The organism is Paractinoplanes pyxinae (genome assembly GCF_026626335.1).
GTDB classification, from domain to species: domain Bacteria; phylum Actinomycetota; class Actinomycetes; order Mycobacteriales; family Micromonosporaceae; genus Actinoplanes; species Actinoplanes pyxinae.
Window position 1 is genome coordinate 112,470 of the sequence record NZ_JAPNTZ010000023.1, and the last position, 56,200, is coordinate 168,669.

At 71.6% G+C, this 56,200-nt stretch carries 56 protein-coding genes (2 of these 56 only partly in view); 33 read left to right on the forward strand and 23 right to left on the reverse strand.

Annotated elements, in window-relative coordinates; all coding sequences use genetic code 11:
• The 7 genes from OWR29_RS44320 to OWR29_RS44350 all read right to left on the reverse strand — a co-directional run.
• Positions 1-860: the 5' portion of an ABC transporter permease gene (locus OWR29_RS44320; RefSeq protein WP_267569657.1), read on the reverse strand. It extends 37 nt beyond the left edge of the window; 860 of the gene's 897 nt are visible here — the first part of the coding sequence; it begins with the start codon at positions 858-860; its stop codon lies beyond the left edge, outside the window.
• A complete protein-coding gene (locus OWR29_RS44325) occupies positions 853-1,971 on the reverse strand; it encodes an ABC transporter substrate-binding protein (RefSeq protein ID WP_267569658.1) in 1,119 nt (372 codons plus the stop codon). The genes OWR29_RS44320 and OWR29_RS44325 overlap by 8 nt, the downstream gene beginning before the upstream one ends.
• 270 nt (positions 1,972-2,241) lie before the next feature.
• Positions 2,242-3,285 carry a GGDEF domain-containing protein gene (locus tag OWR29_RS44330; protein ID WP_267569659.1) on the reverse strand — a complete coding sequence of 348 codons (1,044 nt, stop codon included), beginning with the start codon at positions 3,283-3,285 and terminating at the stop codon, positions 2,242-2,244.
• Between the two features lie 27 nt (positions 3,286-3,312).
• A complete protein-coding gene (locus tag OWR29_RS44335; RefSeq protein ID WP_267569660.1) occupies positions 3,313-4,392 on the reverse strand; it encodes a CaiB/BaiF CoA transferase family protein in 1,080 nt (359 codons plus the stop codon).
• Complete coding sequence (locus OWR29_RS44340; RefSeq protein WP_267569661.1) at positions 4,389-6,392, reverse strand: 3-hydroxyacyl-CoA dehydrogenase NAD-binding domain-containing protein; 2,004 nt, start codon at positions 6,390-6,392, stop codon at positions 4,389-4,391. The genes OWR29_RS44335 and OWR29_RS44340 overlap by 4 nt, the downstream gene beginning before the upstream one ends.
• Positions 6,392-7,597 (reverse strand): acetyl-CoA C-acetyltransferase, encoded by a 1,206-nt coding sequence (locus tag OWR29_RS44345; RefSeq protein WP_267569662.1) that lies wholly within the window; start codon positions 7,595-7,597, stop codon positions 6,392-6,394. Before OWR29_RS44345 ends, OWR29_RS44340 begins: the two co-directional genes overlap by 1 nt.
• Positions 7,587-8,750: an acyl-CoA dehydrogenase family protein gene (locus tag OWR29_RS44350; RefSeq protein WP_267569663.1), complete on the reverse strand. Its 1,164-nt coding sequence runs from the start codon at positions 8,748-8,750 to the stop codon at positions 7,587-7,589. The genes OWR29_RS44345 and OWR29_RS44350 overlap by 11 nt, the downstream gene beginning before the upstream one ends.
• A gap of 61 nt (positions 8,751-8,811) precedes the next feature.
• Here OWR29_RS44350 and OWR29_RS44355 point away from each other — a divergent pair, with 61 nt between their 5' ends.
• The 5 genes from OWR29_RS44355 to OWR29_RS44375 all read left to right on the forward strand — a co-directional run bounded on the left by OWR29_RS44355 (position 8,812) and on the right by OWR29_RS44375 (position 14,014).
• Complete coding sequence (locus OWR29_RS44355; protein ID WP_267569664.1) at positions 8,812-9,411, forward strand: TetR/AcrR family transcriptional regulator; 600 nt, start codon at positions 8,812-8,814, stop codon at positions 9,409-9,411.
• A 113-nt stretch (positions 9,412-9,524) separates the two neighbouring features.
• Positions 9,525-10,622, forward strand: coding sequence for a S8 family peptidase (locus OWR29_RS44360; RefSeq protein WP_267569665.1), 1,098 nt, complete (start codon positions 9,525-9,527; stop codon positions 10,620-10,622).
• Positions 10,615-11,175, forward strand: a complete 561-nt coding sequence (locus OWR29_RS44365; RefSeq protein ID WP_267569666.1) for an RNA polymerase sigma factor — start codon at positions 10,615-10,617, stop codon at positions 11,173-11,175. The genes OWR29_RS44360 and OWR29_RS44365 overlap by 8 nt, the downstream gene beginning before the upstream one ends.
• The gene (locus OWR29_RS44370; protein ID WP_267569667.1) at positions 11,175-11,621 is read left to right on the forward strand and encodes a hypothetical protein; all 447 of its coding nucleotides are present in this window, start codon (positions 11,175-11,177) and stop codon (positions 11,619-11,621) included. The genes OWR29_RS44365 and OWR29_RS44370 overlap by 1 nt, the downstream gene beginning before the upstream one ends.
• The gene (locus OWR29_RS44375; RefSeq protein WP_267569668.1) at positions 11,618-14,014 is read left to right on the forward strand and encodes a CHAT domain-containing protein; all 2,397 of its coding nucleotides are present in this window, start codon (positions 11,618-11,620) and stop codon (positions 14,012-14,014) included. The genes OWR29_RS44370 and OWR29_RS44375 overlap by 4 nt, the downstream gene beginning before the upstream one ends.
• Here the strand turns inward: OWR29_RS44375 and OWR29_RS44380 are convergent.
• Positions 14,011-15,042, reverse strand: a complete 1,032-nt coding sequence (locus tag OWR29_RS44380; protein WP_267569669.1) for a sialidase family protein — start codon at positions 15,040-15,042, stop codon at positions 14,011-14,013. The two genes, OWR29_RS44375 and OWR29_RS44380, sit on opposite strands and share 4 nt — an antisense overlap.
• Positions 15,043-15,059: 17 nt before the next feature.
• Here OWR29_RS44380 and OWR29_RS44385 point away from each other — a divergent pair, with 17 nt between their 5' ends.
• Entirely contained in the window at positions 15,060-15,830 is a 771-nt protein-coding gene (locus OWR29_RS44385) for an SMI1/KNR4 family protein (RefSeq protein ID WP_267569670.1), read from the forward strand.
• Here OWR29_RS44385 and OWR29_RS44390 read toward each other — a convergent pair.
• The 4 genes from OWR29_RS44390 to OWR29_RS44405 are packed head-to-tail and all read right to left on the reverse strand — an operon-like array spanning position 15,827 to position 19,501.
• The gene (locus OWR29_RS44390) at positions 15,827-16,270 is read right to left on the reverse strand and encodes a GNAT family N-acetyltransferase (protein ID WP_267569671.1); all 444 of its coding nucleotides are present in this window, start codon (positions 16,268-16,270) and stop codon (positions 15,827-15,829) included. The two genes, OWR29_RS44385 and OWR29_RS44390, sit on opposite strands and share 4 nt — an antisense overlap.
• 3 nt (positions 16,271-16,273) lie before the next feature.
• Positions 16,274-17,803, reverse strand: a complete 1,530-nt coding sequence (locus OWR29_RS44395) for an FHA domain-containing protein (protein ID WP_267569672.1) — start codon at positions 17,801-17,803, stop codon at positions 16,274-16,276.
• A gap of 22 nt (positions 17,804-17,825) precedes the next feature.
• Complete coding sequence (locus OWR29_RS44400) at positions 17,826-18,473, reverse strand: chemotaxis protein CheB (protein WP_267569673.1); 648 nt, start codon at positions 18,471-18,473, stop codon at positions 17,826-17,828.
• Between the two features lie 11 nt (positions 18,474-18,484).
• The gene (locus OWR29_RS44405) at positions 18,485-19,501 is read right to left on the reverse strand and encodes an LLM class flavin-dependent oxidoreductase (RefSeq protein ID WP_267569674.1); all 1,017 of its coding nucleotides are present in this window, start codon (positions 19,499-19,501) and stop codon (positions 18,485-18,487) included.
• Between the two features lie 490 nt (positions 19,502-19,991).
• On the opposite strand from OWR29_RS44405, the gene OWR29_RS44410 reads away from it, so the two are divergent.
• Positions 19,992-20,897, forward strand: a complete 906-nt coding sequence (locus tag OWR29_RS44410) for a DMT family transporter (protein WP_267569675.1) — start codon at positions 19,992-19,994, stop codon at positions 20,895-20,897.
• Here the strand turns inward: OWR29_RS44410 and OWR29_RS44415 are convergent.
• Positions 20,881-22,515, reverse strand: coding sequence for a methyl-accepting chemotaxis protein (locus OWR29_RS44415; protein ID WP_267569676.1), 1,635 nt, complete (start codon positions 22,513-22,515; stop codon positions 20,881-20,883). The two genes, OWR29_RS44410 and OWR29_RS44415, sit on opposite strands and share 17 nt — an antisense overlap.
• Before the next feature lie 60 nt (positions 22,516-22,575).
• Here OWR29_RS44415 and OWR29_RS44420 point away from each other — a divergent pair, with 60 nt between their 5' ends.
• Entirely contained in the window at positions 22,576-23,340 is a 765-nt protein-coding gene (locus tag OWR29_RS44420) for an N-formylglutamate amidohydrolase (protein ID WP_267569677.1), read from the forward strand.
• Here the strand turns inward: OWR29_RS44420 and OWR29_RS44425 are convergent.
• From OWR29_RS44425 to OWR29_RS44445, 5 genes are all read right to left on the reverse strand, one after another.
• The gene (locus OWR29_RS44425) at positions 23,333-23,791 is read right to left on the reverse strand and encodes a molybdenum cofactor biosysynthesis protein (RefSeq protein WP_267569678.1); all 459 of its coding nucleotides are present in this window, start codon (positions 23,789-23,791) and stop codon (positions 23,333-23,335) included. The two genes, OWR29_RS44420 and OWR29_RS44425, sit on opposite strands and share 8 nt — an antisense overlap.
• A gap of 9 nt (positions 23,792-23,800) precedes the next feature.
• Positions 23,801-25,099 (reverse strand): neutral zinc metallopeptidase, encoded by a 1,299-nt coding sequence (locus OWR29_RS44430; RefSeq protein ID WP_267569679.1) that lies wholly within the window; start codon positions 25,097-25,099, stop codon positions 23,801-23,803.
• A gap of 51 nt (positions 25,100-25,150) precedes the next feature.
• On the reverse strand, positions 25,151-26,767 hold the full coding sequence (locus OWR29_RS44435; RefSeq protein ID WP_267569680.1) for an ABC-F family ATP-binding cassette domain-containing protein: 1,617 nt from the start codon (positions 26,765-26,767) through the stop codon (positions 25,151-25,153).
• Positions 26,768-28,556: 1,789 nt separating this feature from the next.
• Complete coding sequence (locus tag OWR29_RS44440) at positions 28,557-29,372, reverse strand: PhzF family phenazine biosynthesis protein (protein ID WP_267569682.1); 816 nt, start codon at positions 29,370-29,372, stop codon at positions 28,557-28,559.
• A gap of 55 nt (positions 29,373-29,427) precedes the next feature.
• On the reverse strand, positions 29,428-30,390 hold the full coding sequence (locus OWR29_RS44445; protein ID WP_267569683.1) for an aldo/keto reductase: 963 nt from the start codon (positions 30,388-30,390) through the stop codon (positions 29,428-29,430).
• An 80-nt stretch (positions 30,391-30,470) separates the two neighbouring features.
• Between OWR29_RS44445 and OWR29_RS44450 the strand changes: the two genes are divergently transcribed.
• The 4 genes from OWR29_RS44450 to OWR29_RS44465 are packed head-to-tail and all read left to right on the forward strand — an operon-like array spanning position 30,471 to position 35,396.
• Positions 30,471-31,049: a TetR/AcrR family transcriptional regulator gene (locus tag OWR29_RS44450; RefSeq protein WP_267569684.1), complete on the forward strand. Its 579-nt coding sequence runs from the start codon at positions 30,471-30,473 to the stop codon at positions 31,047-31,049.
• Between the two features lie 10 nt (positions 31,050-31,059).
• Entirely contained in the window at positions 31,060-32,478 is a 1,419-nt protein-coding gene (locus OWR29_RS44455) for a sigma 54-interacting transcriptional regulator (protein ID WP_267569685.1), read from the forward strand.
• Between the two features lie 2 nt (positions 32,479-32,480).
• On the forward strand, positions 32,481-34,433 hold the full coding sequence (locus OWR29_RS44460) for a vWA domain-containing protein (protein ID WP_267569686.1): 1,953 nt from the start codon (positions 32,481-32,483) through the stop codon (positions 34,431-34,433).
• 33 nt (positions 34,434-34,466) lie between these two features.
• On the forward strand, positions 34,467-35,396 hold the full coding sequence (locus OWR29_RS44465) for a helix-turn-helix transcriptional regulator (protein ID WP_498371641.1): 930 nt from the start codon (positions 34,467-34,469) through the stop codon (positions 35,394-35,396).
• Here the strand turns inward: OWR29_RS44465 and OWR29_RS44470 are convergent.
• A complete protein-coding gene (locus tag OWR29_RS44470; protein WP_267569687.1) occupies positions 35,387-36,304 on the reverse strand; it encodes an SDR family oxidoreductase in 918 nt (305 codons plus the stop codon). The two genes, OWR29_RS44465 and OWR29_RS44470, sit on opposite strands and share 10 nt — an antisense overlap.
• A gap of 50 nt (positions 36,305-36,354) precedes the next feature.
• Here OWR29_RS44470 and OWR29_RS44475 point away from each other — a divergent pair, with 50 nt between their 5' ends.
• From OWR29_RS44475 to OWR29_RS44570, 20 genes are all read left to right on the forward strand, one after another.
• Positions 36,355-37,032 (forward strand): nucleoside/nucleotide kinase family protein, encoded by a 678-nt coding sequence (locus tag OWR29_RS44475; RefSeq protein ID WP_267569688.1) that lies wholly within the window; start codon positions 36,355-36,357, stop codon positions 37,030-37,032.
• Positions 37,033-38,276: 1,244 nt separating this feature from the next.
• Complete coding sequence (gene clsA, locus OWR29_RS44480; RefSeq protein WP_267569689.1) at positions 38,277-38,885, forward strand: cardiolipin synthase ClsA; 609 nt, start codon at positions 38,277-38,279, stop codon at positions 38,883-38,885.
• Complete coding sequence (locus tag OWR29_RS44485) at positions 38,885-39,901, forward strand: DUF881 domain-containing protein (protein ID WP_267569690.1); 1,017 nt, start codon at positions 38,885-38,887, stop codon at positions 39,899-39,901. Before clsA ends, OWR29_RS44485 begins: the two co-directional genes overlap by 1 nt.
• Positions 39,898-40,230 carry a small basic family protein gene (locus tag OWR29_RS44490; protein ID WP_221377406.1) on the forward strand — a complete coding sequence of 111 codons (333 nt, stop codon included), beginning with the start codon at positions 39,898-39,900 and terminating at the stop codon, positions 40,228-40,230. The genes OWR29_RS44485 and OWR29_RS44490 overlap by 4 nt, the downstream gene beginning before the upstream one ends.
• A gap of 14 nt (positions 40,231-40,244) precedes the next feature.
• The gene (locus tag OWR29_RS44495; protein ID WP_267569691.1) at positions 40,245-41,330 is read left to right on the forward strand and encodes a DUF881 domain-containing protein; all 1,086 of its coding nucleotides are present in this window, start codon (positions 40,245-40,247) and stop codon (positions 41,328-41,330) included.
• A 40-nt stretch (positions 41,331-41,370) separates the two neighbouring features.
• On the forward strand, positions 41,371-41,751 hold the full coding sequence (gcvH, locus tag OWR29_RS44500; RefSeq protein WP_267569692.1) for a glycine cleavage system protein GcvH: 381 nt from the start codon (positions 41,371-41,373) through the stop codon (positions 41,749-41,751).
• 168 nt (positions 41,752-41,919) lie between these two features.
• The gene (gene odhI / locus OWR29_RS44505; protein WP_202994510.1) at positions 41,920-42,366 is read left to right on the forward strand and encodes an oxoglutarate dehydrogenase inhibitor Odhl; all 447 of its coding nucleotides are present in this window, start codon (positions 41,920-41,922) and stop codon (positions 42,364-42,366) included.
• Positions 42,367-42,440: 74 nt separating this feature from the next.
• Positions 42,441-43,109, forward strand: a complete 669-nt coding sequence (gene ftsR / locus OWR29_RS44510) for a transcriptional regulator FtsR (protein WP_267569693.1) — start codon at positions 42,441-42,443, stop codon at positions 43,107-43,109.
• Between the two features lie 102 nt (positions 43,110-43,211).
• The gene (locus OWR29_RS44515; RefSeq protein WP_221377409.1) at positions 43,212-43,676 is read left to right on the forward strand and encodes a bifunctional nuclease family protein; all 465 of its coding nucleotides are present in this window, start codon (positions 43,212-43,214) and stop codon (positions 43,674-43,676) included.
• A gap of 179 nt (positions 43,677-43,855) precedes the next feature.
• Positions 43,856-44,413 carry a MerR family transcriptional regulator gene (locus OWR29_RS44520; protein WP_267569694.1) on the forward strand — a complete coding sequence of 186 codons (558 nt, stop codon included), beginning with the start codon at positions 43,856-43,858 and terminating at the stop codon, positions 44,411-44,413.
• Between the two features lie 23 nt (positions 44,414-44,436).
• The gene (locus OWR29_RS44525) at positions 44,437-44,982 is read left to right on the forward strand and encodes a hypothetical protein (protein WP_267569695.1); all 546 of its coding nucleotides are present in this window, start codon (positions 44,437-44,439) and stop codon (positions 44,980-44,982) included.
• 59 nt (positions 44,983-45,041) lie between these two features.
• Positions 45,042-45,650, forward strand: a complete 609-nt coding sequence (locus OWR29_RS44530) for a class I SAM-dependent methyltransferase (protein WP_267569696.1) — start codon at positions 45,042-45,044, stop codon at positions 45,648-45,650.
• A gap of 33 nt (positions 45,651-45,683) precedes the next feature.
• A complete protein-coding gene (locus OWR29_RS44535; protein ID WP_267569697.1) occupies positions 45,684-46,460 on the forward strand; it encodes a transglutaminase domain-containing protein in 777 nt (258 codons plus the stop codon).
• Between the two features lie 11 nt (positions 46,461-46,471).
• Positions 46,472-46,681: a hypothetical protein gene (locus OWR29_RS44540; protein WP_267569698.1), complete on the forward strand. Its 210-nt coding sequence runs from the start codon at positions 46,472-46,474 to the stop codon at positions 46,679-46,681.
• A gap of 76 nt (positions 46,682-46,757) precedes the next feature.
• The gene (locus tag OWR29_RS44545; protein ID WP_267569700.1) at positions 46,758-46,910 is read left to right on the forward strand and encodes a hypothetical protein; all 153 of its coding nucleotides are present in this window, start codon (positions 46,758-46,760) and stop codon (positions 46,908-46,910) included.
• The gene (locus OWR29_RS44550) at positions 46,907-48,010 is read left to right on the forward strand and encodes an aKG-HExxH-type peptide beta-hydroxylase (protein ID WP_267569701.1); all 1,104 of its coding nucleotides are present in this window, start codon (positions 46,907-46,909) and stop codon (positions 48,008-48,010) included. The genes OWR29_RS44545 and OWR29_RS44550 overlap by 4 nt, the downstream gene beginning before the upstream one ends.
• Positions 48,011-48,035: 25 nt before the next feature.
• Positions 48,036-48,473 (forward strand): MarR family winged helix-turn-helix transcriptional regulator, encoded by a 438-nt coding sequence (locus OWR29_RS44555; RefSeq protein ID WP_267569702.1) that lies wholly within the window; start codon positions 48,036-48,038, stop codon positions 48,471-48,473.
• A 126-nt stretch (positions 48,474-48,599) separates the two neighbouring features.
• Positions 48,600-50,024: an MATE family efflux transporter gene (locus tag OWR29_RS44560; RefSeq protein ID WP_267569703.1), complete on the forward strand. Its 1,425-nt coding sequence runs from the start codon at positions 48,600-48,602 to the stop codon at positions 50,022-50,024.
• A gap of 9 nt (positions 50,025-50,033) precedes the next feature.
• Positions 50,034-50,198: an HIT family protein gene (locus tag OWR29_RS44565; RefSeq protein WP_267569704.1), complete on the forward strand. Its 165-nt coding sequence runs from the start codon at positions 50,034-50,036 to the stop codon at positions 50,196-50,198.
• Positions 50,195-50,812 carry a GNAT family N-acetyltransferase gene (locus tag OWR29_RS44570; protein WP_267569705.1) on the forward strand — a complete coding sequence of 206 codons (618 nt, stop codon included), beginning with the start codon at positions 50,195-50,197 and terminating at the stop codon, positions 50,810-50,812. The genes OWR29_RS44565 and OWR29_RS44570 overlap by 4 nt, the downstream gene beginning before the upstream one ends.
• Here OWR29_RS44570 and OWR29_RS44575 read toward each other — a convergent pair.
• Positions 50,766-51,671, reverse strand: coding sequence for a helix-turn-helix transcriptional regulator (locus OWR29_RS44575; RefSeq protein WP_267569706.1), 906 nt, complete (start codon positions 51,669-51,671; stop codon positions 50,766-50,768). The genes OWR29_RS44570 and OWR29_RS44575 overlap by 47 nt on opposite strands.
• A 15-nt stretch (positions 51,672-51,686) precedes the next feature.
• Positions 51,687-52,358 (reverse strand): alpha/beta hydrolase, encoded by a 672-nt coding sequence (locus OWR29_RS44580; RefSeq protein ID WP_267569707.1) that lies wholly within the window; start codon positions 52,356-52,358, stop codon positions 51,687-51,689.
• A gap of 84 nt (positions 52,359-52,442) precedes the next feature.
• On the opposite strand from OWR29_RS44580, the gene OWR29_RS44585 reads away from it, so the two are divergent.
• Positions 52,443-55,154 (forward strand): hypothetical protein, encoded by a 2,712-nt coding sequence (locus OWR29_RS44585; RefSeq protein ID WP_267569708.1) that lies wholly within the window; start codon positions 52,443-52,445, stop codon positions 55,152-55,154.
• On the opposite strand, the gene OWR29_RS44590 is transcribed toward OWR29_RS44585, so the two are convergent.
• On the reverse strand, positions 55,117-55,785 hold the full coding sequence (locus OWR29_RS44590; RefSeq protein ID WP_267569709.1) for a response regulator: 669 nt from the start codon (positions 55,783-55,785) through the stop codon (positions 55,117-55,119). The two genes, OWR29_RS44585 and OWR29_RS44590, sit on opposite strands and share 38 nt — an antisense overlap.
• A gap of 5 nt (positions 55,786-55,790) precedes the next feature.
• On the reverse strand, positions 55,791-56,200 hold the 3' portion of the coding sequence (locus tag OWR29_RS44595) for a DEAD/DEAH box helicase (protein WP_267569710.1). The gene runs 2,083 nt beyond the window's last position; only the last 410 of its 2,493 coding nucleotides appear in the window; its start codon lies off the right edge, out of view — the gene reads right to left on this strand; it ends in the stop codon at positions 55,791-55,793.

Here is a 56,200-nt window from a genome sequence, read left to right on the forward strand (position 1 = left end):
GTGTACAGCGCCATCACGACGGACACGACCACGACCATGCCGAGCGCCATCGCCTTGCCGACGTTCTGCTGGCCGAGCAGCACCTCACTGGTGAGCGCGCCGCGAATCTGCAACGGCACGAGCGGTGAGCCCTGACTGACCAGCGCGGCCGCGGTGGCGTACGCGGAAAAGCTGTTGGCGAACAGAAGCAGCGCCGAACCGAGGAACGCCGGCGCCAGCAACGGACCGGCCACGCGTGTCCAGTACTGCCAGGTCGTGCCGCCCAGGCTCTCGGTCGCCTCGCGCCACTGCGGACGGATGCCGTCGAGCGCGGGCAGGAACACGATCACCATGAGCGGGATCTGGAAGTACGTGTAGACGAGCGTGAGCCCCGGCAGTTCGAACAGCCACACCCCGTTGGCGAAGATGTCCACTTGGAACGTGTCGCGCAACCACACGGTGATGAACCCGGACAGCCCGATGGTGGCCAGGAACGCGAACGCCAGCGTGACGCCGCCGAACTGCGCGAGCACGCCGGCCGCCGCGGTCACCACCCGGCGAAGCACACCGTCCGGGCGCGCGGTCACCAACGCGTACGCCAATAGGGCTCCCAGAACGGCGCCCACGAGCGCGCTGATGGCCGAGAGCGCGATGCTGCGGCCGAAGGCGTCAAGGACGTACGAGTTCCCGAGCGCCTTGACGTTCTCCAACGTCGCGCCGGAGGAGCCCGCGAACGCGCCGATCACCACGACCAGCGTCGGGATCACCAGGAAGATCGTCACGTACGCGAAGAACGGCACCGTGCCGAGCAGGGCGGTGACGCCCCGCAGGCGCGGCCGCCGGGCCACGCGCTGCGGGACGGCCGCGACGATCTCAGCCAATGGCCTTGGCCCAGTCCGTCGCCAGGATCTCCTTGGCCTTGGTGTTCTGGGCCTCGGTCGGGATCACCGGGCTGCCGTCGATCTTGGGCAGCGCCTCGAACGCCGTCTTGTCGATCGTGCCGGCCTTCTCCATGGCCTCGGCGCGCACCGGGCGGGCGCCACCCTTGAGCCACAGGTTCTGGCCCTCGTCGGAGTAGAGGAACTCCTGCCACAGCCGCGCGGCGGCCGGGTGCGGGGCGTCCTTGTTGATGGCCTGTACGTAGTACGAGCCGAGGACGGCGCCGCTGGGCACGAAGGTCTTCCAGGTCTTGAGCTTGGTCGCCTCGGCTGCGTTCAGGTAGTCCCAGTCGAAGACGACCGGGGTCTGACCGGACTGGATGGTGGCCGAGTCGGGGTCGACGGGCAGCAGGTTGCCGGCCTTCTTCAGCTTGCCGAAGTAGTCGACGCCGGGCTTGATGTCCTCGACCGTGCCGCCGTTGCCGAGCGAGGCGGCCTGCACGGCGCCGAACGCGGAACCGGCCTGGGTCGGGTCGCCGTTGAGCGCGACCTTGCCCTTGTACTCCGGCTTGAGCAGGTCGGCCAGGCTGGTGGGGGCCGGGACCTTGGCGCTGTCGTAGCCGATCGACATGTAGCCGCCGTAGTCGTTCGTCCAGGCGCCGCCGGCGTCCTTCAGGTTGTCCGGGATCTCGGAGTGCTTCTCGACCTTGTACGGCGCGAACATGGCCACGTTGGCCGACGCCACCGAGGCGCCGAGGTCGAACACGTCCGGGGCGCCGTCCTGACCCTTGAGCTGGTTGGCCGCGTTGATCTCGTCCTGGCTCGAGCCGTCGGGCTGAGCCGAGTTGACCTTGATGCCGTACTTGTCGCCGAAGGTCTTGATCAGCTCGCCGTAGTTCGCCCAGTTCGGCGGCAGCGCGATGACGTTGAGCTGGCCCTCGGCCTTGGCCGCCTCGACCAGCTTGTCGAGACCGCCCAGGTCGGCCGCGCTGGCCGCGGTGGCCGCGCCCGAACCCGAGGACTCGGTCTCTTTCTCGGGCGGCGAGCAAGCCGCAACCGCCGCTATAGTGGTGGCCGCCACAGTGACGGCGATCGTGCGGGTGAATGGACGCACCGTTGTTCCTCCCTCTGCGCGCACCGGGCCGATACGCGCTGGGTGATCATGAAAGTGCGTGCTGGACAAAAGGCATCCACAAGGCATCCGCCGGGCGACAGTTCTCCGCGCTTTCCGGCCTTTTCGTTTACGCGCTCTTCACCGTTCCTGGCCACGGCAAAGCTGTTTGTCGATGTCTTGGATCCGCCAATTCGGACTTCGCACCGGGCCGGCGAATTCCCGGCACTGGAATGGCCGGCAATGGTCGTCGATGAAACGGCCGAGGCCGCGTCAGATTCCGGTGCGCGAGCGGACGTGTGCCTTTTCGCGGTACATCTCGGCGTCGGCCAGGAGGCTGAGGGATTCGAGGGTGGTGGTGTCGCCGGCCGGGCGGGTGGCCACGCCGATCGAGACGCCGACGGTGACCGGGGTGGCGCCGCCCAGGTCGATGGGGTGGCGGACGGCTGCACGCAGGCGGGCGGCCAGGGCGTTCGCCTCGTCGGCGCGGGCGCCGGAAAGGACGACCATGAACTCGTCGCCGCCGATGCGGGCGGCCAGGTCGGTGTCGCGCAGGGAGGTGCGCAGGCGGTCGGCCACCACGCGCAGCAGCTGGTCGCCGGCGGCGTGGCCCTGGGTGTCGTTCACGGCCTTGAAGCCGTCCAGGTCGAGCAGCAGCACGGCCAGGGCCTCGCCGGTCAGCGCGTCGGCGTGGGTCTGCAGGTGCTGGCGGTTGGGCAGGCCGGTCAGGGCGTCGTGGGTGGCCTGGTGCTGCAGCTGGCGGCGGGCCGCGTCGAGTTCGGCCACCTGACGGCCGTACGCGCGGGCCTGGGTGCCGGCGAGCATGGCCACCAGCAGGTGCAGAAGCACGGCGGTGGCGAGCGTCCCGGGCGGAAGGGCCGCGCCGACCAGGGCCAGGACGCCATTGTTGACCACCCACGCGGCCAAGGCGCCGGTCAGTTGCTTACGCAGGGCGGCGGTCAGGATGGCCAGCACGAGCACGGGCCAGGTGGTCTGACCGGTGGCCTGGATGCCGGCCACGATCACGGCGATCGAGAGCGTGTCCGCGCCGACCAGGAGCGTGCTGATCACGTCGTAGTGCCGGCCGCCGGGGCGGCGCAGGTTGAGCGCGCCGAGGACCATGCCGAGCGCCATCAGCGCCAGGCCGCCGAGGCAGGCCATCCGGATCGCCGGGGCGTCCTCGAGGCCGGCCGGCATGCCGATCGCACCGGTCAGGAAAAGCAGCGTGCACACGACGCCGCCACCGCGCGAGACGAGCGAGCCGGCCTCGACGGTGCGGCGGCGCCGCAGCACCGTGCTTTCCAGGGTCAGGTTCATCGGACGGCGTATCGGTCCCGGCCCGGGTCAGTCTGAGTGTTGCCAGCTGCTCAAGATCCCGGCGACGGTCGCGGCCGTGGGTGGTTGCGGTTCGCGATTGGGCGTACGAGCGAAGCGCGGCGCCGGCGCGGGCTGGGTTACGCCGTCCACCTCGACGAACGTTCCCCGGGCCCGGTTGTGCGGATGGGCCGGCGCCTCGGCCGGGCTCAGCACCGGCGTGACGCACGCGTCCAGCTCGGCGAACACGCGGGTCCACTCGTCGCGCGTCCGGGCGGCGAAACGGGACGTGAAGCGCGCCCGCAGCTCCGGCCAGCCCGCCCGGTCGTACTGGCCGGGAAGGGGTTCGTCGCGCAGCCCGAGCCCGTCGAGCAGGGCCTGATAGAACGGCGGTTCGAGCGCGCCGACAGCCATGAAGCCGCCGTCGGCCGTCTCGTACGTGTCATAGAACGGCGCGCCCCCGTCGAGCAGGTTGCCGCCGCGCCCGCCGGGCCACTGGCTGCCGGCGATCATGCCGTGCAGGAACGTCGTGAGCAGCGCCGACCCGTCGACCATGGCCGCGTCGACCACCTGCCCGCGCCCCGACCGCGAGCGTTCCAGCAGCGCCGCCAGCACCCCGACGGCCAGCAGCAGGCCGCCGCCCGCGAAGTCGCCGAGCAGGTTGATCGGCGCGTGCGGCCGCTGCCCGGCCCGGCCGAGGGGTTCGAGCGCCCCGGCCACGGCGATGTAGTCGATGTCGTGCCCGGCCCGCGCGGCCAGCGGACCGTCCTGCCCCCACCCGGTCATTCGCGCGTACACCAGAGCGGGGTTGACCTTCTCGCAGTCGTCCGGGCCGATGCCGAGGCGTTCGGCCACACCCGGCCGGTAGCCCTCGACCAGCACGTCGGCCCGCTCGACCAGCCGCAGCAGGTCGGCCACGCCGGCCGGCGTCTTGAGGTCGAGCGCGACCGTGCGCCGCCCGCGGTCGAGCGGCCCCGGCGGCAGCAGCGGCCCGCCCGGCCGGTCGACCCGGACGACGTCCGCGCCCAGGTCGGCCAGGATCATGCAGCCGAAGGGCCCCGGCGCCAGCCCGGCCAGCTCGACCACCCGTACGCCCTGAAGGGCGGTCACGCGGGCTCGAACCGAGTGCCGTACCGGGCCGCCAGCGCGAGCGCCCGCCCGCGGAAGTCGGCGTGCTGGTCGGCGAAGCGCAGCACCCCGCCCGTCCAGGCCGGGTAGCCGATGCCGAGGATCGACCCGACGTTGCCGTCCTCGGCCGTGCGCAGGATGCCCTCGTCGAGGCACCGCCGCGCGTCGACCGCCTCGGCGAACAGGAACCGGTCCTTCAGGTCGTCGAACGGTACGGCTCGGCCTTCGGCCGTCGCCATCGCGGCCAGCTCGGGCCAGAGGTGGGTGCGCTTTCCTTCCTCGTACGCGTAGAAGCCCCGCCCCGCCGCGCGCCCCGGCCGGTCGTGCTCGTCGACCATCGCGTCCACCAGGGCGTGCGAGGCCGTCGCCGCGAAGGCGGGCCCGGCCGCGGCCGCGTTCTGCCGGCGGATCCGCTGCACCAGCGACAGGCTCACCTCGTCGGCCAGCGCCAGGGGCCCGGTCGGATACCCGGCCTGCAGCGCCGCGTGCTCGATGGCCGGGGCCGGCACCCCCTCGGCCAGCATGCCGATCGCCTCGTCGATGAACTTGCCGATGACCCGGCTGGTGAAGAAGCCGCGCCCGTCGTTGACAACGATCGGCGTCTTGCCGATCCGCCGGCCCAGGTCGAACGCCCGGGCCACCGCCTCGTCGCTGGTCCGTTCGCCGACGACGATCTCGAGCAGCGGCATCTTGCCGACGGGGGAGAAGAAGTGCATCCCGACGAAGGATTCCCCGGTGGCGAGCTCGGTGATCGGCAGGGTCGACGTGTTGGACGCCAGCAGCGCCCCCGGGGCGAGCACCGGCGCGACCTCGGCGAAGACGGCCCGCTTCAGGTCGGGATCCTCGAAGACGGCCTCGATCACCACGTCGCACCCGGCCAGGTCGGCCACGTCGGCCGTGGTGGTGATCCGCTCGTGCTGGGCGGCCCGCGCCGCCAGTTCGGGCGTCGTGTCTTTGACGACCACGTCGAGCCCGGCCTTGGCGCAGGCGAGCGCGATGCCGGCTCCCATCATGCCCGCGCCCAGCACCGCGATCTTGCGGGCCGCCGGCACCTCGACGTCCGGGCGGGCCAGGCCGCCGTTGACCGCGCGCATGTCGAAGAACAGGGCGCCGATCAGGTTCTTGGCGATCTGCCCGGTGAGCAGCGTGATCAGATGCCGGGTCTCGATGACCTGGGCCGTCGCGAAGTCGACTTGGGCGCCCTCGACGGCGGCGGCCAGGATCTTCTCGGGGGCGGGCAGGGAGGCGCCCTTGAGCTGCTGGCGCAGGGTGGCCGGGAAGGCGGGCAGCTGGACCGCGAGCTTGGGGGAGGAGGGCGTGCCACCGGGCATGCGGTAGCCCTCGCGGTCCCACGGCTGGGCCGGCGACGGGTTGGCGATGATCCAGGCCCGGGCCCGCTCGATCAGGGCGGCCGGGGTGGACACGATCTCGTCGACCAGGCCGTGCTCGTGGGCCTCGGCCGGGCGCAGGCGACGGCCGCTGAGCAGCCACGTCTGCAGGGCCGGGGCGAGGCCGAGCATCCGGACCGTACGGGTGACCCCGCCGGCCCCCGGCAGCAGCCCCAGCGTGACCTCGGGAAAGCCGAGCCGTGTGCCCGGCGCGTCGAGCGCGATGCGGTGGTGGCAGGCCAGCGCCACCTCGAGCCCGCCACCCAGCGCGGCCCCGTTGATGGCGGCGACCACCGGACGCCCGTACGTCTCGAGCCGCCGGAAGTCGCGCTTGATGGTGCTGAGCAGCTCGAACAGCGCGGGCGCGTCGTCCTTGGTGGCGCGGGCCATCGAGGGCAGGTCGCCGCCCGCGAAGAACGTCTTCTTGGCGCTGGTGACAATCACACCGGCTACCTGCTCGCGCTCGGCCTCGAGACGGTCGACGGCGGCGGTCATGGCGGCCACGTACGTCGCGTTCATGGTGTTCGCCGACTGATCGGGGTCGTCGAGGGTCAGGGTGACGACGCCGTCGCCGTCCCGCTCGTACTTGATCATCAGAGCCTCTCGAGGACTGTCGCGACGCCCATGCCGCCGCCGATGCACAGGGTGACCACGGCCCGGCGCTGGTCACGCCGTTCCAGCTCGTCGAGCGCGGTGCCGAGCAGCATCGCGCCGGTCGCGCCGAGCGGGTGCCCGAAGGCGATCGCGCCGCCGTTGACGTTGACCCGCTCGGGATCGAGATCGAGGTCGCGGATGTACTTGAGGACGACCGCGGCGAACGCCTCGTTGATCTCGAACAGGTCGATGTCTTTCGTGGTGAGACCGGCGACCGCCAGGGCCTTCAGGGTGGCCGGCGCCGGCCCGGTGAGCATGAGCGTGGGATCGGCCCCGGTGACGGCGGCGCCGACGATGCGGGCCCGCGGCGTGAGGCCGAGATCGTCGCCCACGGAAGAAGAGCCGATGAGCACGAGGCCGGCACCGTCCACGATGCCGGACGAGTTTCCCGCGTGGTGGACGTGCTCGAGGCGTTCCAGCCACGGGTACTTGCGCAGGGCGACCGCGTCGAAGAACTCGGTGCGTGCGAACGACGCCCGCAATTTCCCCAGGCTCTCGACAGTGGATCCGGGCCGGGGATGCTCGTCGGCGGTGAGGATGTCGAGGCCGTTGGCGTCGCGGACGGGCACCAGCGAGCGCGCGAAGTGACCGCCGGCCTGCGCCTTGGCCGCCCTGTCCTGCGACTGCACGGCGTACGCGTCGACGTCCTCCCGGGTGAAGCCCTCGAGCGTGGCGATCAGGTCGGCGCTGATTCCCTGCGGCACGAAGTCGGTGGCGAACGCCGTCTCGGGGTCGAGGAACCAGGCGCCGCCGTCGGAGCCCATCGGGTTGCGCGACATCGACTCGACCCCGCCCGCCACGATCAGGTGCTCCCAACCCGACCGGATGCGGGCCGCCGCCTGGTTGACCGCCTCGAGCCCGGAGCCGCAGAACCGGTCGAGCTGCACGCCGGCCACCGTGTCGGGCAGCCCGGCCAGCAGCGCGGCCGACCGGGACAGGTCGCCGCCCTGCTCGCCGACCGGCGTGACGATGCCCAGCACCAGGTCGTCGATGCGGGCCGGATCGAGGCCGGGCAGCCGCGACCGCAGCGCGTCGAGCAGGCCGGTGACCAGCGAGATCGGCTTCACGCCGTGCAGGGCGCCGTTCTCTTTGCCCCGGCCTCGGGGTGTGCGCAGTGCGTCGTACACATAAGCCTCAGAGGACACGGACGATCAGCTCCTTCATGATCTCGTTCGTGCCGCCGTAGATTTTCTGCACGCGGGCGTCGGCGTACATGCGGGCGATCGGATACTCGGTGGTGTAGCCGTACCCGCCGAAGATCTGCAGGCAGCGGTCGACGACCTCGCACTGGCCCTCGGTGAGCCAGGCCTTGGCCATGGCGGCCGTGGCGACGTCGAGCTCGCCCCGCGTGTGCCGGGCGATGCAGTCGTCCAGGAACACCCGCGAGACCCGGGTGCGGGTCGCGCAGTCGGCCAGCACCATCCGGGTGTTCTGGTGACCGATCAGCGGCTTGCCGAAGGCGGTTCTTTCCTTCGCGTACGCCGTGGCCAGCTCCACCGCGCGTTGCATGGCCGCCACCGCGCCGACGCCGATCACCAGGCGTTCCTGCGGCAGCTGGCGCATCATCTGGAAGAAGCCCGAACCCTCGGACTCGAGCCGGTTGGCCGCCGGCACTCGCATGTCGTCGAAGAACAGTTCGGCCGTGTCGTTGGAGTGCAGCCCGATCTTCTCGAGCAGACGCCCGCGCCGGAACCCCGGGGTGTCGTCGCCGAGCTCGCAGACCAGCAGGCTGATGCCGGCCGCCCGCTGCGCCGGGTCGGTCTTGACGGCCAGGATCAGCAGGTCGGCCAGGCCGCCGTTGGTGATGAACGTCTTGGACCCGCTGACCAGGTAGTCGTCCCCGTCGCGTACGGCGCGGGTCTTGATCTCTTGCAGGTCGGAGCCGCCGCCGGGCTCGGTCATGCCGATCGCGCCGACCAGCTCACCCGAGCACAGACCGGGCAGCCACCGCCGTTTCTGCTCCTCGTTCCCGTACGCGACCAGGTAGCCCGTCACGATGCCGCTGTGCACCGCCAGGCCGAGGCTCCCCTCGCCGCAGGCCATCTGCTCGTGCAGCAGCACCGCCTCGTGCGTGAAGTCGCCACCCCCGCCGCCGTACTCTTCGGGCACACTGAGACCGAGCAGGCCCAGCTTGCCCGCCGCCCGGTAGTGCTCCCGGTCGGGATGGCCCTGCTGCTCGTGGCGGGCCTGATGCGGCAGCACCTCGTTGACGAAGAACGTGCGGGCCAGCTCGGCAAGGGCCTCGTGCTCGGGCTCGCGCCACGGCGGCGCGTACCCGTCCAGTCCTGGGGTGGGCATGGTCCTACCTTTTCGAGTTGTTGGCGGAGTGTCAACAACGTCTTGCCGTAAGGTCATCTCCGTGAGTGTGCAGGCGGGACCGCGCCGCCGGCTGGAACCGGACGCGCGGCGGGAGCAGATCCTGTCGGTGGCCGTGCGGCTGTTCGGCGAACGCGGCTACGCCGACGTGTCCACGACCGACGTCGCCCGCACCGCCGGGGTGGCCCGCGGGCTGGTCAACCACTACTTCGGCACCAAGAAAGAGCTGTACCTCGACGTCATCCGGGTCATGCTGACCGTGCCCGAGGTCGCGATCACCGGGCTGCCCGCGGGCACCCTGCCGACCCGGGTCGACGCGATCGTGGACTGGTACCTCGACGTCGTCTCCCGGCACAGCCGATCCTGGCTGGCCGCCATCACGGCCGGCGGCATGGCCGGCGACACCGACGTCGACCGGGTGATCGCCGAGGCCATCGACGCCGCCGCCGATGCCGTGCTGCAGGCGATCGGAGAGCCCAAGCCCAGCCCCGCGCTGCACGCCCTGGCACGCTCCTATGTGGGCCTGGCCGTCTCGACCGCCCGCGAGTGGCTGCAGCGCGGCGTGCTCACCCGGGCCCAGGTGCACCGCCTGCTCGCCGCCACCTTGCTCACGATGGTGGAACAGGTCTTCCCCGACGCCTAGGGTCCAGCCGATCGACTGACTGTGCGGGTCGGCCGGGGTGGGAACGATGGGTATCTGCGCGCTCCGCAATGACCCGTCACGGGTACCCCAACCTCTCGTTCCCGGAGCCTGACATGGCTGACACGAAGCTCGAAGCAGACCGATACAGCGCTGACACTCTGACGATCGGCCCCGGCGTCGCCGTCGACGAACTGAACGTGCAGTTGCAGAAGGAAGGCCTCGGCCCGCTCATCGCCGCTCCCGGCCGCACCGCCGGGTCCCGCCGGATCGTCACCGTCGGCGACGGCCAGGCCGTGGCCGCGTTCGACGTGCTGCACGGCTCGGGCCACGACCTGCGGCTCGACAAGCTGCACGTCGGCGGCGTGGAGTTCATGGGCAAGCACTGGGGCCACGGCTTCACCTGGTCGGAGCTGACGATGCTGGAGAAGGACAAGCCGGCCCGGCCGCCGTGGGAGAAGCTGCCCGCCGGCCTGCGCCGCCCGGTGATCGCCCTGCTCGACACCGGCGTCGAGAAGCACCCGTGGATCGACGTCGGCACCACCGGCGATCCGTTCGTCGTGCACGCCGAGGAGGCCGACTGGCCGCGGCCGTTCCCGCGGATGCTGCCCGTGTTCGCTCCGGGCGCCGGTCCCGGCCGGGACGCCGGGCACGCCACCTTCATCGCCGGGCTGATCCGGACCGCCGCGCCCAGCGCGCGGGTGCTCTCGCTGCAGGTGATGGACGAGCACGGCAAGGTGCAGGAGTCGCGCATCTCCGAGGCCCTGAACTGGCTGGCCGAGTACGCCGGGCTGACCGGCCCCGACCCGGCCGCCGGCCGCCCGGTCGACGTGATCTGCATGGCGTTCGGGCGCGAACCCGACGACACCGACCCGTTCACCGAGGTCGAGGCGGCGATGAAACCGTTCGCCGACGCCGGCATCCCGCTGGTCGCCTCGGCCGGCAACGACCACCAGGACAAGAAGGTGATGCCAGCCGGATCCGACTCGGTCCTCGCCGTCGGCGCCGGCTTCGGCCGCTACCACGCCGACTTCAGCAACTACGGCGACTGGGTCGACCGCTACCGCGACGGCGTCGACGTGCTCGGCATCCTGCCCGGCACCGACCCCAACGGCGCCGACGGGCGCTGGGTGAAGTGGAGCGGCACGTCGTTCGCGGCCGCCACCTTCGCCGCCGATCTGGCCCGCCCGCAGGTCGACCGCGGCCATGTCTGACGTCCGGCTGGGCACGCTGCTCGAGCGGGCCCGCGACGGCGACCGCGACTCGCTGCACGAGCTGGTGCGTGAGCTGAACCCGGTGCTGTGGCGGGTCGCCCGCGGGCAGGGGCTGACGGCCGAGGACGCGGCCGACGTGGTGCAGACGTCGTGGCTCGAACTGCTGCGGCGGCTGCACGAGATCCGCACGCCGAGGGCCGTGACCGCCTGGCTCATCACCGCCACCCGCCGCGAGGCCTGGCACCGGCAGCAACGCGGCCGCCGCGATCTGCCCGACGGCGCGATCGCGCTCGACGGCCTGGCCGATCCCGGCCCGCCGCCCGACCAGCGGCTGCTCACCGACGAGCGCGACCGGGTTTTGTGGAGCCACTTCGCCCGGCTCTCGCAGCGCTGCCGGGAGCTGCTGGGCATCGTCGCCCAGGTGGCCCGGCCCGACTACTCGGCGATCGCCGAGGCGTACGGGATGCCGCACGGCAGCATCGGCCCGACCCGCGGCCGCTGCCTGGCCAAGCTGCGCGAGATGCTGCTGTCCGACCCGGCCTGGGGTGCCTGATGGACCCCGTGGACGCCGAGATCCTGCAGCGCATCGCCCGCTTCGACCCGCCCCCGGCCGACCTCGACGAGCGGGTGCTGTTCGCCATCGACCTCGGCTCGCTGGAGGCCGAGGTGGCCCACCTGGCCGAGGAGACCCTGGCCGGTTCCGGCGCGCGGGCGGCCGGCGAACGAACGCGCACGATCACGTTCGACGCCGACAGCCGCTCGGTCATGATCACCGTGGTCGAGCGCCCCGACAACCTCGTCCGCATCGACGGCTGGCTCGCCCCCGGGGCCGCGCTGCAAGTGGACCTGCGGCAGCCCGAGCCGGCCCCGCTGCGGACCGTGACGGCCGACGCCACCGGCCGGTTCGTGTTCGACGAAGTGCCGCACGGGCTGGCCCAGCTGCTCGTGCACGGCGACAACGGCGATGCCCGGGTGGTGACGCCATCGCTGGTGCTGTGACTCAGCTCGAGGGCCGGGCCGGCCGGCTCTACGCGGCCGGGGTCGAGGCCAGCGAGGACGGACGGCCGGCGCTGGCGGTGCGCCGGCTGCGGGCGGCGCTGCGGCTGGTCGCGTCCGATCCCGTACGGGGCCGGGTGCTGGTCACGCTGGCCTGGGCCGAAAGCGAGCGGGGCCGGGTGGATCTGGGCTTCCGCCTGCTCGACGAGGCCGAGCCGTTGCTGCCGCCCCCGGACCGGGCCGTGCTGCACGCCCAGCGCGCCGTGCTCCTGCATCGCAACGGCCGGGTCGAGCGCGCGCTGCCCGAGTTCGACCAGGCCATCGCCGGGCTGTCCGCAGCCGGGGAGCCCTTGGATCTCATCAAGGCCCTCAACAACCGCAGCCTCGTGCACCTGGACGCGGGCCGGGTGGCCGCCGCCCGCGCCGACCTGCAGCACGCGCTGCGGCTGGCCCGCGCCTGCGAGATGGCGTTCGCCGTGGCCCTGCTGACCGTCAACCTCGGGTACCTGGACGTGGTCGCCGGGGACCTGCCGGCTGCGCTCGGCGGATTTGCTTCGGCTCGTTCGACGTACGAGGAAATGGCCCCGGGACGCTTGCCGGCGCTGGCGATCGAACGGGCACGGGCGTTGGTGGCGGCCGGCTTGTTCCGCGAGGCCGACCGGGAGCTGGGCTCGGCCGTCGAGCAGGCCCGCGCTCAGGGGCAGGAACACACGGTGGCCGACGCGCTGCAGGTGCGGGCCGAGGCAGCTCTCCTGGCCGGGCGAACTGAATCGGCGGCGGCCTGGGCGGACGAGTGCCGAGTCCTTTTCGTACGGCGGGGGAACCGGCGACGGGCGGCGCTGGCCGCACTGGTCGTCCTGCGGGCCGGGCCGCCGGACGTCCGGACGGCTCGCCGTCTGGCTGCCTCGCTGCGCAAGCTCGGCCTGGAGGAGGACGCGCGGGTCGCCGATCTCGTCGCCGGTTCGGTGGCCCCCGGCCGTCGCCTCGACCGGCTGGACACGCGACTGCTGCGCCGGCTGACCCGGGCTGAACTCGCTCGTGCCGCCGGAAAGCCGGCGGACGCCGACCGTGAGCTCGCGGCCGGGATGGCCACCCTGCAACGGCATCGGGCCCGCTTCGGCTGCCTGGATCTGCAGACAGGCGCTTCGGCCCATGGGCGTGATCTGGCGGCGGCGGGGCTCGCGGCGGCCCTCGAGAGCGGTTCTCCGTCGGCCGTGCACCGGTGGTCCGAGCGGAGCCGGGCTCAAGCGCTCCTGCTGCCGGCCGTACGCCCGCCGGACGACCCGACGGCGGCCGCGTACCTCGAAGACCTGCGGCAGACCCGGTACGCGCTGCGGGCCGCCCAACTCGAAGGCCGGGCCACCTCCGCGTTGCGGGGGCGAGTGGAAGCCCTCGAGAGGCGGGTGCGGGAAAGCGCCTGGTCGATGCGCGGCGTTGAAGGGTCCGCGCAGGCGCCGGCCCCGCTGGGCTCGGTCCAGGGCCGCCTCGGAGACGAGACGGCCCTGGTGGCGTATCTCCGTTCGGGTGGGGTGCTGCGGGCGCTGGTCGTGACCCGGGCCCGGGCGATCGTCGTGCGGCTGGGGGAGTGGGCGGCCGCGGAGGAGGCGGTGCTGCGCCTGCGGGCCGACCTCGACACGTCCGCCGGTCGGGCGTTGCCGTCGCGGATGGCGGCTGCCGTAGCCGCGACCACCCGGCACGATGCCGAGGCGCTGCAACGGGCCGTGCTCGACCCGATCGCCTCGCTCGTCGGCGACCGTGCGCTCGTCGTCGTCCCGACCGGGGTCCTGATGACGGCGCCGTGGGCGCTGCTGCCGTTCTGCGCGGGCCGCCCGGTCACCGTCGCGCCGTCCGCCACCACGTGGGTGGCGGCGGCCCGCACCCGGCGGCCGGGTCCGGTCGCGCTGGTCGCGGGCCCCGGCAATCAGCGCGGCGAGGCCGAAATAGCCGACATAGCGAACCTGTACCCGGGCGCAACCGTGCTCGCCGGCGATACCGCCGCCACCCTGACCGCATTGGACGGCGCCGGCCTGGCTCACATCGCTGCCCACGGCCGCCACGAGGCCGAGAACGCCCTGTTCTCCGCGCTCGACCTGCACGGCGGCCCGCTGCTCGGCTACGACCTGCAACGCCTGCAGAGCCCGCCGCCCCTGGTCGTCCTGTCGAGCTGTGAGCTCGGCCTGACCGAGGTGCGCCCGGGCGACGAGACGTTCGGCCTGGCCTCCGCCCTGCTGGCCGCGGGTACCGCGACAGTGGTGGCCAGCGTCGCCCGGGTGGCCGACGGCGCCGCCCACGATGCCATGGTGAGCTTCCACCGCGCTTTGGCCGCCGGCCAGGAACCTGCGACCGCCCTCGCCGGAGCGGCCGCGGGCACCGGCTTCGTCTGCCTCGGCGCCTAGGAGCGGTAATCCGCCGCTGTTGTGAAGAAGCCGATCACCGTGGCCTCGTTCACGTCGAAGCCCAAAGTGAGGAACCGGCCCGGTTCAACCTCGACGCTGGACGGGTTGGCCTGGTCGGAGTGCCCCGAGTCGTACAGCTGCACATCCTCGTACCCGTCCCAGGTCTTCCGCGGGTCGCGCACCAGCCGCCCGACCGTCTCGCGGTGCTCGACCCAGCGCGACGACAGGTCGCCGTAGGTCACCAGCACCTCGCCCGAGCTCAGGGCCAGCGCGTGGTGCGACTGGGCCGGCATGTCGGTCGGCTGCTTCTCGGTCCACGTGTGGCCGTTGTCGGACGAGCGGGTGATGTACGCCCGGTTCTCGGTGGTCCGGATCAGCGCGACCAGCTCGCCGTCGTCCAGCAGGGTCAGCGTCGGCTCCTGGTAGTGGACGCCGCCCGCCTCGTCCTCGGCCAGCAGCACCTCGCTCTCGGCGGGCCAGGTGAGACCGCCGTCGGTGCTGCGCACGACCGTCGCCTGCATCCACTTGCGGCCGGGCAGCCGCCCGTACAGCGGCAGCAGCACGTCGCCGTTGGGCAGTTGGGTGGCCGCGCCGTGCGAGCACGCGAAGGTCGGCACGGCCGGGTGGTAGCGGCCGTTCTCGTGGATCATGTTGGTGCCGACCGGGATGTCGTCGCTCCAGGTGCGGCCGCCGTCGGTGCTGCGGCGCACGAAGGTGCCGTACGTCGAGTGCAGCGGCGGATTCGTGCTCCAGTTGATGACGAAGTAACTGAGCAGCACGGTGCCGTCGGCCAGCACCCCCAGCTTGGGGTCACGGTCGTCCCACTCCCCGTCGACCACCACCCTCGGCTCCGACCACGTCTCGCCCCCGTCGGCGCTCTCGACCAGGGTGAGCCGCCCGTCCGAGCGCACGTGGGCGGTGCCCTCGCGGTAGCCAGCCAGCAGGCGGCCGTCGGCCAGTTTCACGATGTCGGGAAAGTGCGCCAGCAGACCGTCTTCGGCCCGCGCCACAGTGAACGGCGTCGGCATGCTCAAACCTCCATGGTTTGCGAGTCCGCACCCATCTAACCGTCCCCGCCCCCGGCTCGCGCCCGCGCCCCGGGACGGGCGGTGGTGACCAGCGTAGAGTCGGCGGTATCGACACCACAGTCACGCTCTGGCGCGCGACCGGACAGGCCGAACTCGACGAGGTCGCCGGCTCGGGCTGGCGCGCCTGGCCGGCCCGCGACCTCGAGGCGGTGCTCGACCGGCGCCGGGCGACGAGGCTCGCCCGCGAGAACCCGGCCTATGTGACCCGCTTCGAGGTCGACCGGGCCTACCTCGGCGACCACGACACCGTCGTCCGGATCCCCGCCGCCGACATGGACGAGTTCAACAAGCACATCGCCGGCGCGATCGTCGAGGAGGCGGACTATCGCGGCCCGGTCGCCGACGACGAATTCGCCGAGGCGGAACAGGCGCTCGGCCGGCCGCTGCCCGCCGCCTGGCGCGAATACCTGCAGTCCCCGTCCTGGTTCCGCCGGGGCTGGCAGGCCGAGAGCGGCGCGTACGTCTGGCTGCACACGCCGCGCGAGATGCTCGAGATCCACGCCGCCTGGCAGGACTCGGTGGCCGCCCACCCCGGCATCGCGATCGTCGGCGGCGACGGCTCCCGCGAGCAGCTGGTGCTCGACCTGCGTCAGGATCCGTCGCCCGTGCTGCTGGCCGGCCTGGCCAGCGAGGGCTGGGACACCACGTTCCGCCAGTCGGCCGACGTCGCCGAGCTGATCGCCCGCGTCGAGGCCGGCACCTTCGAGTTCGACTTCGGCAAGGACTAGAGCCGCTTCGCGAAGAAGACCCGCTTGAAGCCCTGCTCGGTCGAACGCCCCACTTCACGGAATCCGCGCCGCGGGTAGTAGGCGATGTTCTCGGTCATCGCCTCGTTCGTGCAGAGCCGCACCTCGGGCAGCCCCAAGGCCCGCGCCTTCTCGTCGGCGAAGGCCAGCAGCAGTCCGCCCACCCCGTGCCCCTGCCCGGACGGCGCCACCGCGATGGTCACCACCTCGAGGTGGTCGTCGGACGTCTCCAGGTGCAGCATCCCGAGCAGGCCGGCGTCGCCGTCCACCACCCAGCAGCGTCCGAGGGCGACCAGTTCGGCGTAGTCGGCTTCCATCGGCATCGGCTTGCGCCCGATCCGGGGGATGTAGTGGGTGAACGCCTCGTCCACCAGCCGCCGCACGTCGTCCGCGTCAGTGTCGCGCGCGAGCCGCACGTCCATCGGTCACCCCTTCGCGAGCCGGGCCACGCCCACCGCCATCAGCACGAGTCCCACGGTCATCGCGCTCAGACCCACAACCATTCCCGCGTACGTCGAAATAAGCCACCACCCGACCCCGGCCACCGCGAGTCCCGCCCCCGTGGCCAGCAACGTCATCGAGCCGCCGCGGCTCCGCTCCGGCGGCGTGGACCGCACCGGGCGCGGCACGGCCGGCGAGTCGGTGTCCGTGAACTCCAGCCGCGTCCGCCCGATCCCGATCACGTCGCCCGGCCGCAGCGGTTCCCGCCCCTGCAACCGCCGCCCGTTCACGGTCGTGCCGTTGGTGCTGCCCAGGTCGTCCACCCAGAACCGGCCGCCGGACGGGCTGATCTCGGCGTGCCGCCGGCTCGCGTACGAGTCGGCCAGCCGCAGATCCGCATTGGGCGCCGTCCCGATCAGCACCCGCCGCTGCCGGGGCAGCCCGAACGACACCGGCTCTCCGTCGCCCGCCATGTACCGCACGGAAGCCGCCGGAGCCACCAGCGGCTGCGGCGCCGGGGATCGTGGCGGCGACACCGGCGCGACCGGCGGGCTGACCGGCGCGGCCGCGAAGTCCCGGGGCAGCAGCGCGCAGCCCTCGGCCACCGCCAGCTCCGGCTCCTTCACGGTCACCGCGGCCAGCCCGGACGCCGCCTCGACCAGCGACCACAGCAGCGGGATGCGGCTGCCCCCGCCGACCAGCAGCAGCGTCGTGGCCCCGCCCATCCCGGCCGCCGTCCGGGCGACCCGGGCCAGGATCGGCTGGGCCAGCGCCTCGAACTCCGTCCGGGTCACGGTCAGCTCGGTGTCGGCCAGCGGCACGGTGAACGACGCCGACTCCTCGATCGACAGCCGCTCCTTCAACGCCCGCAGCTCTTCCCACAGCAGCAGCCGCGCCGCGCGGTCGACCGCGGTCAGCGGGTCTTCGAGCCGGTGCCAGACGCCGCGGTCGTGCCCGGCGATCCACGCCCCGGCCAGCTCGGCCAGGCAGGTGTCGAGCCGGATGCCGCCCGTCCCGTCCAGCGTCTCGAAGGCCAGTTGGTCGTACCCGTCGTCCGTACGCCGGACCAGCCCCACATCGCAGCTGCTGGCCCCCGCGTCGACCACCAGAACCGTCCCGCCGCTCGGCAGCCGATCACCGAGCGCGGCCGCGGCCGCCACCGCCTCACCGACAACCTGGACGCCGCTCAGCCCGGCCCGCGAAACAGCCGAAGCCAGGGCCGCCTGTCGCGAACTGTCCCACTCGGACGGACAGGCCACGGTCGTCTCGACGGTTTCGGCACCGGCCGCGCGCCGCACTTCGACCGCCATCCGGGCCAGGTGCTGCGGCAGCAGCGAGCCCGCGTGCAGTGGATCGCGGTGTCCCGGATAGACCGGATCGGCCGAGGACGGCACGAGCGGGGAGCCCCCGGCCAGGACGGGCCGGGGCGGCATGCCCGGCGCGCGCAGCATCGTCACCGTGTGCGCGGTGCCGAGGCTGATCCCGGCCCGCCACAGCCGCGCCGGCATGGTCATGCCAGGCATCGTGCCACGTGAGCTAGCTCACGTGCTTGAGGATGGCCTCCGGGATCGCGTCGAGAGACAGCACCTTGTGCACCCGGCCGGTCATCGCGGCCGCGGCCGGCATGGCCGAGAATGCCGAACTGGCCACGTCCTGCGCCAGCACGGTGCCGCCGCAGTGGGCGATCGCGTGCACGCCGGCCTGGCCGTCGTGACCCATGCCGGTGAGGATGACGGCCAGCGCCCGGGTGCCACAGGTGACCGCGAGCGTCGACAGCATCAGGTCGGCCGACGGCCGGGCCGGAGGCAGCGCGCCGGTCGGGATCAGCCCGATCCGCGCCTCCGAGGTGACCAGCAGGTGCCGGGCGGGCGGCACGACCAGCACGTGACCCGGTTCCATCAGCATCTGGTCGGCCGCCACGTCGACCCGCAGCCGGGTGCCCCGGCGCAGGATCTCGGCCAGCTGACTAGCCCGGTTAGGGTCTTGATGCAGGGCCACGAGCACAACGGCGGGCAGATCGACCGGCAGCGGCGCCAGCACCCGGACCAGGGCTTCGACCCCGCCGGCCGAGGCGACCAGCGCGATCACCGGGAACGGGACCGGGAACGAGTCGGGCGAGGGCGCGTGGAGGCGGACCGCGACCGGTTCCATCGCGGACAGGTTGTCGACGCCGGATTCCGTCATCGCCGTCCAGATTACGCGGGCGACCATCCGATGGCCGAGGCGATGTGCTTGGTAATCGTCTCGAGGATCCGCGCGTTGTAGGCGACGCCGAGCTGGTTGGGCACCGTGAACAGCACCGTGTCGGCGGCCTGGACGGCGGCGTCCGCGGCGAGCTCCTCGGCGATCTTGTCGGGCTCCCCGGCGTACGTGCGCCCGAAGCGCGACCGCACCCCCTCGAGCAACCCGATCTGGTCCTCGTTCTCCTGCCCGCCGAAGTAGATCCGATCGATCTCCTCGGTGATCGGCAGCACGCTGCGCGAGATCGACACGCGCGGCTCCCAGTCGTGGCCGGCGTCGGCCCAGGCCTGCCGGTAGAGCGCGATCTGCTCGGCCTGCAGCTCGTCGAACGGCACGCCGGTGTCCTCGGACAGCAGCGTCGAACTCTGCAGATTCATGCCGATCCCGGCCGCCCACTGAGCCGTCGCGCGAGTGCCCGCACCCCACCAGATCCGCTCGCGCAGCCCCGGCGACTGCGGCTGGATGGCCAGCCCGCCGCTGATCCCCGTCCGGGCCGGATCAGTGCGAGCGACGGCCGCCCCCGAGATCGCCTGCAGGAAGATCTCGGTCTTGGACCGGGCCAGATCGGCCGCGTTCGTGCCCTCCGGCGGCACATAGCCGAACACCTCGGCCCCGCGCAGCACCGTCTCCGGCGACCCCCGGCTCACCCCCAGCTGCAGCCGGCCCCCGCTGATCAGGTCGGCCGCCGCCGCCTCCTCGGCCATGTAGAACGGGTTCTCGTACCGCATGTCGATCACGCCGGTCCCGATCTCGATCCGCGACGTCCGCGCCCCGATCGCCGCCAGCAACGGAAACGGCGACGCCAGTTGCCGCTCGAAGTGATGAACCCGCACGAACGCACCGTCGACGCCGAGCTCTTCCGCCGCCACAGCCAGTTCAATGGTCTGCAACAACGAGTCGGCGGCAGAGCGTGTCTGCGACCCGGCCGCATCCCGCCAATGCCCGAAAGACAAGAAACCGATCTTCTTCACGATTTCCCCAACTCAGCCGGTGTTTGATCGATTCCGCTGACGCTACCGATGTTGGTCACGCTTCCTATCTCGTACGAGCCATCGGGCGCAGCCTCGCTCGGAGCGCACCCTTCACCCGCGGCCGTGGTTTTCCTGTAAAGCGCACTCTTCACACCTTCGTGCGGCTCAGCCCCGCGTTTCGCGCACGGTCCAGGCCCTGCGGTGGCTCGGCCTCGCCTTTCGCGCACGGTTTACGCGTACCTGCGGCTGTGGTTGTGGCTCGGGTCTCGTGGGGCGTGCACCCTCTGCGTGGGGTCGGGAGCGGACCGTTACTATGGCCGCATGCGTCGCCCTATCGCGTTTTCGCCGCCCCGCTTCTGAGCGGGACGGCTGCTCGGCCTCGTCGCGTCCGGCCCTGACTCGGGCCCGCCGCGCATCGGCGCACCTTTTCAGCACGTCCCGCTTCCGCGACCACTTTTCTTCTTCGTCGCAGAAGCTGGAGCGATAACTCGTGCTTGTCTCTGAATACCCGCGAACCCGTGCGGCCAACGGGCTTCCGTATCTGATCGTTGCCGGTTTCCTGTGGGGTGCCGGCGGTCTCACCGGCACTCTGCTGGCCCGTGAGGGCGGCCTGTCGCCGCTCGGGGTGGCCGCCGGGCGGCTCGGCGTGGGCGGCCTGCTGCTGGTGGCCTTCCTCGTGGTCACCCGGCAGAAGTTCCCCCGCGGGCGGGCTGCCTGGACCCGCATCGTCGTGCTCGGCCTGCTGGCCGCCGAGTTCCAGGCCACCTACTTCGCCGCGGTGGCCCGCACCGGCGTCAGCCTGGCCACCCTGCTCACCATCGGCGCCTCTCCGGTGCTCGTGCTGCTCGCCGAGGCGGTCACCGGGCGCCGGCGGCTCACCCCGAAGGTCGTCGCCACCGCAGTGCTCGCCCTGGCCGGATTGGGCCTGCTGGTGGGCGTACCGGCGGACGGTCTTGACCTTGGCCGGATGCTCACCGGGGGCGGCTTCGCGTTGCTGGCGGCGACCGGCTTCGCGACCATGACCCTGGTCGCGGCCCGCCCGGTCGAGGGCCTGGACGAACTGGTCTCGACCGGGGTCGGCTTCACGCTGGGCGCGATCGCCCTCGCCCCGCTGGCCGTCGCCGGTGGCCTCAGCTTCACGGTCACGCCTGCCTCGATCGCGCTGCTGCTGGCCCTGGGCGTCGGCCCCACGGCGCTCGGCTATGCCGCGTACTTCCGGGGTCTGCGGACCAGCGCGGCCGGCACCGCCGCGCTCATGGCCCTGCTGGAACCGCTGGTCGGCACGGCGCTGGCCGTCCTGATCCTGGGGGAGAGGCTGGGCGCGGCCGGCTGGGTCGGCGCGGTCCTCCTGATCGTCGCTCTAGGGCTGGAGAGCAGGTCTAGCGCTGTGAAGTGATCTGGAACTGGTCGACGATGCCCTGCAGCTCGCGCGACATCTCCTCGAGGCGGTGGGCGGTCTGCTGGGCCTCGTCGACGCCGGCCGACGTCACCTGGGCGGCCGTCGCCACCCCGGTGACGCTGGACGCGATGTCGCCCGAGCCGGTGGCCGCCTCGACGATGTTCCGGCTCATCTCGGCGGTCGTCGCCGTCTGCTCCTCCACGGCGGCGGCGATCGTCGTCGAGTGCTCGTTGACCGACTCGATGATGTGGCTGATCTGGTCGATGGCGGCGACCGCCTCGGTGGTGTCGTGCTGGATGGCCTGCACCCGGGCCGCGATGTCGTCGGTCGCCTTGGCCGTCTCCTGAGCCAGGTCCTTGACCTCGCTGGCCACCACGGCGAAGCCCTTGCCGGCCTCGCCCGCCCGGGCCGCCTCGATCGTCGCGTTCAGGGCGAGCAGGTTGGTCTGCTCGGCGATGGCCGTGATCAGCTTGACCACCTCGCCGATCTCGGCGCTGGAGCGGCCCAGCTGGCCGATCGTCTCGCCGGCCCGGCGGGCACTGTCCACGCCGCTGGCCGCCACCGCCGCGGCCTGGCTGGCGCTGCCGGAGATCTCGCGGATGGCCGCGTTCATCTCCTCGGTGCCGGCGGCCACGGTCTGCACGCTGCGCGACACCTCCTCGGCCGACGAGGCGACCCGGTCGGACTGCCCGGACGCGTCGGCCGCGGCCGCGGCGATCCGGGCCGAGGCGGTGCTCAGCTCCTGCGAGGCGCCGGACAGTGTGCGGCTGTTGTCGCTGATCCGGCCGAACGCGGTCAGCAGCACTTCGAGGGTGCTGTTGACGGCCCGGCCCATCACGCCGAGTTCGTCGTGGCTGCCGTCGGGCGCCCGTACGGTCAGGTTCTTGTCGGCCACCTCGCGCAGCGTGGCCACGGTCTGGCTCAGCGGCCCGGTGATGCTGCGGGTGACCAGCACGGCCAGGATCGCGGCCAGGCCCAGCGCCAGCAGCCCGGCCACGATCATGAAAGTGGCCGCGGTGGAGGCGGCCGAGTGGGCCTCCTTCTCGGCCGCCGTGGCCGTGGCGGTGGCCGAGGCCAGCAGGGTCTCGATGGTGCCGATGATTTTGGACATCTGCTCGTTGGCGGCGCCCGCGACCAGGTCGCTGCCCCGGTCGCGGCCGCTCGCGGTGCCCGCCCGGAACAGCTCGACGACCTGCTGGTCGACCTTCATGTACTCCGCGAAGGCGCTCTCCGCGGTGTCGATGGAGGCGCCCTCGTCGCCGCCGAGCTGGTCGGCCCGCAGGGTGGCCAGGGCCTGCCGGAAGCTCTCCGTCGCCGCGATGAAGTTCTTGCGCTGCCCGACCGAGTCGGAGGCCGCGCCGGCCACGCCGCGCAGCACGTCGAACGCGTAGCCGTTCTGCCAGCCGTTGAGATCGGCCGTGCGGTACATGGCGTTCAGGGAGTCCTGGCGCAGGTCGGCCGCCGCCGCGAGCCGTCCGGTGGCGTCGGACGCCTTGCTCTGCCCCCACAGGCCGATGCCGAGCGCGACCAGCATGCACAGGCACACGCCGGTGAACGCGCCGCCCAGGCGCACACCGATCCGGATGTTGCTGATGAAGCGGGTGAGCGTCGCCACCGCTTCACGCTAAGGCGTGCTCAGGAAAAATGAGCCTGATTCGCGATCTATCCTGGTCAGGTGGTCTTTCACGTCCGGCCCGGGGACGCGCGCTCGCCGGTGATCCTGCACGTTCCGCACGCCTCGCGCGAGCTCACGCCGGCCGCCCGGGCGTCGATCGTGCGGAGCGACGACGAGCTGGCCGACGAACTCGACCACCTGACCGACGCCCACACCGACGTGATCGCCGCGAGGGCGGCGGAGGCTTCGGCCGTACGACCCTGGGTGTTCACCAACGAACTTTCGCGGCTGGTCGTCGACCCCGAGCGCTTCCCGGACGAGCGGGAGGAGATGCGGGCGTCCGGCATGGGGCCCGTCTACACCCACGGGTACGCCGGTCGGCGGCTGCGAGCCGACGACGGTGATCACGGCTTGCTGGACGAGCATTTCCATCCGTACGCGCAAGCAATGACCGACCTGGTGGCCGAGCGCCTGGAAGCCACGGGCCGGGCAGTGATCGTCGACGTCCACTCGTACCCCACCGAGCCGCTGCCCTACGAGCTGCACGGCGACGGCCCGCGCCCGCCGGTGTGCCTGGGCGCCGACGACTTCCACACCCCGCCGTCGCTGCTGCCGGCCGGCTTCGGCCCGTACGCGACGCTGGTCAACACCCCGTTCGCCGGCTGCTACGTGCCGCTGCGCTACTACCGGCAGGAGCCGGCGGTGACCGCCGTGATGATCGAGATCCGCCGCGACACCTACATGAAAGAGCCCGGCGGCGCCCCGCACGCGGGCCTGGCCGACGTCGCGGCCGCGCTGACCGGCCTCGTCGCACGGGTCACCTGAGCGGCCCGACCCGCAGAATCCCGTCGTCGAGCGGCGTGCAGCGGACGCCGCCCTTGCCCCGCAGGGCCTTCCACGCTCCCGGCCCGACCGTCACATCCATCCACGCGCACGGGTGCGCCCGGCGATTGACCTGCATCCGGACCGGACCGTCCCCGGAATCGAGCGTCAGCACCGAGCCGACCAGGTCGTCGACCGGCAGCCCCGCGACCAGGATGTTGCGCCGCACCGCGAGCAGCCCGGTGCCCGGCGGCAGCGACTCCTGGCTGATCACCGTCACGCTGGCGTCGCGGTGCGCGGGCTGGTTGAAGTACCGATCACCGACGATCCCCAGCCCGGCCCGCACCCGTACGCAATCGACCAGCTCACCCACCGGAGCGAGCGCCGGCCCGTCCGACGGGCGCCCCTCGAACCGGTGCACCGGCGAAGCGAGCAGCTCCACGATCTCCGGCACCCGGCGATGTTAGCCGGTGCAGGCGTCGAGCCCCTTGAGCGTGCCCTCGCGGTAGGCGCCGATGCGGTCGAACGCGGTCGGCCCGGTGCCCTCGGCGTTGCGGCCGAACGCCAGCAGCGCCTGCACGGCCTCGTCGAGGTCGCCCGGGGAGAGGGTCAGCTCGCTGCCCGGAGGCCGGGTCAGCAGGTCGTTGGTCCACGCGCCGGCCAGGCAGTCGACCGCCAGCTGGCCCTGCTCGGTGCGGGTCTCCTGCCCGCGGCGGGTCTGCACGGCGCGGGAGAACAGGTCGCCCAGCATCATGCCGAGCGCGAAGTCGCCGATCCGCTGGTGCAGGGCCGGGCCGAGGCGGGTGCTGTCGAACGCCGCGAAGTCGCCGTCCGGGCAGTAGAAGGCCGCGCCCTCGGCCGCCGCGTCCGGGTTGGCGCATTCCGGTGGCTCGCCGGCCCGGAACGGCTGGAGGGGCAGGTCGGCCCAGGCCTGGCCGTTGGTCAGCTCGGGGTAGGTGCGCTGCCAGTACTTCTGGGCGTCGTCGGCCAGGGCGCTGACCGCCCGGTCGTACTCGAGGTTGCCGCCGCTGGCCTGATCCTCCGGCGTGCTGAACGGCACCTCGGTGACGGGCAGGTTCCGGGCGCGGTAGCCGGCGCAGGTGGTGACGCCCTCATCCACGCCGTCCTGCAGCGCGCGGATCCGGTCGAACGCGTTGCCGTGCGCGCCCTCGGCCAGGGCCGGGGTGCCGGGCTGGTCGCGCAGCGAGAGCATGCCGGCCACCGTGTCGTCGAGCTGGCTCGCGGTCACGTCCTTGAACGCGGTCGACTTCCCGGCCAGCACGTCGGCCAGCCAGGCCCCGGCGTAGCAGTCGGCCTGCTGCTCCAGCACCACGGTGGGCTGGTTGTCCGGGCCGATCCGGGCCTGGATGGCGTGCCCGTACTCGTGGGCCATGACGAAACCGACCAGCAGATCGCCGTACGTCTCCTGCAGTTCGGGGATCAGCTGATCGGCGTCCCAGGCGATGAAGTCGTCGGGCGGGCAGTAGAACGCGTTCGGCTGGTAGTCGCTCGCCTGCCCGCCGCAGGCCGGCGGCGGATCGTTGCGGGTGTACGGGAACTTGCCGCCCTGCACCGGGGTGAACCGGGCGCCGTCGGCGACCGTGCCGAAGTTCGCCGCCCAGAAACGTTCGACGTCCTGCAGGGCCGGCGTCACCACGTCCTGGCGCGGCGCGGCCTGCCGCTGGTCGGGCTGGATGTCCACGATCGAGCACCCGCCGAGCAGGCCGATCGCCGCGACCAGCGCGATGGTGGACTGACGCATGGGACCTCCTGGTCGAGACGTGACCACGGTAGTTCCCCGCGTCGATGCGCTTTACCCAGTGACTTTCCCGTCGGCCACCTCGAGGTGCCGGGTGATGGTGACCGCCTCTAGCATGCGCCGGTCGTGGGTGACGAGCAGAAGCGTTCCCGTGTACGAGGTCAGGGCCGACTCGAGCTGCTCGATCGCCGCCAGGTCGAGGTGGTTGGTCGGCTCGTCCAGCACCAGCAGGTTGACCCCGCGCGCCTGCAGCAGCGCCAGCGCGGCCCGGGTCCGCTCACCCGGCGACAGGCTGGCCGCCGGCCGGGGCACGTGCGCCGCCCGCAGCCCGAACTTGGCCAACAGCGTTCGTACGTCAGCGTCGCTCATCTCCGGCACGGCCTCACCGAACGCCACCATCAGCGACTTCTCGCCGAGGAAAAGCCCCCTCGCCTGGTCGATCTCCCCCACGACCACCCCCGAGCCAAGGTGCTCCACGCCCTCGCTCAGCGGAATCCGCCCCAGCAGCGCACCCAGCAGAGTGGACTTGCCCGACCCGTTGCTCCCCGTGATGGCCACCCGATCGGCCCAGTCGATCTGCAAAGTGACCGGCCCCAACGTGAAGTCACCACGCCGCACGACAGCATCACGCAAGGTAGCCACCACAGACCCGGACCGCGGAGCCGCCGCGATCTCCATCCGCAGCTCCCACTCCTTGCGAGGCTCCTCGACAACCTCCAGCCGCTCGATCATCTTCTCGGTCTGCCGAGCCTTGGCCGCCTGCTTCTCACTGGTCTCGCCCCGCTGATGCTTGGCGATCTTGTCGTTGTCCGGAGCCTTCCGCCGAGCGTTACGCACCCCCTTGTCCATCCAGGCGCGCTGCATCCGGGCCCGCTCGAGCAGATCGTCCTTCTTGTCCGCGTACTCCTCGTACTGCTCCCGCGCGTGCCGCCGCCCCCGCTCCCGCTCCTCGAGGTAGCTGGCATACCCGCCGCCGTACAGGTTGACCTGCTGCTGAGCCAGGTCAAGTTCCAGAACCTTGGTCACCGTACGGCTGAGAAATTCCCGGTCGTGGCTGACGAGCAGGATGCCCTTGCTCTGGCGCTGGATGAACTGCTCCAGCTGCTGCAATCCGTCCAGATCGAGGTCGTTGGTCGGTTCGTCGAGCAGAAAGATGTCGTACCGGCTGAGCAGCAGAGACGCCATGCCCGCGCGGGCCGCCTGCCCACCGGACAGGGCAGTCATCAACTGGTCGAGGTTATCGGCCACTTGCTCGGCCCGCTCGTCGAAATCGGCGCCGCCCAGGTCGAGCCACCGCTCCAAGGCCGTGGCGTACTCGTCGTCGGCGCCGGGCTTGCCTTCGGTCAGGTCTTGGGTGGCTTTGTCGAGCGCCGCCTGAGCCGGGCCGACACCGGTGCGGCGGGCCAGAAAGTCACGGACCGTTTCACCTTCGCGGCGCTCCCTTTCCTGGGGGAGGTAGCCGACGTTGGCGGTCGGTGGGCTCAGGGAGATCGAGCCGCTTTCCCGGGGGAGGAGGCCGGCCAGGGTGCGCATCAAGGTCGTCTTGCCGGAGCCGTTCACCCCGACCAGGCCTATGGTGTCGCCCGGAGCGACCACCAGGTCGAGGTTGGAGAAGAGGACGCGGTCGCCGTGCCCAGCGGCTAGATCCCGGGCAATTAAGGTGGCACTCATCGCGGGGTCATCTTATGCCTGTCGGGGATGTTGGCCGGCGTGGTGGTCGGGGTGGGTGCGGCCGGTTTTGGTGGTTGGGCGGCTGGCCAGGCCATCGGCGTCGTGGTCTTTGTGGGTGCGGCCTGTTGCGGTTCGCTGGTGGTTGCGCGGCATGCCAGGCCAGCAGCGTCGTGGTCTTTGTGGGTGCGGCCTGTTGCGGTTTGTTGGTGGTTGCGCGGCTAGCCAGGCCACCGGCGTCGTGGTCGAGGCGAGTGGGGCAGGTTGCGGCGGGGGTCGGTTGAGGGCGTCTTTCTGGGTGGCGTGGGAGATGTGCTTTCTTTCGATTCCGCTATGCGAGTGATTTCTCTTGAACGGCAAGTCGTTGGTTTGTTGTATTGCCGTGTCTTGGTTCTTGGGATTTCTTCTCGCGCGTGATCACTCTGCCTGCCGCTCTTCTGTGCGCATGAATTGGCCGGCGAACGATCGGGCGAGGGCGCGGCGAGCAGCGCAACCGCGCCAGCTGGTGAGCCAACTTGGTGATGATTAATTCTATATCTGACGTGGAATACCGGCGGTTGCCAGATCGAACCAAATGCAAGGTTGGCATGATCGAGAGCCGATCGCCCCGGGCTTTTGGGCGCGGGTTGCGGGACAATATTCCTATGGGGCAGTTGCAATTCTTCACCTCGGCACAGCTGGCCACAATGAGAGACCGAACCCGCCGCCGAAACTATTCTCCCAGCGGCGAAGAGTTCCGCAAGGAACACGAACGCCACCGCGCCTGGGGCCTTCAGCAACGCCACGCCCTCAAGCGCGCCCGCCTGAGCTGCCAACGCCGAGCGATCATCGACCCCGAACCCCACCACGACCCCGCGCCGCCGCCACCACCCGAACCTCCGGCCAGCACTCCTACCGCCCCGCCCGCAGACCAACGCCAGTCCTCGCCCAAAGAAGTCGAAGTCCGCGACGCAGCCGCAGATTCACCGACCATCGCCGCCGAGGCCCCACCCGACGACGTTCCCGTCGAGCCCACCTCCACCAGCAACAACGTCACCGCGACCCAAGACCCCACCCCGTCGGCCCAGCCCCGCCCCCGAACAGCCGGCCAACCACCCAAAGATCCAAAAAGCCAACGCAGCGCCCCGAACTCACAGCGAGTGTTGAGCCGCGCAACCACCAGCGACCCGCGACGGGCCGCACTTAGAAAGACCACGACGCTGCTGGCCTGGCGAGCCGCGCAACCACCAGCGAACCGCGACGGGCCGCACTCACAAGGGCCACGACGCTGCTGGCCTGGCAAGCCGCGCAACCACCAGCGAACCGCGACGGGCCGCACTCACAAGGGCCACGACGCTGCTGGCCTGGCAAGCCGCCCAGCCACCAGCAGACCGCGACGGGCCGCACTCACAGAGACCACGACGCTGCTGGCCTGGCAAGCCGCCCAGCCACCAGCAGACCGCGACGGGCCGCACCCACAGAGACCACGACGCTGCTGGCCTGGCGAGCCGCGCAACCACCAGCAAACCGCAACAGGCCGCACCCACAGAGACCACGACGCTGCTGGCCTGGCAAGCCGCGTAAACACCAGCGACCCGCGACGGGCCGCACCCACAAGAACCACGACGCTGCTGGCCTGGCCAGCCGCGCAACCACCAGCAAACCGCGACGGGCCGCACCCACAAAGGCCACGACGCTGCTGGCCTGGCAAGCCGCGCAACCACCAACAAACCGCAACAGGCCGCACCCACAAAGACCACGATGGCGCCACCCGAACAGGCCCCGCTCAGCCCATCCAAGACGTCGGTGGCCCCTAGGAAAGCGCCACAGCAGCCCCACTAACCATCACCCCAGGCTCCCCAGGCACAAGCCTCACCGTCAGCCGGCTGGCCCGCCCCAGATCATCCCCTTGACGCAAATGCAGAACCGCGTCAGGCGACACCAACCGCAAAGCCCGCAAATACCCCCCAAGCGCCGCCGCAGCGGCCCCCGTGGCCGGGTCCTCTACCACCCCACCAACCGGGAACGGATCCCGCACGTCAAAACTGTCCGGCCCCGTGCGGTAGACCAGCTGAATGGTCGTCCACCCGTGCGACTCCATCAACGCCTTCAAGGCGTCGAAGTGGTAATCCAGCTGCGCCAGCCGCGAACGGGAGCCAGCCGCGATGATCGGGTGATAAGCCCCGGCGTAAGCAATCTGCGGCGGCAGAGACGGGTCGAGGTCGTCGGCCGACCAGCGCAGCGCGGTGAGCAAAGCCGCCAGCGTCGACGGGGGCAGCTCGTCGATGGTTGGCGCGACGCTGGTCAGCGTGGCCTGCCCGTCGGCGACCAGCACCGGCACGTCGCCGGAGTTGGTTGTGAAGACGTAGGAGCCGGCTCCCAGCGCCACCCCGGTGGCCACCGTCGCGTGGCCGCAGAACGGGACCTCGGCCAGCGGGCTGAAATACCGCACCCGGTATCGCCCGCCGCCGAGGTCGCGCGTTACGAAAGCCGTCTCCGAGTAGCCCACGTCGGCCGCTATCTTCAGCATGGTCGCGTCGTCCAGGGTCGATGCGTCCAGCACCACGCCGGCCGGGTTGCCGCCCGCGGGATCTTCGCTGAAAGCCACGTATCGCTGCACCACCGTCATGGGCGTCAGCCTGCCGTCCGTACGGGAAGCGCGCCAGAGGAATTAGGCCACGACGTCAGACCCAGGTGGGGGTCATGCCGCCGGCGTAGCGTGCGCCGACGCCGCCGGACGGCAGAATCTTGGCGATCGCGGCCAGGTCGTCGGCGGAAAGCGACAGGGAAGCGGCCGCGATGTTCTCCTCGACGCGGGCCACGTTGCGGCTGCCGGGGATGGGCACGATGTCTTCGCCCTGGGCCAGCAGCCAGGCCAGCGCGAGCTGTGACACTGTGGCGCCCCGACTGGCAGCGAGTTCGCTCAGACGACGTACGGCGTCGAGGTTTTGCTCGTAGTTGCCGGGCTGCCAGCGCGGGTCGTGGCGGCGCATGTCGGACTCGTCGTAGTCGGCGGCCGGCTTGGCCGCGCCGGTCAGGAAGCCGCGGCCCAGCGGGGAGTAGGCCACGAAGCCGATGCCCAGCTCGCGCAGCGTGGGGAACAGTTGCTCGACGTCGCGCTCGAACAGCGAGTACTCCGTCTGCAGCACCGACACCGGCTGCACCGCGTGCGCTTTCCGGATGGTGGAAGTGCCGGCCTCGCTGAGCCCGAAGTACTTCACTTTGCCGGCGTCGATGAACTCCTTGACCGTGCCGGCCACGTCCTCGATCGGCACGTCGGGGTCGACGCGGTGCTGGTAGAGCACGTCGATCGTGTCCACGCCCAGGTAGCGCAGGCTGTTCTCGACGACCTCGCGGATGTGCGCGGGGCGGCTGTCGAAGCCGAAGTCGCGCGTGAAGCCGAACTTGGTGGCGATGACGATCTCGTCGCGGAAGTCCTTGACGGCGCGGCCGACGACCTTCTCGTTCTCGCCCCACCCGTACAGCTCGGCGGTGTCGAAGAAGGTGACGCCCAGGTCGTGGGCCTTGCGGATGGCGTCGATGCCGTCCTGCTCGTCGCCGGGGCCGTAGGCCAGGTTGATGCCCATCGCGCCGTAGCCGATGGCGGAGACGGTCAGGCCCTGCGTGCCGAGAGTGCGTTGCTGCATGATGATCTCCAAACCAAACTGTTTGGTTTGACCCTAGCCCGTGATCGGGCGGACGCCAATCCGGCCGTAATCTTGTGACCATGGACTCGACCGAGGAGCGCATCGTCGCCGCCGCCACGGCCGAGTTCGCCCGGCACGGCATCGCCGGCGCCCGGATCGAGCGGATCGCCAAAGAGGCGCGTACCAGCAAGGAGCGCATCTACGCGTACTACCGCGGCAAGGAAGCGCTCTACCGGCACGTCGCCGCCCAGGAGCTCACCGCGATCGCCGAGGCCACGCGGCTCGATCCGAAAGACCTTCCCGAGTACGCCGGTCGGGTCTACGACTATTTCACCGCCCACCCCGAGCGGTACCGGCTGATGATGTGGGGCCAGCTCGAGCTGCCGGCCGACGATCCGGGGGACAACCCGCTCCGCGCGTCGATGGGCCGCAAGATCGAGACGCTGGCGGCAGCGCAGCGGGACGGGCAGCTCGACGACGGCTGGGACGCCGTCGACATCCTCATGTTCGTCAACCAGATCGCCATGGCCTGGGCCGGGCAGTCCGTGGTCACTCCGGGCAACGACTTCCCGGACCGGCGCCGGAAAGCAGTCGTCGCGGCGGTGCGGAAGCTGTTCCCGCCGAGCGACGAGCGGCAGATTGTCACAGGGCCGGAGTAGCGTTCGTCCGGTGACAGATGCACCAACCGCGATCACACCTCCGTCCGACCTTCCGCGCACCCTGGGCGAGCTGCGGGCCTCCGGCCACGAGTTCCGCACCGTCAAGGAAGAGCTGCGCGACAACCTGCTGGCCCGCCTGCGTTCGGGCGAGCCGCGCTTCCCCGGCATCGTGGGCTACGACGACACCGTCCTGCCCGAGGTCGAGCGGGCCCTGCTGGCCGGGCACGACATGGTGCTGCTGGGCGAGCGCGGCCAGGGCAAGACCAGGCTCATCCGCGGCCTGATCGACCTGCTCGACGAGTGGACGCCGGTCATCGCCGGCTCCGAGCTGCACGAGCATCCCTACCACCCGCTGACTCCGGCTTCCCGCCGCCTGGTCGCCGAGACGGGCGACCTGCTGCCCGTCGGGTGGCTGCACCGCTCCGAGCGGTACGGCGAGAAGCTGGCCACCCCCGACACCAGCGTCGGCGACCTGATCGGCGACGTCGACCCGATCAAGGTGGCCGAGGGCCGCGCCCTGGGCGACCCCGACACGATCCACTTCGGCCTGGTGCCGCGCACCAACCGGGGCATCTTCGCCGTCAACGAGCTGCCCGACCTGGCCGAGCGCATCCAGGTGTCGCTGCTCAACGTGCTCGAGGAGCGCGACATCCAGGTCCGCGGCTACCAGCTGCGCCTGCCGCTCGACCTGCTGCTGGTGGCCTCGGCCAACCCCGAGGACTACACGAACCGCGGCCGCATCATCACGCCGCTGAAAGACCGGTTCGGGGCCGAGATCCGCACCCACTACCCGGTCGACCTGTCGCTCGAGACCGAGCTGATCCGGCAGGAGGCCGCACTGGTGGCCGCCGTGCCGGACCACCTGATCGACGTCCTGGCCCGGTACACGCGCGCGGTGCGCGAGTCGCCGGCCGTGGACGCGCGGTCGGGCATCTCGGCCCGGTTCGCCATCGCGGCGGCCGAGACGACGGCGGCCTCGGCCCTGCGTCGCAGCGGTCTGCGGCAGGAGCGTGAGGCCGTGGCCCGTGTCTGCGACACCGTCTCGGTGACGTCGACGCTGCGGGGCAAGGTCGAGTTCGAGAGCGGTGAAGAGGGGCGCGAGACCGAGGTCCTGGCCCACCTGCTGCGGGTCGCCACGGCCGAGACGTTCCGCGACCGGCTGGCCGGGCTCGACCTGTCGGGCTTCACCGACCTGGTCGCCGAGGGCGCCATCATCGAGACGGGCGACCTGGTCAGCGCGGACGAGCTGCTGAGCCAGATCGGCACCGTGCCCGGCCTGGCCAAGGTGCTCGACCGGCTCGGCCTGGGCGACGCGCCTTCGCCGGGGCAGGCGGCCTCGGCCGTCGAGTTCGTGCTCGAGGGGCTGCACCTGACCAGACGGCTGGCCAAGGAAATGACCGACGACGGCCGCACCCTGTACGGGAGCTGATCATGGCTTCCGGCAGGTTCAGGTACGGCGCCTGGCGGGACGGGCCCGACCCGCTCGCCCCGCCGTACGACGTGCGGGCGGCCGTCGACGAGGTCGGCGAGCGTGTCCTGGCCGGCGACAGCCTGCGTGACGTGCTGCGTGACCTCGTACGCCGGGGCCCACAGGACGGCCGCGGACTCGACGCGCTGCGCGACCGGGCCCGCCGGTTGCGGCGTGAGGCGTTGCGCCGGGGCAACCTGGACGGCGCCGTCACCCGGGCCCAGCAGCTGCTCGACCAGGCCGTGGCGGCCGAGCGGGACGAGCTGACCCGCCGTGACGACGACGAGGCCCGGTTCAACGAGGCGATGCTCGACAACCTGCCCCGCTCGACGTCGCGCGCGGTGGAAGAGCTGTCCGACTACAACTGGGCGTCGGACGAGGCTCGCCAGCTCTACCAGCAGATCCTCGACGGTCTGCGGCGCGAGGTGGTCGAGCAGCGGTTCGCCGGCATGAAGCAGGCGCTGCAGCAGGGCGACATGCAGGGCGTCAGCGAGATGGTGTCCGACCTCAACGACCTGCTGGCCAAGCACGCCCGCGGCGAGGACACGTCCGACGCGTTCCAGCAGTTCATGGACAAGCACGGCCAGTTCTTCCCGGGCAATCCGCAGAACGTCGACGAGCTGATCGACTCGCTGGCCCGGCAGGCCGCGGCGGCCGAGCGGCTGATGCGGTCGCTGTCACCGCAGCAGCAGGAAGAGCTGTCGCGGCTGATGGACCAGGCTCTCGGCGACGGTCCGCTGCGCGGTCAGCTCGGCGAGCTGACCGACAACCTGCGGGCGCTGCGGCCCAACCTCAACTGGGGTCGGGGCGAGCGCATGCGGGGCCCGCAAGACCTGGGGTACGGCGATGCGGCGGCCGCCCTGGGCGAGATCGGCGAGCTGGACGAGCTGCTCGACCAGCTGGGGCAGGAGCATCCGGGGGCCACGCTCGACGACGTGGACGTCGAGATGGTCGAGCGCCAGCTGGGCCGGGGCGCGGCCGACGACGTCCGCCGGCTGCGCGAACTGGAACGCGAGCTCAGCCGGCAGGGCTGGGTCACCCGGGACAGCGAGGGGCTGACGCTCTCGCCCAAGGCGTTGCGGCGGCTCGGGCGTACGGCACTGGCCCAGGTCTTCGAAGATCTGTCGGGCCGCAAGCAGGGGCAACACGACCTGCGCGACGCCGGGGCGGCGGGCGACCTGATCGGATCGTCGCGGCGCTGGGAGTTCGGCGACGAGCAGCCGCTCGACGTGGTGCGCACGATCGGCAACGCGGTGCGGCGGCGGGCCGGCGCAGGTGGGGTGGGCGTGTTGCCCGTACGCCTCGAGCCGGACGACTTCGAGGTGGCCGAGACCGAGCGGCGGGCCTCGGCGGCGGTCGCGCTCTGCGTCGACCTGTCCTACTCGATGTACGCCGACGGGCGCTGGGGTCCGATGAAGCAGACCGCGCTGGCGCTGTCGCACCTGGTGGCGACCCAGTTCCCGCAGGATTCGCTGCAGATCATCGGGTTCGGCAAGTACGCCAACGCGCTGTCGCAGGGGCAGCTGGCCGCGATCGACCCCACGGCCGAGAAGGGCACCAACCTGCAGCACGCGCTCAAGCTGGCCGGCCGGCACCTGCGCCGGCACCCGGGGGCCGAGCCGGTGGTGCTGGTGGTGACCGACGGCGAGCCGACGGCCCACCTCGAACCGGACGGCGAGGCCATGTTCTGGTGGCCGCCGCTGCCCGAGACGATCCGGGCCACCATCCACGAGGTCGACCACCTGACCCGGTTCGGGGCCACGCTCAACTTCTTCATGCTGGGCGAGGACGACGGGCTGCAGCGGTTCGTGGCCGCGGTGGCCGAACGCAACGGCGGCCGGGTGTTCAGCCCGGACGCCGACGAGCTGGGACGGTACGTGGTCGACGACTACGTTCGGGCCCGACGCGGGCGCTGATCCGTCATCCGGGCCGCGCGACTCATCAACCTGGTGTTGCTGCTGCAGTCGCGCGGCTCGATGACGGCGGCCGAGCTGAGCAAAGAGCTCGAGGTCTCGGAGCGCACGGTCTACCGCGACGTCGTCGAGCTGTCGGCGGCCGGGGTGCCGGTGTACGCGTCGCAGGGCCGGGCCGGCGGCTATCAGCTGGTCGACGGCTACCGCACCCGGCTCACCGGCCTGTCCCGGGCCGAGGCCGAGGCGTTGTTCCTGGCCGGGCTGCCCGGACCGGCCCGTGAGCTGGGGCTGAGCGAACCGGCCCGGACGGCGCAGCTGAAGGTGCTGGCCGCGCTGCCGCCGGGACTGCGGGACGCGTCGTCGATCGCCGGGCAGCGCTTCCACCTCGACGCGCCGGGCTGGTTCCACGATCCCGAGACGCCGCCGGTGCTGGGCGAGCTGGCCCAGGCGGTGTGGCAGGACCTGGAACTGATCATGCGATACCGGCGCCGCGACGAGGTCGAGCGCACCGTCGAGCCGTACGGGCTGGTCCTGAAGAACGGCGTCTGGTACCTGGTCGGCCGGGTGGGGGAGTCGCTGCGCTCGTACCGGGTCGACCGGATCGTCGAGGTGGCGCCGACCGGGCGCACGTTCGAACGCGACCCCGGCTTCGACCTGCCGGCGTTCTGGGCCGCGCGGGCCGTCGAGTTCGTGCGGCAGATGCTGCGGGAAGAGATCACGATCCGGCTCAGCCCCGACGGCCTGCGACTGCTGCGGTTCGCGGTGGAAGAGGTGGCCGTGCAGGAGGCGAAGGCGGAAGAACCGGACGCGGACGGATGGACGCGCGTCCGGCTCCCCGTCGAATCGCTCGACGTCGCCTACACGTACATGCTGCGGCTCGGGCCCGAGGTGGAGGTGCTGGCCCCGGCGTCGTTGCGCGCCCGGATCAGCGAGGCGGCGGGCCGGACGAGCGAGCTCTACCGGTAGCCGGTGACGTCGGCCGGCTTGCCCGGGTCCTGCACCTCGACCAGGTAGCGCCAGGCGTCGGGGCGGCTGCCGTCGAGGTCGGTGAAGCCGTACACCTGGGCCAGTTCGCCGCTCGACAGCGACCGGCCGTTCCAGCGCGCCTTGTCGTGATCACCGGCCAGGGCGGCCACCGCCCGTCCGACGTACGCGGGGGACTCGGAGATCGCAAAATGGGGTTCCTGGGCGACGGCGTCACGCCAGTTGTCCTCGGTGACGCCGAAATTGTCGAGCATCATCTCGGACCGCAGCCAGCCCGGCGTCAGCGCGACAGCCGTCCCGCCGTGCGGCGCCAACTCTTCCGACCACGCGAAGGCCAGCCGGTTCACGCTCGTCTTGGCCAGGTCGTAGAAGATCGAAAGGCGATAATTGCTGTCGTTGTACGCGGTGGTGCCGTCGCCCATCTCGACGACCAGCCCGCCGGGCTGCCGGACCAGCAGCGGCATCGCGTAGTGGGCAGTGACGATGTGCGTGTCGATCGCCAGCCGCAACAGCCGGAACCCTTTGTCGAGCGACTGCTCCCACACCGGCTTGTGCCAGGTGGCGAGCGGGTCGCCGCCCCAGACGTCGTTGACCAGCACGTCCAGCCGCCCCTGCTCCCGGTCGATCCGCCCGGCCAGAGCCTCCACCTGCTCGGGCACCAGATGGTCGACCACGACCGAGATGCCCTCGCCGCCGGCTGCGGTCACCATTTCGGCCGTCTCCTCGATGGTCTCGGGCCGATCCATCTCGGAGCGCCGGCCCCGGGTGCTGCGCCCGGTCGCGTACACGGTGGCGCCGGCCGCTCCCAGCTGCACCGCGATCTGCCGCCCGGCACCCCGCGTGGCCCCGGCGACGAGCGCGACCTTGCCCTTGAGTGGTTGATTCGTCATGAGCCTCATGCTGTCGCCAAAACCTGACAACCGTTGGCACACTTTTCGGCATGATCAGCGGCTCCCGCGAGAAACTGCTCACCGACCTGGCCGACCTCGTCGCCTTGGTGGAGCCGCCGCACCCCATCCGGGTCGCAATCGACGGCCGACCCGCCTCGGGCAAGACCACCCTGGCCGACGAACTAGCCGTGGTGCTGCGAGCCCGCGGCCGCCCCGTGATCCAGACCTCGATCGACAACTTCCTGCGGCCCCGGGCCGAGCGCTACCGCCGCGGCGAGTTCACGATCGAGAGCAACTACCACGACTCCTTCGACTTCGAAGCCCTGCACCGCGTGCTGCTGAACCCGCTCGGCCCCGGCGGTGACCTGCGCTACCAGCCGACAATCCGTGACCGCGTCACCGACGTCCCCCTCAACCCGCCGTGGCAGACCGCCCACCCCGACGCGGTGCTGCTGTTCGACGGCGTCTTCCTGATGCGCCCGGAACTGAACAACCACTGGGACCTGCGCCTGCTGGTGTCTACCACTTTCGAGGTGACCCTGGCCCGAGCCAAGATCCGCGACCAGGCCGAGTACGGCTCCGTGGCCGTCGTCGAGCGGCGCTTCCGGCACCGCTACCACCCGTCGCAGCAGCACTACCTGGACACCGTCGACCCCGCCAGCCGCGCCGACGCCGTCATCCACAACGACGACCCGGCCCACCCCACCTGGACGATCCGCCGCCCTTAAAACCTCCGTCGGCTGTCGCACCGATCCGATTCGGCGAGCCGAATACCGCCGCAGCTTCCTGATCCGTCGGGGTCGGCGGGCTTGGGGGTGGGCGTCCGACGCTGTGGGTGGCTTTGCCGCAGGCACTCGGTTCGCCAGGCCATCGGGCTCGGGGGGATCAGCGAGGGTCAGATGCCAAGTGCAGCCGCTACCGGGACTCTGCGATTCGCTGGGTCGGTGGTTCGTGGGAGGACCGATGCCGTGGGCGGCGTGCGTCCGCAGATCCTCGATCCGTCGTGTCGGCGGGCTCGTGGGGAGTCGAGGGGTCCGGTCCTGTGGATGGCTGCCGACGCACGCCGCCGATCCGCCGGGGCCGGCCTGTGGACAACCGTGGGCGCACTCAGCCGGATCACGTAACGTCCTGCCCCACGCCCCGAGGTCGGCGGGGGCTGTGGATGGCCCGGCGGGTGTCTCGCAAGATCAAAAGACCGGGAATGCCTGGACGACCGACGAGCCGGTCGTCGGGCTGCGGCCGCGATGAACGCCGCGATGCAGAGTTCGGCGGGATGTCCAGCGGCCTCGTCGCGGACGGGGCGGCGCCAGCAAAGGCTGTCGGTTGGTCGGGGCTGATTGTCGGGGCAGCTCGGCGGTGCATACCAAGGCGCCGACAGGCATGGCGCTGCGGAAACGGCACTGTGTGGCAGCGCGGAACGGGTGTTGCGGCGTCGGGCTGCGATTTGCTCGCACACTGTTTTCCGTGTCGGCCCGTGCGACGCCTCCCGTGTCGGCCCGTGCGACGTCTCCCGTATCGGCCCGCGCAATGGCTCCCGTGTCGGGCTTGCGCAATGGCTCCTGCGTCGGGCTTGTGCGACGGCTCGCGCGCGGGGCTCGCGGGACTGGCACGGCGCCGGACTCCTGATCTGGTGGCCCGGCGCTCACTTGAAGTCAGGTCGCGCCTTTGGCTGTTGGTGGTCTCGAAAAGGAACCACCCGGTGGTCTGCGGTGGCGTGGACGGTGGCTCTGTCGCTGGGGCGAAGCGGGACGGCGGCGGAGGTGCAGGGGTATGAGCTAGGTTCCTAGGATGGCGGACGGGATGTGCGACACGTGACGGGTTCGCGACGGGGGATCTGGGGCTCGTTATAGTTGCTCGGCGAGTGGCCGGTCGGGGGTCCGGGCGTCGGGGGACGCATGCATCCGGGCAGGGCTGTGCCGTTCGCCGGGGTGTCGCCGGGGCGCCCGGTGTTCTAGGGGGAGAGGAAGTAGTGATGTCGCAGCAGCCTGCGCCGTCGACGATCTCCGCCCCTTCCAACCGGATCTGGACCATTCCTAACGTCATCAGCTTCATCCGGCTGCTGGGCGTTCCGCTTTTCCTTTACCTGCTGCTGGGGCCGGAGCACGACGTGGCCGCGGTGATCGTGCTGGCTGTCGGGGGCACCACCGACTGGGTCGACGGGTTCGTGGCTCGGCGGATGAACTCGGTCAGCCGGCTCGGGGAGCTGCTCGACCCGTTCGCGGACCGGCTCTACATCCTCGCCACGCTCATCGGGTTCACCGTGCGGGGCGTGGTTCCGTACTGGCTGACCGGGGCTCTTCTGCTTCGGGAGCTGGTGCTGGGGATCGCGTTGCTGGTGCTGCGGCGCAACGGGTACGGGCCGCCGCCGGTGCACTACGTGGGTAAGACCGGCACCTTTGTGCTGCTCGCGGCGTTCCCGGTGATTCTGCTGGCCCGGGCCGTGCCGTCGATCGACTCGTGGGCGGGGCCGCTGGGCTGGGGGCTCGCCTGGTGGGCGCTCGGGCTGTACTGGGCGGCGGGCGTCCTTTACCTCCTGCAGGCCAGCCGGCTTCTTCGCGCTTCGCGGGCGGCGGCGGCCTGATGAGTGGTACGCCCGATTCGTCCGCCGACCGGGCCGGCGCCCACGAGGCTGCAGCCGGAACGCCGGGCGATGCGGACGGCGCCCAGCCGGCTGCGGCTGAAAGCCCGGACCCGGAGCAGCCGCCGAAGCGGGTGTTCGCGCCGGACTTCCTCACCGAGCTGTTCCGCAATCCGCTCGACCCGGGCTACGCCGACGCGGCGGCCCGTAAGCAGCGGGAGGGCGAGCCCACCGGCACCCCCAAGATGCTGCGCAGCGCGTCGCTGGCGGTGGCCCTCGTGGTGCTCGGCTTCCTGCTGGTGGTGGCCTATCAGCAGACGGTGGCCGACGAGCCGGCCCGCACCACCGCCCGGGCCGAGCTGATCGACCAGGTCAAGAACCGGCGGGAGACCACCAACGACCTGCAGCGGCGCGCCGACCGGCTGGCCGACGAGGTGTCGCAGCTGCGCGACCGGGAGCTCGGCGGCGCGGCGGCCCGCAAACTGCAGGACTCGGAGGCCGCGACGGGACTGGCGCCGGTCAGCGGATCGGGCGCGAAGATCACGGTGGGCGACGGGCCCACGCCGATCAACCCGGTCACCGGCGAGCGCAACACGGCGGCCCGGGTCAAGGACTCCGACCTGCAGCTGGCGGCCAACGCGCTGTGGTCGCTGGGGGCCGAGGCCGTCGCGGTCAACGGGCAGCGGCTGACCGCGACGTCGACGATCCGGCAGGCCGGCGAGGCGATCCTGGTCGACCTGAGCCCGGTCACCACGCCGTACGAGGTGACCGCCATCGGGCCGGAAGACCTCGCGAAGGACTTCCACGACGGCTACGCGGGGCGGTTCTTCGATCAGCTGTCGGCCAAGTACGGGATGTCGTTCGACGCTCGGAAGGCCGACGACCTGCGGCTGGAGGCGGCGACCGAGCTCAAGCTGCGGGTTGCCCAGCCGTCCACGCCACCGCCGTCCACCTTTGTCTCCGGCTCGGCGGCGACCCCCGCCACGCCGTCCCGCTCATCGTCGGAAGGCGGCCGATGATCGCCGTACTTGCCCTGATCGCCGGTGTCGCCCTGGGCATCGTGTTCCACCCCACCGTGCCGCCGGAACTGGCGCCCTACCTGCCGATCGCGGTGGTGGCGGCGCTGGACGCGGTGTTCGGCGGGGTGCGGGCCAAGCTCGACGGCATCTTCGACGACAAGCAGTTCGTCGTCTCGTTCATCTCGAACGTCCTGGTGGCGGCCCTGATCGTCTATCTCGGCGACCAGCTCGGGGTGGGCACGCAGCTGTCCACCGGCGTGGTCGTGGTGCTCGGCGTGCGTATCTTCGGCAACGTGGCGGCCATCCGCCGCCACCTGTTCCGGGCGTGAGCGGCGGTGACCCGATGACCGACCACGACAAGGACCGCCAGAACGACCCCGAGCAGGGGATGCCGACCGCGGGCCGCAAGCCGGCGCCGGTCGAGAACGAGGCCGACGAGGTCACGCAGCTGCTGAGCGGCGAGGGGCCGACGGTGGAGACGCCGCGGAAGGCCCTACGCGACCCGGCCACCATCGACCTCGACGGGCCGACCAGGCGGTTGTCCGTGCCGTCACCCGAACCGGTGACGCCGGCCGAGGCCGAGGCCGACGAGCAACACGTCGGTGCGCCGATGGACGCAGCAGCGGGTGCCGCTCCGACCACTGACGCACCGCCCACGGCTGAGCCGGCAGAAGTCGTACCTGAAAAGGAGCCGGACCGAGTCCCGTCGCCGCAAGCCAAGTCGGGTCTTCTGTCGCTCCGGGGAAGACAGGCCAGTCCGGCCGGCCTGCTGATTCTGGCTCTGCTCGCGTTGTTCGGGTTCACGCTGGTCGTGCAGCTGCGCAGCAACGACGGCGACGAGGGACTGGCCAGCGCCCGGCAGGAAGACCTGGTGCGCATCCTGAGCGATCTCGAGGCGCGCGACAGCCGCCTGCAGAGCGAGATCAGCGCCCTCGAGACCAGCCAGCGCCAGCTCACTTCGGGTGTGGCGGGGCGGCAGGCGGCGCTGGCCGAGGCCGAGAAGCGCGCCGACGAGCTGGGATTGCTGGCCGGTACGGTCGCGGGGCGCGGCCCGGGGCTGCGGATCCAGATCGACGGCGTGAAGGCGTCGGCGATCTTGAACACAGTTCAGGAGTTGCGCGGGGCCGGCGGGGAAGTCATGCAGATCGCCGGGGCCGAGAACAAAGCGGTGCGAATTGTGGCGTCGAGCTATTTCGTCGACGCCGAGGGCGGCGGCGTGATCGTGGACGGGGAACGGATCACCGGTCCCTATCTGCTCACCGTGATCGGGGTGCCTCAGGTCATGCAGACCGCGTTGCAGATCCCCGGCGGGGTGGTGGCGTCGGTGAACTCCGGCGGCGGTAGCGTGACATTGGAACAAAGGACCTTGGTCGAGGTGACCGCGGTACGCGCCGCCACGACATTGCGATACGCACGGCCGGCGTCCTGAAAGGCGCGCCGGGGATTGATGAAAATACGGGAGAGTACGCGTGATTCCTGAGGACCTGCGGTACACGGCTGAACACGAGTGGGTGGCCGGAGACGGCAGCGGGCCCGTGCGCGTGGGTATCACCCACTACGCGCAGGACGCGCTCGGCGACATCGTCTTCGTCGACCTGCCCGACGAGGGCACCGAGGTGACGGCGGGCGAGACGTTCGGCGAGGTCGAGTCGACCAAGAGCGTCTCCGAGCTGTACGCGCCGATCTCCGGCACGATCGTGTCGAAGAACGCCTCGCTGGGCGACGAGCCGGAACTCATCAACGCCGAGCCCTATGCGGCCGGATGGCTGGTCGAGATCGCGCCGGCGGATCCGGGCGCTGTCGGCCAACTGCTCGACGCGAACGCATACAAAGCTTTGACGGAGAGCTGACGCAAGTCAGTGTGTCCGGTTGCCCCGCGATATTGGCGCTGACTAGGCTCGCGGGGCACAACGTTGTTATGTCTGTGAAAAACCGATAGTCGTGCGTCCAAGCCTTCCGGCTGCGGCGGGGGAGACCCGTGCCGCGAGGCGACGACCAACTGATCCGCGAGGTGGTCCATGACGCGCCCAGACGACGAGTTCCCCCCACTCGACGTCACGTCCACGCTGAACCTCGGCGCCCTCGACGAGGTGCTCGAGGGTCCCGACACCGACGTGGTGCCGAGCCGCATGTCCGGCTCGCTCCCGCCCGGGATGGCGCTGCTGGTGGTGCGCCGGGGTCCCAACGCGGGCGCCCGCTTCCTGCTCGACCACGACGTGACGACCAGTGGACGGCACCCCGACAGTGACATCTTCCTCGACGACGTGACGGTGTCCCGCCGCCACGCCGAGTTCCACCGCGACGGCGGCACCTTCACGGTGCGCGACGTGGGCTCGCTGAACGGCACGTACGTCAACCGCGAGCGGGTCGAGGCGGCCACGCTCAGCAACGGCGACGAGGTCCAGATCGGCAAGTTCCGGCTGGTCTTCATCGCCGGCCCGCGGCCCGAGGGAGAGGGCAGCTAGCAGTGAATTCGTCGGGGGCCGCGGCGCGCGACCCGGGGGCGTCCCGCCCTCAGGGTCAGCGTGAGGCTGCGCTGATGAGCATCGGGGAGGTCCTGGCCCATCTGCGCACCGAGTTCCCCGACACCACCATCTCCAAGCTGCGCTTCCTGGAGGCGGAAGGCCTGGTCGATCCCCAGCGCACCGCCTCCGGGTACCGCAAGTACTCGTGGAACGACATCGCCCGCCTGCGGTTCGTGCTGACCGCGCAACGCGATCAGTACCTGCCGCTGCGGGTGATCCGCGAGCAGCTGGAACAGATGGAGTCGGAGCCGGTGGCGCCCAGCCGCCCGGCTCTGGTCGCCGTGGGCGGCGAGAAGGTGGCCGATCCGTCCGACACCCGGGTCCCCCGGGAGGATGTGATGGAACGCACCGGCGCCCCGGCCGAGCTGCTCGACGAGCTCGAGCGGATGGGCCTGGTCACCGCGCGTCCCCCGGGCTGGTACGACGGCGACGCGGTGGTCATCGTCGAGGCTGTGGTCGGCCTGACGAAGTACGGACTGGAGCTGCGCCATCTGCGCGGCTTCCGGGCCGCCTCGGATCGTGAGGTCGGCCTGTTCACGCAGTTGCTGGCGCCGCTGGTGCGGCAGAGCGACCCGGCCGCGCGGGCCCGGGCCAACGAGACCGCCCGCGAACTGCAGGCGTTGTCGCAGCGTCTGCACGCCGCCCTGGTGCGGGCCGGATTGCGCGGCGAACTCGGGCGTTGAGGCGCTTTTCGGGGGTATGCCGCGAGGGTTGAAGCTCTCGCCGTGCGTGTAACGTGCAGGTGAGGGTCCAAGGCGGGGCGAGTACGACACGGAGGCAGGGCTGTGCGCGAGCTGAGCGTGGTCGGAGTTCGGGTGGAGCTGCCCAGCAACCAGCCGATCGTCCTGCTGCGAGAGGTGGACGGCGATCGTTACCTGCCCATCTGGATCGGCGCCGTCGAGGCGACCGCCATCGCGTACGAGCAGCAGGGCGTCAAGCCGGCCCGGCCGCTGACCCACGATCTGCTGCGCGACATCCTGACGGCGCTCGAGGCGCCGCTGACCGCGGTCGAGATCACCGAGCTGAAGGACAACGTCTTCTACGCCGACCTGCTGATCGGCGAGGACGTGCGGGTCTCGGCCCGCCCGAGCGACTCGATCGCCCTGGCGTTGCGGGTGGGGGCGCCGATCCGGTGCGCCGAGCAGGTGCTGACCGAGGCCGGCATCGTCATCCCCGACGAGCAGGAGGACGAGGTCGAGAAGTTCCGCGAGTTCCTCGACCAGGTGCGCCCGGAAGACTTCGCCGGCTGATCTTCGCTGTCGATCTTCTCGTCTGATCAGAAGCAGCCAGAAACCACCTAGTTGATCGACAGTTGCCTCGCTCCCGCGCGGCGTGTCGCCACGTTACTTCTCTGTTTCCGCGGGCGCTGAGATATACGCTCGTGAAGTCCAGGTGAAGCGGCGGCACCGCGCAGCGGGGAGGTGGTCGCGTGCACGAGCAGCCCCTTGAACATCAAGATGGCCCCCTCGTCGGCGAGGACGGCTCGGTCGGGTATCGCGGGGTGACGGCGTGCCAGGCGGTCGGCATCAGCTACCGCCAGCTCGACTACTGGGCCCGCACGACGCTGGTGGTGCCGAGCATCCGGGACGCGTCGGGCTCGGGCACCCAGCGGCTCTACTCGTTCCGCGACCTGGTGGTGCTCAAGGTCGTCAAGCGCCTGCTGGACGCCGGTGTGTCGCTGCAGAATATTCGCCGGGCGATCGAGACGCTGCGTTCGCGCGGGGTGGAAGACCTGGCCGGCATCACGCTGATCTCCGACGGCACCACGGTGTACGAGTGCCGCTCGCCGGAAGAGGTCGTCGACCTGCTGCAGGGCGGCCAGGGCGTGTTCGGCATCGCCATCGGCGGCGCGTTCAAAGAGATCCAGGGTTCGCTGTCCCACCTGCCGGCCGAGCCCGCGGGTGGCCCGGTGCCGGTCGGCGCCGACCCCGAACCCGCGGCCGGCGACGAACTCGCCGCGCGCCGCGCCCGCCGCCGCGCGGGTTGACACCCCGGCCCACGCTGATGGGCATGGATGTGACGCAGCGGTCCCGGCGGCGGGGCTGGGTGATCGTCGGCGCGCTGGTGGTGATCCTGGCGATCGTGGTGGCTTTCCGTGTGCTGCGGCAGGATCCGCCGGCTGAGCCGGCGCCGGTCGGTGAGGCCGCGGATGTCGGTTTCGGCGAATCCAGCGGCGGCACCTACGCCCAGGAGACCAAGGATTTCGTCCTGCAGTTCGACCTGCGCAACAACGGCGGCGCCCTGGTGCATGTGCGGGCGGCCAACGCGTTCGACGACAAAGGTTTCGCGCGTCTCGCCCTGGCCGTGCTGCCCGGTTTCGCGGCCGGTTCTTCTCCCTCCTACGACGATGTGGTCGCCGGGGGAGGCAAGGTGATCCCGCTCGATCCCGGCTCGACCGCCCAGCTCACCGTGGCCGGGCGGCTCACCTGCGACCCGCTGCCGGCCTCGCGCGACGGCCTCGATGTGCGGGTCGATGACCGTACGGTGCGGGTCGCCCTGCCGCCCGTCGACGACCAGCCCTGGTCGGTGGCGGTCGCCCGGGAGTTGTGCCCCTGAGTTTGCTGTTACCGCAAACTTCGTAGGCGAATTTCGCGGTCGGGGCGCAGGCTGGCCGCATGAGCGACGAACAAGCGTGGGACGCCCGCTACAGCGAGAACACCCGCATCTGGAGCGGGGACCCGAACGTGGTGCTGGTGCGCGAGGTGGGCGAGCTGCCGCCGGGCACGGCCCTCGATCTGGGGTGCGGTGAGGGCGGCGACGCGATCTGGCTGGCTCGCCGGGGCTGGCGGGTGACCGCGGTGGACATCTCCGGGGTGGCTCTGTCGCGGGCGCAGGAGCACGCCGACGAGGCCGGGGTCAGCGTCGACTGGCGCAAGCACGACCTGCTCACCGACTTCCCCGAGGGCCGCTACGACCTGGTCAGCGCGCAGTTCCTGCACTTCTGGGGCGAGTTCGACCGGGAGAGCATCCTGCGCCAGGCGGCGGCCGCCGTGGCGCCTGGCGGCATCCTGCTGATCGAGGGGCACATGGACACGGGACCAGTCCACCGGCCCGAGCACGAGAACGCGCCCGAGCTGCCCGGGCCGGAAACCGTGATCGAGCGTCTGCACCTCGATGACGGCTGGGAAGTGCTCGTGGCCGAGGTGCACCCGCGCGAGCACGTGATCGACGGCGTGGTCCACCAGCGCTCCGACAACACGGTCAAGATTCGCCGGCGGGCTTGACCCTCACACAGTGTCAGCCGCCACAGTGAGGGCATGACGCCATCAACCATGACCGATCTCGGACATCACGCGGGCGCGGTGGCCGGGCTGCCGGGCGACCTCGCCTCGATCGTCTCCGTCGTGCAGGGCCTGTTCATCCACGAGGCCTGGGCCGACCGGTACGGGGTGAAGGTCGACGACCCGGACACCGCGCAATTACGCCGTACGGCCGACCTGCTGGACGCCGCGGGCGTCCGGCCGCTCGGTGAGGCTCGCGACCCGGCCGATCGGGTGCCGACGATGTGCCGCAGCTTCTCGGTGGCGACCGTCGCGATGTTGCGCGCGCATGGGATCGACGCGCGGGCCCGGGCCGGCTTCGCCACCTACTTCCTGCCCGGCTTCCACGAGGACCACTGGATCGTCGAGCTGCGCGAGGGCGACCGCTGGCGGCGGGCCGACCCGCAGATCGACGAGCTGCAACGCGAAGCCCTGAAGCTCGGCTTCGACCCGCTCGACATCCCCGACGGCGGGTTCCTGACCGGCTCCGAGGCGTGGCAGCTCATCCGGTCCGGGCAGGCCGACCCGCACAGCTTCGGCTTCAGCGGCGACCCGGACCTGCGCGGGCAGTGGTTCGTGGCCGGCTCGGTGATCCTCGACCGGGGCGCCCTGGCCGGGGTCGAGACGCTGCCGTGGGATGTCTGGGGGCCGATGCCCGGGCCCGACGAGGAGGTCGACGTGGCCCTGTTCGACCGGATCGCCGCTGGCGAACAGCCGGTCGACCCGCCCGTCGAAGTCGTCAACCAGCGCCGCGGGACCAGGGAGAAGCTGTAGCGTCGGTAGGCGTGATCCCGCAGCACTTTCCGCTCTATCTGCGCGAGCTCGGCGGCAGCCCGGCCGGCGACAAGATCTGGCTGGTCGTCGGCTGGATGCCGGACAACGTCTCGGGGCTGCCCCGCCAGCCGGTGGCCCTGCTGTGCGACGGCGACGTCGAGGAACCGCGCGTCCTGGAAAAGACGACCGTCTATCGCGTGCTGGGGCCCAGCCGCCACTGAACGTGGCCGTGACATGACCTGAGAGTGTTGTCTATGCTTCCAGATGCCTGACACCCGGGGATCTGGGGGATGTGTCGTGCCGCTGCCCGTGAGACCACCCGCTCCGCCTCCGCTCGACGAGGCGCGCCGCAGCCCCATCGACCGGATCGGCCGGGCCGCCTCGGCGACCATCGTGCGCCGGATCATCGGGCTCCAGCGATCCCGGGATCTCTCGTCGCCGGGCCGGTGATCGCGGGCGACCTCGGCGCTCTTCCGGCCGAGGTCTTCGACGATCTGGGCCGCGGGCACGGCGACGCCGCGGCGGTCGCGTTGCTGGCGGACGCCGAACTGGCCGTCAACCGCGCGCTGGTCGGCGAGGTGGCGGGCGAGACGGCGGCCGGCGGGGCGTTGCTGGCCGGGCTGGAGCAGCGCGCGCCCGGTGTCTTCGACGAAGTCCTGCGACATCCCTTCGTACGGTCGTGGGCCGTCAGCTGCCTGGACGGCGGCGGTGGCGACTGCGATCCGGACTGGGCGGCGGCCATCGCGGCGGCGGTCGCGGTGCGGGCCGGCATCGAGGCCGAGGTGCTGGTCCGGGCCCACGGCGGGCGCATCCACCTGCCGACGGTCGGGTACTTCCCGGCGCCGGCGGCCGAGGTCACCGTGGTCGCCGGGCCGGGGTCGATCCGGCTGCGCTGGCCGGGCGGACGGGCCCAGGTGCCCGGCGCGGCCCGAGGCTGGAACGCGGCTCGGTGGGTCACCGTCGGTGGCGCCCGGATCCTGCTCGAGGACGCCGACCCCTACCGCGACCGGCTACTGCACGCCGCCCCCGAACGCCTCGATGCGGCGGCCGCCGACGGCTGGTCGACCGTGCTGGGGCAAGCCTGGAACCGGCTCGCGGCCGACGCGCCCGGGCAACTCGAAGGCCTGCGGCAGGGGCTGCGCGCGGTGGTCCCGCTGGCGCCCGCACCGGACGGCACGCCGCGCGGCGCCACCTCGCGGCACGCGTTCGGGGCGGTCGGGCTGGCCCGGTCGGACGATCCGGCCGAGGTGGCCGTGCTGCTGGTCCGGGAGTTCCAGCACATGAAGCTGGGCGCGGTGCTCGACCTGATCGACCTGGTGCCCGACGGCGCGGTGGGCGGGCCCCGGGCGGTCGAGGAGGTGCTTCAGCGTGCCTACGCGGATCTGGCCGTGGCTGATGTCTGGCGGCGGCGGGGCCGGCCCGAGCCGTACCGCCGATGTCGCGACCGGGCGGCCGAGGCGATCAGCTTCCTGCGCTCGGGGGAGCGCCTGACCCCGGCCGGCGCCCGCTTCGTCGCCCGGATGGCCGACAGTTTGGGCGTTGACGGTTAGAGCTCTAACAGTTAGAGTTCTGAGTATGGACGCACCCGACCTCACCACCTCGCTCCAACTGATCCGCTGGATCGGCTGGGCCCAGCGCAAAGCGGCCGAGGAATGGGTGCGTGAGCGTGAGCTCAGCTTCGAGCAGAGCTTCGTGCTCGGCTACCTGGGGCAGAACCCGGGTGCCATCCAGCGCGACATCGCGCAGATGACCCGCACCAGCGCGGCCAGCGTCTCGAGCCTTCTGCAGGGGCTCGAGCGGCGCGGTCTGGTGGAACGACGGTCCGAGCCGGGCAACGAGCGCGTGAAGCGCGTCTTCGCGACACCGGCCGGGCAGGACCTGGTGGCCGGGTTCGACGTCGCCATGGCCGCCGCCGACGAGACGATCCTCGCGCCGCTCGACGAGACCGAGCGCGCCACCCTCCAAGCCTTGCTTCAGAAGATCACCGCGGAGCTGCCGCAACCGACCCGCTAGCAGCTCACCGCACTCACCGCTGCACCACGTGACGGCCGGCGCCGTCGCGCCCTCAGCCCTGCTCGAAACGTGACGGCACCCCGTCGCGCCCTTCATCGTGCCCGAAATCTGTCGAAAGGAGCGGTCATGAGCGCCGCCACCGTAGAAGCTCCCGGCTCCAACCGCTGGTATCTCTCCACCGCGCCGATCGCCCGCGCCCTCGTGCACCTGTGCGTGCCGATGGCCGCCGCGATGATCGTCGGCGCCGTCTACAACGTCATCAACGCCGGCTTCCTCGGCTCCCAGCACGACACCGCGCTGCTGGCCGCGGTCACCTTCGGCACCCCGCTGCTCGGCCTGGTCATGGCCGTCGGCGGCGTGTTCGGGGTGGGCGGCGGGGCGCTCATCTCGCGGCTGCTCGGCGCGGCCGAGCACGACCCGGCCCGGGCGGCCGAGATCAAGCAGGTGTCGTCGTTCGCCGTCTGGGGCTCGGTGATCACCGGCGCCGTCGTCGGCGGGGCCGGGTTGCTCCTGCTGCACCCGCTCGTGACGCTGCTCGGCGCCGACACCGCGGCGGTGTCGGCCACCCGCGAGTACGTCGCGGTCATGCTCGCTTTCGTGCCGGTGCTCGCCGCCGCCTTCTGCCTCGAGCAGATCGTGCGGGCCGAGGGCGCCGCCCGGCAGGCCATGAACGGGCTGATTCTCTCCACCGTGGCCAATGTCGTCTTCGACGTCGTGTTCATCCTGGTCTTCCACTGGGGTGTGGCCGGCGCCGCGCTCGGCACCGGCCTGGCCAATCTGGTCACCGTCGCCTACTTCGCGTACTGGCTGCAGCGCAGCGAGTCGGTCAGCCTGGCGCCGCGCTGGTTCACCCTGCGGGCCGACGTGGTCAAGCCGGTCTTCGGTGTCGGCGTCGGGGAACTGCTGCAGTCCGCCTTCATGATCGTCACCGTCCTGGTGCTGAACAACCTGGCCGCCGCGTACGGTGACGGCCCGCTGGCGGCCATGGGTGTCGCGGTCCGCATCGCCCAGGTGCCCGAGTTCCTGATCATGGGCGTGACGATGGGCGTGCTGCCGCTGCTGGCCTACTCGTACGGCAAGGGCGACCGGGCCCGCCTGAACTCGGCGCTGCGGGCGTCGGCCATCACTGTCGGCGGCGTCATGCTGGTCTTCTGCGGCTCGGTGTTCCTGTTCCGCGAGCAGGTGCTCTCGGCCTTCTCGGGTGACCACGCGGTGCTGACCATCGGCGTCACCATCCTCGTCGCCCAACTCGTGGCCACCGTGGCCAACGGCTTCGCCGGCCTGATCACCTCGCTGTTCCAGGCGACCGGCCGGGCCAGGCCGGCGATCGTCATGTCGATGGCCCAGGGCATCCTGTTCATCCCGATCGTGCTGCTCGGCAACCACCTGTTCGGCCTGACCGGCATCATCTGGGCCTTGACCGTCACCGAGGGCCTGGTCTTCCTGGCCGGCGTCGCCATGTGGCTGGCCGCCCGCCGCTCGATCGACCAGGGCCTGGCCGAGGGCACCCCGGAACGCGCCGAGGCGGTCCTCGAAGAGGCCGCCGCCTAGGCTTCCAGCGTGTTCCATCACGAGCCGGACGCCCACCACGAGAACCTGTACGACCTGCCCGCCCGCTACGGCCACGCCGTGCACGACCTGGTGCGCGACGTGGCCGTCGCCATGCGAGAGACCTCCGGCTGCGGCGACACCTCGTTCTTCCGGTCGCGGACGGAAGCCGCATGAGCGGCACCCGGTTCACCGAGCGGCTCCGGCTCGAACCGGTGGATGCCGACCGCGCGAGCGACCTGTGGCTGGTCATGGGCGACGACGCCGTGTGGCCCTGGTACGGCGGCGCGAAACCGGCGTACGCGGAAATCGAGCAGTCGGCCCGGGACATGGGGGACTCGTGGCGGCGGCACGGGGTGCACAAGTGGATCGCCTACGAGCGGGACAGCGGCGAAGTCGTCGGGCGGGGCGGGCTGTCGCGGACGCCCGTGGACGACGACTGGGGGCAGCTGTACGCGTTCCTGCCGGACGAGCCGTGGGTGCGGGCCGTGCACGGCAGCGAGCGCCCCTGTCGCGCGCACGCCGACTGGCTCGAGCTCGGGTGGGCCGTACGCGGGAAGTTCCGCCGGCAGGGCTATGCCACCGAGATCGGCCGGGCCGGACTGGCGTACGCGTTCGAGGTCTTGAAGGCGAAGGCCGTCGTCTCGTGCACGTTGCGGCACAACGCGAGCTCGCGGGCCGTCATGGCGCGCCTCGGGCTGCGGTACGCCGGCGAGATCGTCAGCGGGGGAGACCCGTACGCGGTCAGTGTGACGACCGCCGGACCGCGCCCAGATCGATCCCGCGCGTGAACCGCGTCCGGTATTCGGTGGCCGTCAGCCCGTAGTGCGCGCGGAACCGCCGGGCGAAGTAGTTCTGGTCGGGCCAGCCCACCCGCTCGGCGATGGCCCGGACCGTACGGTCGGAGTGCAGCAGCATCTCGGCCGCCAGCTCCACGCGGTGGCGCGACAGGAAGGCCATCGGCGGCAGCCCGGTCACCGACTTGAACAGCCGGACCAGGTAGCCGGGAGCCAGGTGCAGGCCGTCGGCCAGGTCGGTCAGCGTCCAATTGCGGGCCGGGTCGGCCTCGATGCGCCGCATCACCTCGAGCACGGCCGGGTGCACCGGTTCGGCCGGCACGCCGTCGCCGACCGCGCGGGCCACGCAGCCCAGCGCCAGCACGACCCGGGCGATCATGTCGGTGCGGTGCAGGTGTTGCGGCTGCGTGCGCAGCTCGGCGAGTGCGTCCAGGTGGGCGAAGCACTGGGCGCGCTCGGCCGGGCCGAGGTGGGTGGTCAGGATGCCGCGGCGCCGTTCGACGTACGGGCCCTGCGAGAGCAGATGCCCCAGCAGGGGATCGTCCCTGGTCCAGCCCAGTTCCTGGCGCAGCAGCTCGGCCGAGAAGCAGAAGTTGTAGACCTCCAGGCCGTGACAGTCCTCGTAGCCGTGCCACACGCCGGGCCGCAGCAGGATCGTGTCGCCCACGGTGATCGGCTGGCGGCCGCTGAGGCTGTGGTGCACGGCCTTGCCCTCGGAGACGATCGCGATCTCGACGAAGCTGTGCGTGTGCACCCGCATGAGGCCTTCGTGCCGGTGCCGCCCCGCGTAGGCGAAGGCGTCGTCGCCGAAGTACACGAGCGTGGAGGTCTGCTCGATCGTCTCGGGTGGCACGCCCGAACACTACCGTCACAGGTCGCTTAGCAGCCCCAGCACGCGCTCCGGGCCGTCGCGCAGGACGTTGTGGGTGGTCGGCCACTCGACGTAGTGCCAGTCCGGGTCGTTGCGGACGCGGTCCATCGCGACCGGCGCCTGCAGCCCGCCCGGCGTCTCGAGGGCCGCCGCGTACCGCTTGACCGGCACCGACTTCCAGGCGCCGGTCAGCCGGGTCTTCTGCAGCAGCGTGGCGAACGGGTGCGGCCGGGCCCGCTCGTCGAAGAACGGCATGGGGGCCAGGCCGAGACCGTCGGCGCCGACCGATTCCAGGAAGTACTTCCGGTTCTCCTCGGTGGTGACGTCCCAGCACGACTCGCCGTCCTCGAGGATGTCGGTGTCGAGGTGCACGAGCGCGCTGACCCGGGCCGGGTTGCGGTCGGCCACCTCGTTGATCACCTGACCGCCGTAGCTGTGCCCGACCAGCACCACCAACCCGCCGCCCGCTGTCAGATCTTCGACCAGCGTGTCGAGCTGATCGACGTGCGCGGTCAGGTTGACCGGCCGGCGGGTGAGGTCGTCGTCGGGCCACAGCCCGGCCAGCGTCACCGATTCCGCCTGGTGTCCCCGCTTCTCGAGCTCGGCCGCCAGCGGTTCGTACCACCAGCCGCCGTGCCAGGCCCCCGGGACGAGAACGAACGTGGTCATGGGCGGCTCCTACCCTGATCGTGGCTCGTGTAAGACAGCTGACTGCCGTGGCCGTGAGCGCGCGGATAGTCGTCACCTATGGTCGTGGAACTTCGCGTGCACGGCGTGAGCGGCACGCCGATCGAGTCGATGCTGGACGATCCGTGGCCGGCCCAGGTGGCGGGCGACGACGACGGGCGCATTTTCCGGCGTACGCATGACACCCCGCCCGATCGGGTGGTCGAGGGCTACCACTGGGGCCGGTACACCGCGGGCTCGCCGTCGCGGGCGCTGTGGCTCCTGCTGCTGCCCTTCGCGCTGGTCAACGTGGCCCGGTTCGCCCTGCTCAGGCCGGACGCCCGGCGCCGCCGGGACCGGTTCGCGGACGCCGTGGTGCGCGTGCTCGGCCTGCTGATGACCGTGATCATGGTCGTCACCACCTGCTACCTGGCCTGGAGCGTGCTGGCCAGGCAGTGTGCGCCCGGGGCCTGCGAGGGCGACTTCTGGCTGCTCGAATGGTTCGGCCGGCGCTCACCGGGGGCGCGGCTGGTCGTGGCGACCGTGCTGCCCCTGGTTGTGCTGGCCATCTTCTGGCAGTTCGACCGGCTGACGTACGAGGCCGAGCCGCCGGGCCGGCCGCGGGCCGAACGTCCGGGCCGCAACGGCGACATCGGCGACCCCGGCTTCTGGCGCGGCCCGCAGTCGACCTCGTCGCAACGCGCAGCGCACGTCCTGGCCGGCTGCGCGGTGGCCGGGCTGCTCGCGCTCGCGATGCTGGGGGACGTCCGCCAGTGGGCCGGCCTCAACCTGTGGTTCACCGGGCTGTGCGTGCTGGTGGCGGCCGGCCTGATCGCCGGCCTCGGCAAGGCCTTCTACGTCGTCGTGGCCGCACCCGAGCCCAAGCCTCGCCGCCGCAAGAATGACGACCACCCGCCGGCGCCCGCCGCCGCCGAGGAGGGCCGCCCGGCGGTCGTCCCGTCCGACGGGCACGACACCACCGAACTCGGCTTCTCGATCCTGGTCACGCGGTACGCCACCGTCGCCGCCGCGTTCGCCGCCGTCGCCCTGGCCGCGGTCGGTCTGGACCACGTGCGCCCGGCCGGGCCGCGCGGTGCGGGCGCCTACTTCGCCGCCTTCGCCAACGGGGTCGGCCTGCTGCTCGGGCTGGCGCTGCTGGCCCTGCTGGCGGTGACCCTGGTGCTGGCCACCGACGCCGGCGGCAAGCACCTGCGGGACGTGCCCAAGCCGTTCCGGCCGTTCTTCGGCGGGCTGGTGGGCTGGATGGGCGCTTCGCTGGGCGCGACGATCGGGCTCGGCATGAGCGCGGCCGCGGTGTTCTGGACGGCCCGCGCGCTGGGCGACCCCGTGCTGGAAGGCGCGGCGCGGTCGCCGCACCTGATCGAGGTGGCGACCGTCTACTGGATCATGGCCGCGGTCTGGGGCGGGCTGGCGCTGGTGCTGGTCGTCTCGCTGCTGCCGATGGCCGCGTGGCTGCTCCGGCGCCACCGCTGGTGGTGGCTGCTGGCCGGGCTGGGCGCCGGGCTCGCGGTCGCGGCCTGGCGGCTGCTGCCGGGCGAGCTCAGCCCGGACGGGCTCGAACGCGAGGCGGAATGGCTGGTCGGGGCCGTGGCCGCGGTGACGATCCTGTCCCTGTTCGTGTTCGGGCCGAAGCAGGACGACTTCGAGGACCGGCTGTGCGGTGACTACAGCGCCGAGCACGGGCTCGACCGGGCGCGGGCCCGGGTGGCCGGGCGGTGGCGGGTCGCGCTGATCCGCTACCGCTACCACCACGTGCTCGGGCTGCTGGCCACGCTGGGCGGGCTCGCGGTGATCGTGACCGCGATCGGCTGCGGCTGGCTGCTGCTGACCCCGGCCCGGCCCCCGGCCACCCTGACCGGCAACGCCAACGGCCCGCTGGGCCAGCTCGGCGTGGTCGTGGTGTCGTTCGGCGCGACCGGGCTGGCCGTGCTGGGCCTGGGCACCTGGCGCAAGGCGGGCCTGCGGACGGGCGTGGGCATCATCTGGGACCTGCTGTCGTTCTGGCCGCGGCAGGGGCATCCGCTGTGCCCGCCGCCGTACGGGGGCCGGGCCGTGCTGGCCGTGGCCGGGCGCGCGTCGCAACTGATCAACCAGCCGGCGTTCGAGGCGGACGCGGTCGTGCTGTCCGGGCACAGCCAGGGCAGCGTGATCACCCTGGCCGCGTGCGCGGTGCTGGAGGAACAGGCGCGAACCGGCGGTACGGACGAGGACGACGACCTCGGCCGGCAACGGGCGCGACGGACCGGGGCCCGGCTGCACATGATCACTTACGGGTCTCAACTGCAGTTCCTGTACGCGCGGTTCTTCCCGGCGTACTTCGGCTACCGGCGGCTGCGCGGCGTCTACGACGGCCTGGACGGGCGGTGGCGCAACGTCTACCGGTGGACCGACCCGCTCGGCGGCCCGGTGCTGGCGTGGGCGGCGCCCGGATCGTCGTCCGGCTTCGGACCCGACATCGACCTGTGGCAGCGGATGGGCCGGCCGGGCGACGCGGGGCCCTCGGTGCGGTGTGCCTGCGAGACGCCGTGCGAACCGTCGTCGGCCTGCCCGTACCCGAAGTACTGGGCCTTCGGCGCGGACGTGCGGCTGCGGGACCCGGCGACCATCGAGGACGATCCGCTGCAGCCCAAGCGGGCGGCGCGCGGGCACAGCGGCTATCCGGGCGATCCCGCGTACGAGTGCGTCTTCGACGACCTGCTTTCGGGCCGCCAGGTCGACCCGAACCCGGCGCCGGCCCCGGTCAGGGCTGAAAGCGGTACCCCATCCCTGGTTCCGTGATCAGGTGCCGCGGCCGGGCCGGGTCGTCCTCGAGCTTGCGGCGCAGCCGGGCCATGTACTGGCGCAGGTAGTTGGTCTCGGTGGCGTACTGCGGGCCCCACACGTCGTGCAGCAGGCTGCGCTGGGTGATCAGCTTCCCCGGGTTGCGCAGCAGCTGTTCGAGCAGCTGCCACTCGGTCGGGGTGAGCCGCAGCTCGGGCGTGATCGTGTGGCCGGCCAGGTCGACGGTGAACTTGCCGAGGGTGATCGGGCCCGAGGCAGTGTCCGAGGGGTGCGCGCGGCGGGTGACGGCCCGGATGCGGGCCAGCAGCTCGTCCACCCCGAACGGCTTGGTCACGTAGTCGTCGGCGCCGGCGTCGAGGGCGGCCACCTTGTCGGCGCCCTCGGCCCGCCCGGACAGCACGATGATCGGCACGGTGGTCCAGCCCCGCAGGCCGCGGATGACCTCGGCGCCGTCCAGATCGGGCAGGCCGAGGTCGAGCACGACCAGGTCGGGGGCGTGGGCGGCGGCGGCCTTGAGCGCGCTCGCGCCGTCGGCCGCCACCTCCACGTCGTACTCCCGGGCCCGCAGGTTGATCCGCAGCGCCCGCAGGATCTGCGGGTCGTCGTCGACGACGAGGATGCGGGTCACCGTTCCTACTCGCCGTGCGGGCCGACGTGGGTCACCACGATCGACGCCGCGCCGATCTCGTCCGACGCGGCCAGGTCGACGGTGGCCTCGATGCCCCAGTCGTGGTCGCCCTCCGGGTCCTCGAAGACCTGGCGGACGAGCCAGGCTGTCGGAGTGACCTCGATGTGCAGGAACGCGGGACCGCGCGCGGCCGGGCCGGTGCCGAGCGTGTCGTACTCGTCGAAGTAGTCCAGGATCGCGTCCTGCCAGCGTTCGGCGGTCCAGCCGGCCTCGGCGTCGAGCTCGCCCAGCAGGTCCCACCGGCGCAACGCGGCCAGCTCGACCCGGCGGAACATGGCGTTGCGCACGAGCACCCGGAAGGCGCGGACATTGCGGGTGACCGCGGGCGGCTTGTCGTCGATGCGGACCTCCTCGA

What these genes read in the sequence shown, in the direction of transcription:
- OWR29_RS44395 (WP_267569672.1), bottom strand. Translation starts at nt 17,803, where the DNA reads ATGACCATGCCGGCGCGGCTGTGGCGGGCCGGGATCAGCCTCGGCACC.
- ftsR (WP_267569693.1), top strand. Translation starts at nt 42,441, where the DNA reads ATGAGCATCGGGGAGGTCCTGGCCCATCTGCGCACCGAGTTCCCCGAC.
- OWR29_RS44440 (WP_267569682.1), bottom strand. Translation starts at nt 29,372, where the DNA reads ATGACGGTGGTGCAGCGATACGTGGCTTTCAGCGAAGATCCCGCGGGC.
- OWR29_RS44370 (WP_267569667.1), top strand. Translation starts at nt 11,175, where the DNA reads ATGGACCCCGTGGACGCCGAGATCCTGCAGCGCATCGCCCGCTTCGAC.
- OWR29_RS44570 (WP_267569705.1), top strand. Translation starts at nt 50,195, where the DNA reads ATGAGCGGCACCCGGTTCACCGAGCGGCTCCGGCTCGAACCGGTGGAT.
- OWR29_RS44445 (WP_267569683.1), bottom strand. Translation starts at nt 30,390, where the DNA reads ATGCAGCAACGCACTCTCGGCACGCAGGGCCTGACCGTCTCCGCCATC.
- OWR29_RS44360 (WP_267569665.1), top strand. Translation starts at nt 9,525, where the DNA reads ATGGCTGACACGAAGCTCGAAGCAGACCGATACAGCGCTGACACTCTG.
- clsA (WP_267569689.1), top strand. Translation starts at nt 38,277, where the DNA reads ATGTCGCAGCAGCCTGCGCCGTCGACGATCTCCGCCCCTTCCAACCGG.
- OWR29_RS44525 (WP_267569695.1), top strand. Translation starts at nt 44,437, where the DNA reads ATGGATGTGACGCAGCGGTCCCGGCGGCGGGGCTGGGTGATCGTCGGC.
- OWR29_RS44580 (WP_267569707.1), bottom strand. Translation starts at nt 52,358, where the DNA reads ATGACCACGTTCGTTCTCGTCCCGGGGGCCTGGCACGGCGGCTGGTGG.
- OWR29_RS44485 (WP_267569690.1), top strand. Translation starts at nt 38,885, where the DNA reads ATGAGTGGTACGCCCGATTCGTCCGCCGACCGGGCCGGCGCCCACGAG.
- OWR29_RS44430 (WP_267569679.1), bottom strand. Translation starts at nt 25,099, where the DNA reads ATGCGTCAGTCCACCATCGCGCTGGTCGCGGCGATCGGCCTGCTCGGC.
- OWR29_RS44470 (WP_267569687.1), bottom strand. Translation starts at nt 36,304, where the DNA reads ATGACGAATCAACCACTCAAGGGCAAGGTCGCGCTCGTCGCCGGGGCC.
- OWR29_RS44380 (WP_267569669.1), bottom strand. Translation starts at nt 15,042, where the DNA reads ATGCCGACGCCGTTCACTGTGGCGCGGGCCGAAGACGGTCTGCTGGCG.
- OWR29_RS44495 (WP_267569691.1), top strand. Translation starts at nt 40,245, where the DNA reads ATGACCGACCACGACAAGGACCGCCAGAACGACCCCGAGCAGGGGATG.
- OWR29_RS44400 (WP_267569673.1), bottom strand. Translation starts at nt 18,473, where the DNA reads ATGACGGAATCCGGCGTCGACAACCTGTCCGCGATGGAACCGGTCGCG.
- OWR29_RS44555 (WP_267569702.1), top strand. Translation starts at nt 48,036, where the DNA reads ATGGACGCACCCGACCTCACCACCTCGCTCCAACTGATCCGCTGGATC.
- OWR29_RS44535 (WP_267569697.1), top strand. Translation starts at nt 45,684, where the DNA reads ATGACGCCATCAACCATGACCGATCTCGGACATCACGCGGGCGCGGTG.
- OWR29_RS44530 (WP_267569696.1), top strand. Translation starts at nt 45,042, where the DNA reads ATGAGCGACGAACAAGCGTGGGACGCCCGCTACAGCGAGAACACCCGC.
- OWR29_RS44350 (WP_267569663.1), bottom strand. Translation starts at nt 8,750, where the DNA reads ATGCCCACCCCAGGACTGGACGGGTACGCGCCGCCGTGGCGCGAGCCC.
- OWR29_RS44435 (WP_267569680.1), bottom strand. Translation starts at nt 26,767, where the DNA reads ATGAGTGCCACCTTAATTGCCCGGGATCTAGCCGCTGGGCACGGCGAC.
- odhI (WP_202994510.1), top strand. Translation starts at nt 41,920, where the DNA reads ATGACGCGCCCAGACGACGAGTTCCCCCCACTCGACGTCACGTCCACG.
- OWR29_RS44450 (WP_267569684.1), top strand. Translation starts at nt 30,471, where the DNA reads ATGGACTCGACCGAGGAGCGCATCGTCGCCGCCGCCACGGCCGAGTTC.
- OWR29_RS44560 (WP_267569703.1), top strand. Translation starts at nt 48,600, where the DNA reads ATGAGCGCCGCCACCGTAGAAGCTCCCGGCTCCAACCGCTGGTATCTC.
- OWR29_RS44490 (WP_221377406.1), top strand. Translation starts at nt 39,898, where the DNA reads ATGATCGCCGTACTTGCCCTGATCGCCGGTGTCGCCCTGGGCATCGTG.
- OWR29_RS44475 (WP_267569688.1), top strand. Translation starts at nt 36,355, where the DNA reads ATGATCAGCGGCTCCCGCGAGAAACTGCTCACCGACCTGGCCGACCTC.
- OWR29_RS44390 (WP_267569671.1), bottom strand. Translation starts at nt 16,270, where the DNA reads ATGGACGTGCGGCTCGCGCGCGACACTGACGCGGACGACGTGCGGCGG.
- OWR29_RS44330 (WP_267569659.1), bottom strand. Translation starts at nt 3,285, where the DNA reads ATGAACCTGACCCTGGAAAGCACGGTGCTGCGGCGCCGCCGCACCGTC.
- OWR29_RS44460 (WP_267569686.1), top strand. Translation starts at nt 32,481, where the DNA reads ATGGCTTCCGGCAGGTTCAGGTACGGCGCCTGGCGGGACGGGCCCGAC.
- OWR29_RS44340 (WP_267569661.1), bottom strand. Translation starts at nt 6,392, where the DNA reads ATGATCAAGTACGAGCGGGACGGCGACGGCGTCGTCACCCTGACCCTC.
- OWR29_RS44365 (WP_267569666.1), top strand. Translation starts at nt 10,615, where the DNA reads ATGTCTGACGTCCGGCTGGGCACGCTGCTCGAGCGGGCCCGCGACGGC.